The sequence below is a fragment of the Paenibacillus sp. NPDC093718 genome (genome assembly GCF_050279985.1).
In the GTDB taxonomy this organism is placed as follows: Bacteria; Bacillota; Bacilli; order Paenibacillales; family Paenibacillaceae; genus Paenibacillus_AQ.
The window spans coordinates 346,029-403,699 of sequence record NZ_JBNNUS010000001.1; the positions used below are offsets into that span (position 1 = coordinate 346,029).

Annotated in this window: 53 protein-coding genes (2 of these 53 cut by a window edge); 4 read left to right on the forward strand and 49 right to left on the reverse strand. The window is 49.8% G+C overall.

Annotation, left to right across the window (positions count from 1 at the left end; genetic code table 11):
* Positions 1-897: the 3' portion of an ABC transporter ATP-binding protein gene (locus tag ACQKPA_RS01675; RefSeq protein WP_427488865.1), read on the forward strand. Its footprint begins 861 nt before the window's first position; 897 of the gene's 1,758 nt are visible here — the last part of the coding sequence; its start codon lies beyond the left edge, outside the window; it ends in the stop codon at positions 895-897.
* Positions 898-3,003 (forward strand): ABC transporter ATP-binding protein, encoded by a 2,106-nt coding sequence (locus tag ACQKPA_RS01680; RefSeq protein WP_427488867.1) that lies wholly within the window; start codon positions 898-900, stop codon positions 3,001-3,003. It begins immediately after the preceding gene.
* Positions 3,004-3,121: 118 nt separating this feature from the next.
* Here the strand turns inward: ACQKPA_RS01680 and ACQKPA_RS01685 are convergent, their stop codons facing one another.
* The 7 genes from ACQKPA_RS01685 to ACQKPA_RS01715 form a co-directional block, all read right to left on the reverse strand.
* A complete protein-coding gene (locus tag ACQKPA_RS01685; protein WP_427488869.1) occupies positions 3,122-4,048 on the reverse strand; it encodes a protease complex subunit PrcB family protein in 927 nt (308 codons plus the stop codon).
* Between the two features lie 67 nt (positions 4,049-4,115).
* Entirely contained in the window at positions 4,116-4,580 is a 465-nt protein-coding gene (locus tag ACQKPA_RS01690) for a hypothetical protein (RefSeq protein ID WP_071220184.1), read from the reverse strand.
* 79 nt (positions 4,581-4,659) lie between these two features.
* On the reverse strand, positions 4,660-5,388 hold the full coding sequence (locus ACQKPA_RS01695; protein ID WP_427488871.1) for a hypothetical protein: 729 nt from the start codon (positions 5,386-5,388) through the stop codon (positions 4,660-4,662).
* Positions 5,388-6,278 (reverse strand): ABC transporter ATP-binding protein, encoded by an 891-nt coding sequence (locus ACQKPA_RS01700; protein WP_427488873.1) that lies wholly within the window; start codon positions 6,276-6,278, stop codon positions 5,388-5,390. Before ACQKPA_RS01700 ends, ACQKPA_RS01695 begins: the two co-directional genes overlap by 1 nt.
* A gap of 59 nt (positions 6,279-6,337) precedes the next feature.
* The gene (locus ACQKPA_RS01705; protein ID WP_427488875.1) at positions 6,338-7,558 is read right to left on the reverse strand and encodes an ROK family transcriptional regulator; all 1,221 of its coding nucleotides are present in this window, start codon (positions 7,556-7,558) and stop codon (positions 6,338-6,340) included.
* A 209-nt stretch (positions 7,559-7,767) separates the two neighbouring features.
* A complete protein-coding gene (locus tag ACQKPA_RS01710) occupies positions 7,768-8,106 on the reverse strand; it encodes a four-helix bundle copper-binding protein (protein ID WP_427488877.1) in 339 nt (112 codons plus the stop codon).
* Between the two features lie 126 nt (positions 8,107-8,232).
* Positions 8,233-9,279: a CobW family GTP-binding protein gene (locus tag ACQKPA_RS01715; protein ID WP_427488879.1), complete on the reverse strand. Its 1,047-nt coding sequence runs from the start codon at positions 9,277-9,279 to the stop codon at positions 8,233-8,235.
* 107 nt (positions 9,280-9,386) lie between these two features.
* On the opposite strand from ACQKPA_RS01715, the gene ACQKPA_RS01720 reads away from it, so the two are divergent.
* A complete protein-coding gene (locus ACQKPA_RS01720; RefSeq protein WP_427488881.1) occupies positions 9,387-9,905 on the forward strand; it encodes a MogA/MoaB family molybdenum cofactor biosynthesis protein in 519 nt (172 codons plus the stop codon).
* 246 nt (positions 9,906-10,151) lie between these two features.
* Here the strand turns inward: ACQKPA_RS01720 and ACQKPA_RS01725 are convergent, their stop codons facing one another.
* From ACQKPA_RS01725 to uxaC, 29 genes are all read right to left on the reverse strand, one after another.
* Positions 10,152-10,679 (reverse strand): hypothetical protein, encoded by a 528-nt coding sequence (locus tag ACQKPA_RS01725; protein ID WP_427488883.1) that lies wholly within the window; start codon positions 10,677-10,679, stop codon positions 10,152-10,154.
* Between the two features lie 85 nt (positions 10,680-10,764).
* Entirely contained in the window at positions 10,765-11,766 is a 1,002-nt protein-coding gene (locus ACQKPA_RS01730) for an NADPH:quinone oxidoreductase family protein (RefSeq protein ID WP_427488885.1), read from the reverse strand.
* A 493-nt stretch (positions 11,767-12,259) separates the two neighbouring features.
* Positions 12,260-13,714 (reverse strand): nicotinate phosphoribosyltransferase, encoded by a 1,455-nt coding sequence (locus tag ACQKPA_RS01735; RefSeq protein WP_427490225.1) that lies wholly within the window; start codon positions 13,712-13,714, stop codon positions 12,260-12,262.
* 57 nt (positions 13,715-13,771) lie between these two features.
* Positions 13,772-14,329, reverse strand: coding sequence for a cysteine hydrolase family protein (locus ACQKPA_RS01740; protein ID WP_427488887.1), 558 nt, complete (start codon positions 14,327-14,329; stop codon positions 13,772-13,774).
* A gap of 63 nt (positions 14,330-14,392) precedes the next feature.
* Positions 14,393-15,178: an NUDIX hydrolase gene (locus ACQKPA_RS01745; protein ID WP_071220157.1), complete on the reverse strand. Its 786-nt coding sequence runs from the start codon at positions 15,176-15,178 to the stop codon at positions 14,393-14,395.
* Between the two features lie 163 nt (positions 15,179-15,341).
* Positions 15,342-15,791, reverse strand: coding sequence for a RicAFT regulatory complex protein RicA family protein (locus ACQKPA_RS01750; protein WP_071220156.1), 450 nt, complete (start codon positions 15,789-15,791; stop codon positions 15,342-15,344).
* 103 nt (positions 15,792-15,894) lie between these two features.
* Positions 15,895-17,454, reverse strand: a complete 1,560-nt coding sequence (gene miaB / locus ACQKPA_RS01755; protein WP_427488890.1) for a tRNA (N6-isopentenyl adenosine(37)-C2)-methylthiotransferase MiaB — start codon at positions 17,452-17,454, stop codon at positions 15,895-15,897.
* A 536-nt stretch (positions 17,455-17,990) separates the two neighbouring features.
* Entirely contained in the window at positions 17,991-18,563 is a 573-nt protein-coding gene (gene pduL / locus ACQKPA_RS01760; protein WP_427488892.1) for a phosphate propanoyltransferase, read from the reverse strand.
* Positions 18,564-18,741: 178 nt separating this feature from the next.
* A complete protein-coding gene (locus ACQKPA_RS01765; RefSeq protein WP_427488894.1) occupies positions 18,742-19,698 on the reverse strand; it encodes a dipeptidase in 957 nt (318 codons plus the stop codon).
* A gap of 91 nt (positions 19,699-19,789) precedes the next feature.
* Positions 19,790-20,050: a stage V sporulation protein S gene (locus ACQKPA_RS01770; RefSeq protein ID WP_006211249.1), complete on the reverse strand. Its 261-nt coding sequence runs from the start codon at positions 20,048-20,050 to the stop codon at positions 19,790-19,792.
* 129 nt (positions 20,051-20,179) lie between these two features.
* Entirely contained in the window at positions 20,180-20,983 is an 804-nt protein-coding gene (locus tag ACQKPA_RS01775) for a TIGR00282 family metallophosphoesterase (RefSeq protein ID WP_113058861.1), read from the reverse strand.
* Positions 20,984-21,109: 126 nt separating this feature from the next.
* Entirely contained in the window at positions 21,110-22,651 is a 1,542-nt protein-coding gene (rny, locus tag ACQKPA_RS01780) for a ribonuclease Y (RefSeq protein WP_071220152.1), read from the reverse strand.
* Positions 22,652-23,010: 359 nt separating this feature from the next.
* Complete coding sequence (locus ACQKPA_RS01785; RefSeq protein WP_427488897.1) at positions 23,011-23,748, reverse strand: regulatory protein RecX; 738 nt, start codon at positions 23,746-23,748, stop codon at positions 23,011-23,013.
* A 142-nt stretch (positions 23,749-23,890) separates the two neighbouring features.
* On the reverse strand, positions 23,891-24,952 hold the full coding sequence (gene recA, locus ACQKPA_RS01790) for a recombinase RecA (protein WP_071220150.1): 1,062 nt from the start codon (positions 24,950-24,952) through the stop codon (positions 23,891-23,893).
* 287 nt (positions 24,953-25,239) lie between these two features.
* On the reverse strand, positions 25,240-26,502 hold the full coding sequence (locus tag ACQKPA_RS01795; RefSeq protein WP_427488899.1) for a competence/damage-inducible protein A: 1,263 nt from the start codon (positions 26,500-26,502) through the stop codon (positions 25,240-25,242).
* 103 nt (positions 26,503-26,605) lie between these two features.
* Positions 26,606-27,193: a CDP-diacylglycerol--glycerol-3-phosphate 3-phosphatidyltransferase gene (gene pgsA / locus ACQKPA_RS01800; RefSeq protein ID WP_113058685.1), complete on the reverse strand. Its 588-nt coding sequence runs from the start codon at positions 27,191-27,193 to the stop codon at positions 26,606-26,608.
* A gap of 259 nt (positions 27,194-27,452) precedes the next feature.
* Positions 27,453-27,944, reverse strand: coding sequence for a YajQ family cyclic di-GMP-binding protein (locus ACQKPA_RS01805; RefSeq protein ID WP_071220147.1), 492 nt, complete (start codon positions 27,942-27,944; stop codon positions 27,453-27,455).
* A 149-nt stretch (positions 27,945-28,093) separates the two neighbouring features.
* Complete coding sequence (locus ACQKPA_RS01810) at positions 28,094-28,267, reverse strand: DUF4175 domain-containing protein (RefSeq protein WP_146746999.1); 174 nt, start codon at positions 28,265-28,267, stop codon at positions 28,094-28,096.
* 77 nt (positions 28,268-28,344) lie between these two features.
* Positions 28,345-29,376 (reverse strand): helix-turn-helix domain-containing protein, encoded by a 1,032-nt coding sequence (locus ACQKPA_RS01815; RefSeq protein ID WP_427488902.1) that lies wholly within the window; start codon positions 29,374-29,376, stop codon positions 28,345-28,347.
* Between the two features lie 48 nt (positions 29,377-29,424).
* The gene (locus ACQKPA_RS01820) at positions 29,425-30,192 is read right to left on the reverse strand and encodes a DUF3388 domain-containing protein (protein WP_113058682.1); all 768 of its coding nucleotides are present in this window, start codon (positions 30,190-30,192) and stop codon (positions 29,425-29,427) included.
* Between the two features lie 204 nt (positions 30,193-30,396).
* On the reverse strand, positions 30,397-30,651 hold the full coding sequence (locus ACQKPA_RS01825) for a DUF3243 domain-containing protein (protein ID WP_009589302.1): 255 nt from the start codon (positions 30,649-30,651) through the stop codon (positions 30,397-30,399).
* A 108-nt stretch (positions 30,652-30,759) separates the two neighbouring features.
* Positions 30,760-31,530, reverse strand: coding sequence for an elongation factor P 5-aminopentanone reductase (gene ymfI / locus ACQKPA_RS01830; protein WP_427490227.1), 771 nt, complete (start codon positions 31,528-31,530; stop codon positions 30,760-30,762).
* A complete protein-coding gene (gene yfmH / locus ACQKPA_RS01835) occupies positions 31,530-32,810 on the reverse strand; it encodes an EF-P 5-aminopentanol modification-associated protein YfmH (protein ID WP_427488905.1) in 1,281 nt (426 codons plus the stop codon). Before yfmH ends, ymfI begins: the two co-directional genes overlap by 1 nt.
* Positions 32,811-32,813: 3 nt before the next feature.
* Positions 32,814-34,094, reverse strand: coding sequence for an EF-P 5-aminopentanol modification-associated protein YfmF (gene yfmF, locus ACQKPA_RS01840; RefSeq protein WP_427488907.1), 1,281 nt, complete (start codon positions 34,092-34,094; stop codon positions 32,814-32,816).
* 125 nt (positions 34,095-34,219) lie between these two features.
* Positions 34,220-35,032 (reverse strand): spore cortex-lytic enzyme, encoded by an 813-nt coding sequence (sleB, locus tag ACQKPA_RS01845; RefSeq protein WP_427488909.1) that lies wholly within the window; start codon positions 35,030-35,032, stop codon positions 34,220-34,222.
* Between the two features lie 191 nt (positions 35,033-35,223).
* The gene (locus ACQKPA_RS01850) at positions 35,224-36,336 is read right to left on the reverse strand and encodes a glycoside hydrolase family 88/105 protein (RefSeq protein ID WP_427488911.1); all 1,113 of its coding nucleotides are present in this window, start codon (positions 36,334-36,336) and stop codon (positions 35,224-35,226) included.
* 44 nt (positions 36,337-36,380) lie between these two features.
* Complete coding sequence (locus ACQKPA_RS01855; RefSeq protein ID WP_427488913.1) at positions 36,381-37,895, reverse strand: UxaA family hydrolase; 1,515 nt, start codon at positions 37,893-37,895, stop codon at positions 36,381-36,383.
* Positions 37,892-39,403, reverse strand: coding sequence for a tagaturonate reductase (locus ACQKPA_RS01860; protein ID WP_427488915.1), 1,512 nt, complete (start codon positions 39,401-39,403; stop codon positions 37,892-37,894). Before ACQKPA_RS01860 ends, ACQKPA_RS01855 begins: the two co-directional genes overlap by 4 nt.
* Before the next feature lie 3 nt (positions 39,404-39,406).
* Entirely contained in the window at positions 39,407-40,831 is a 1,425-nt protein-coding gene (uxaC, locus tag ACQKPA_RS01865) for a glucuronate isomerase (protein WP_427488917.1), read from the reverse strand.
* A 196-nt stretch (positions 40,832-41,027) separates the two neighbouring features.
* On the opposite strand from uxaC, the gene ACQKPA_RS01870 reads away from it, so the two are divergent.
* A complete protein-coding gene (locus ACQKPA_RS01870) occupies positions 41,028-41,885 on the forward strand; it encodes an AraC family transcriptional regulator (protein WP_427488919.1) in 858 nt (285 codons plus the stop codon).
* Between the two features lie 77 nt (positions 41,886-41,962).
* On the opposite strand, the gene ACQKPA_RS01875 is transcribed toward ACQKPA_RS01870, so the two are convergent.
* The 13 genes from ACQKPA_RS01875 to pnp all read right to left on the reverse strand — a co-directional run.
* Positions 41,963-44,617: a DNA translocase FtsK 4TM domain-containing protein gene (locus tag ACQKPA_RS01875; protein WP_427488921.1), complete on the reverse strand. Its 2,655-nt coding sequence runs from the start codon at positions 44,615-44,617 to the stop codon at positions 41,963-41,965.
* Between the two features lie 61 nt (positions 44,618-44,678).
* The gene (locus tag ACQKPA_RS01880; protein WP_427488923.1) at positions 44,679-44,921 is read right to left on the reverse strand and encodes a YlzJ-like family protein; all 243 of its coding nucleotides are present in this window, start codon (positions 44,919-44,921) and stop codon (positions 44,679-44,681) included.
* Positions 44,918-45,676 carry a ClpP family protease gene (locus tag ACQKPA_RS01885; protein ID WP_397376667.1) on the reverse strand — a complete coding sequence of 253 codons (759 nt, stop codon included), beginning with the start codon at positions 45,674-45,676 and terminating at the stop codon, positions 44,918-44,920. Before ACQKPA_RS01885 ends, ACQKPA_RS01880 begins: the two co-directional genes overlap by 4 nt.
* Before the next feature lie 286 nt (positions 45,677-45,962).
* Positions 45,963-47,642 carry a ribonuclease J gene (locus ACQKPA_RS01890; protein ID WP_071220133.1) on the reverse strand — a complete coding sequence of 560 codons (1,680 nt, stop codon included), beginning with the start codon at positions 47,640-47,642 and terminating at the stop codon, positions 45,963-45,965.
* Positions 47,643-47,866: 224 nt separating this feature from the next.
* Entirely contained in the window at positions 47,867-48,748 is an 882-nt protein-coding gene (gene dapA, locus ACQKPA_RS01895) for a 4-hydroxy-tetrahydrodipicolinate synthase (protein ID WP_427488925.1), read from the reverse strand.
* A 108-nt stretch (positions 48,749-48,856) separates the two neighbouring features.
* Entirely contained in the window at positions 48,857-50,071 is a 1,215-nt protein-coding gene (gene dapG, locus ACQKPA_RS01900; protein WP_427488927.1) for an aspartate kinase, read from the reverse strand.
* Positions 50,072-50,141: 70 nt separating this feature from the next.
* Complete coding sequence (locus ACQKPA_RS01905; protein ID WP_427488929.1) at positions 50,142-51,188, reverse strand: aspartate-semialdehyde dehydrogenase; 1,047 nt, start codon at positions 51,186-51,188, stop codon at positions 50,142-50,144.
* Positions 51,189-51,272: 84 nt separating this feature from the next.
* Complete coding sequence (locus tag ACQKPA_RS01910; RefSeq protein WP_071220129.1) at positions 51,273-51,863, reverse strand: dipicolinate synthase subunit B; 591 nt, start codon at positions 51,861-51,863, stop codon at positions 51,273-51,275.
* Positions 51,864-52,760 carry a dipicolinate synthase subunit DpsA gene (dpsA, locus tag ACQKPA_RS01915; RefSeq protein WP_098746977.1) on the reverse strand — a complete coding sequence of 299 codons (897 nt, stop codon included), beginning with the start codon at positions 52,758-52,760 and terminating at the stop codon, positions 51,864-51,866.
* Between the two features lie 241 nt (positions 52,761-53,001).
* A complete protein-coding gene (gene dut, locus ACQKPA_RS01920) occupies positions 53,002-53,448 on the reverse strand; it encodes a dUTP diphosphatase (RefSeq protein ID WP_181469793.1) in 447 nt (148 codons plus the stop codon).
* Positions 53,423-54,691 carry a M16 family metallopeptidase gene (locus ACQKPA_RS01925; RefSeq protein ID WP_427488932.1) on the reverse strand — a complete coding sequence of 423 codons (1,269 nt, stop codon included), beginning with the start codon at positions 54,689-54,691 and terminating at the stop codon, positions 53,423-53,425. The genes dut and ACQKPA_RS01925 overlap by 26 nt, the downstream gene beginning before the upstream one ends.
* Before the next feature lie 91 nt (positions 54,692-54,782).
* Positions 54,783-55,775: a polysaccharide deacetylase family protein gene (locus tag ACQKPA_RS01930; RefSeq protein WP_427488934.1), complete on the reverse strand. Its 993-nt coding sequence runs from the start codon at positions 55,773-55,775 to the stop codon at positions 54,783-54,785.
* Between the two features lie 214 nt (positions 55,776-55,989).
* On the reverse strand, positions 55,990-57,671 hold the 3' portion of the coding sequence (gene pnp / locus ACQKPA_RS01935; RefSeq protein ID WP_113058664.1) for a polyribonucleotide nucleotidyltransferase. Its footprint extends 424 nt past the window's final position; only the last 1,682 of its 2,106 coding nucleotides appear in the window; its start codon lies off the right edge, out of view — the gene reads right to left on this strand; the stop codon is at positions 55,990-55,992.

The following is a 57,671-nucleotide window of genomic DNA, read 5'->3' on the forward strand; positions in this document are numbered from 1 at the left end:
ATGATTTGGCCGATGTTCGCCATCGGGGAATTGATCAACATTATGCAGCGCGGAAACGCTTCACTGGATCGGGTCAACGAAACCTTAAAGACCCCGCCGGATGTTACCGACGCCGCGAACCCTGTAGACGTGAAGGTTCCGGATACAATTCAATTCAAGGATGTCACTTTCCGTTACCCGACCTCTACGATAGATAATTTGAAAAATATTAACTTTACACTGGAAAAAGGCCAGACGCTCGGCGTCGTAGGGCGCACGGGCAGCGGCAAATCGACGCTCCTGAAGCAGCTTCTCCATGAGTACCCTACCGGAACCGGCGAAATCCTCATTTCCGACATCCCCATGGAGATGCTGGCGACCGACCAGCTCCACAGCTGGATTGGATACGTTCCCCAGGAGCAGATTTTGTTCTCCAAGACGGTGCGCCAGAACATCCAATTCGGCAAAAAGGATGCCAGCGACGAACTGATTATGGATGCCATTACAACTGCCGCTTTTGACCGCGATTTGGTTACCCTGTCCGATGGCCTCGATACCATTGTCGGCGAAAAAGGCGTGGCGTTATCCGGCGGACAAAAACAAAGAGTCTCACTGGCCCGGGCTTTTATCGGCGACCCTGAAATCTTAATTTTGGACGATTCCTTGTCCGCTGTGGATGCCCGGACGGAAGCCAGAATCATCGATAATATCCGGAGCAAACGCGCCGGCAAAACGACGCTGATCTCCACGCACCGACTCTCGGCCGTTCAGCATGCAGATATCATCGTGGTGCTGGAGGACGGTCGAATCACGGAGCAGGGAACCCACGATGAACTGCTGGAGCTCGGCGGCTGGTACCGTGAGCAATTCGAACGCCAGCAGGTAGAAAACAATCTGACCTCCGAGGAGGTGTCTTAATTGACTCCAAACGATACAACCATCTCGAATGAATCCGGAATTGCCAAACGGCTGTTCCGCTATGCCTTAACGGCCAAGGGCACCTTCATTACCGCCTTGATTCTGCTGGCCATCGGTGTTGCCGCAGAGCTTGCTGGGCCCTTCATCGCAAAAACGATGATCGACGAGCATATTCTGGGCATCGAGCGTCCCTATTATGAGACGACACAAGCCCAAGGTGCTGCATCCTATAATGGAACCTATTATAAACGTGAGGATCGCTTTCAAGAAGGAGAAACACAAGGACAGGAAGTACGCCTCGTTCAGGCTGGCCGCAGCTTCTATTTCATTGATGAGCCGGTAGCCCGAACGGAAGGAAACCGTTCCTTCCAGAATGGAGTATTGACGATTTCCTATGCCTCGGAAGAATTGCAATATCCGGCCGTCAAATTAACCAAAGAACAGCTGTTTGAATTTTATAAACCCGAGCTGCCCAGCATTTACAAGCTCGTCGGCCTGTTCCTGATCTGTCTGCTGATCTCCATGATTACGGTATTCGGCAGAACCTACTGGCTGCAATCGGCAGCCAACCAGGTCATTCAGAAGCTGCGTACCGATGTATATGCCCATATTCAGCGGCTGCCCGTCAACTTCTTTGATAATTTACCGGCGGGCAAAGTCGTTTCCCGGGTAACCAATGATACCGAAGCGGTAAAAGACCTGTTTGTTGCGGTATTATCCAACTTCAGCTCTGGCGCCGTATATATCACGGGTGTCTATGTTGCCTTGTTCCTTCTGGACGTTAGATTGGGCTTAATCAGTTTGTTTGTTATTCCAATGCTGATTGTATGGACCATCCTGTACCGTAAATTCGCAACCAAATACAATACGGTCATCCGCTCCCGGCTGAGCGAGATCAACGCCATCATTAATGAATCCATTCAGGGCATGGCCATCATTCGTGTATTCCGCCGCCAAAAAGCGACCCAAGAAGAGTTCGAGTCCCTGAATGCGGACTATATGGCCCATCAGAACAAAATGCTCAATCTGAACTCCTTCACCACGCACAATCTAGTAAATGTGCTGCGTAACGTATCCTTTGTAGTCGTTCTTTGGTATTTCGGTTCGGCATCATTGAACGGTGCCGGCATCGTATCGATCGGCGTCCTCTACGCCTTCGTTGATCTGCTTGGCCGCATGTTCCAGCCGATTACGGGCATGGTCAACCAGCTGGCCGCGCTCGATACCTCCATCGTCTCGGCTAAACGGGTATTTGAGCTGATGGATGAAACGGGCGAAAAAGTAACGGACGGCAGCATGCCGCGGTATTTAGGAAATGTGGAGTTTCAGAATGTCTCCTTCGCATACAAGAAGGACTATGTGCTAAAAGACATTACATTTGAAGCGAAGCAGGGCCAAACCGTGGCGCTTGTCGGTCATACCGGCTCCGGCAAAAGTTCCATCATCAATCTGTTGTTCCGTTTCTATGACCCGCAGAAAGGCACGATTACCATTGATGGGCAGCCCGTTACCGATATTCCGAAGCAATGGCTCCGCAAGCATATGGGCATCGTGCTGCAAGACCCGTACCTGTTCACCGGCACGATTGCTTCGAATGTCAGCCTCGGTGATCCCGGGATCACGCGGGAACAGGTGGAGCAGGCGCTTCGCGACGTAGGGGCCGACCGGCTGCTCGCTCATCTTCCGCAAGGCTTTGATGAGCCAGTACTGGAGAAAGGCAGCACGCTGTCCGCCGGACAGCGCCAGTTAATCTCCTTTGCCCGTGCTTTGGCGTTCAACCCGGCCATACTGATTCTCGACGAAGCCACCGCTAACATCGATACGGAGACGGAAGCCTTAATCCAGGAAGCCTTGGAGGTACTGAAGCGTGGACGCACGACCTTTATCATCGCTCACCGTCTATCCACGATTCGCAGCGCCGATCAGATTTTGGTCCTACACCGCGGAGAAATTGTGGAACAGGGTTCCCATGACGAGTTGATGGCCCTGGGCGGAAGGTATTTTAAAATGTACCAGCTCCAGCAAGGAAGCACGGCTTCGATTGAAGAGACTAAGGAAACGATGCTTGCCACCTCCAACAGCAAGCTGGCCGGTGGTCATGTGTAGTTCCGGCTTCGTTATATAAATGTAGGATTAAACAAGAAGGCTGTCCCCTGTCGAATGTAACATTCGCTTGGGAACAGCCTTCTTTTTAATATGATATGCTGGCGGTATATTGCAAGAATTACTTTGTCGAATCAAGAGTACCTTCTGCTTTGACCGTAATTTTGGTGTACTTGGAAGGCACGAGCACGTCATCGGAAGATTTCGAGATGACTTGCGGGTACATTTTGTCCGGATCGGGTTGAAGAACTTTGTAGTAGATCACGGCTTCGGTATCGCTAACATAGTCGACCGACGTAATTTTAATCCCGTACCCCGGATTCGGCAGGTCTTCCTTGGTTACCGTAACTTTGTTCTGCGATTCATCCACCTTAACAACTTTTGTACTTACATCCGGTTCAGATTGTCCCGGCTCCTGGGGTATCATGTTCTTCTGATGCTCCTCAATGAATCGGATCGAATGGTACGCAAGCTCTGCCGCTTCTATTCGCGTTAAATTCTTCGTTGGATGGAACTTGGCGTTAGCGTCGAGCTCAGCAATCTTGGTTAACAGCAGGAACTGCACCGCTCCCCGGCTCTCCTCTTTCATCAGATCCTCGTCGGCTACATGCAAATACATCATAACCACGGGATAATTCCCGGTCTTCTGAATCGCTTCCGAGAGCAATGTCGCGAACCCTTCACGCGTTATCGGCTCATTCCATTTCATATCTGCGGATACGGACAATCCGTTCTGAGCCGCTATATTCACAGCATCAGCAAACCAGGCATCCTTCGGCACACTGTCAAACGAACGGCCCGTAAAGTTCGGTTGTACCTTCAGGTCGGCGACATTCACAATCATCTGCACCGCTTGGGCGGTCGTTATTGTTTTGGCCGGAGCGAATTTGTCGGCGCTAACCCCCTGGATTATACCTTTCGCTTGCAGCTCCTTCACCATTTGTAAAGGCTTCTCCTCTTGAACATCCTGGAACGCAGAGGCGGCGCCGGCACCGAGCAATGACGAAGTGACAAGCATTGCAGTTAACAATTTCGTAGTTTTTTTCATAATTACACCTCCTATTCTTTCTGACGCAGAGGTGCTGGAATATGTTTCATCTCAGCCCTAATTTCTTTTACACGCTTTTTTCGCTGTCCAGGCCAAGCTTCACATACATTTCGCGGGAATAGCCCTGCAGCTTCTGCTCCAGCGCTTGGGCCTGGTCCTTAAAAGCGGTCAGCTCCCGAATCATTCGGGATCGGCCGGCCGGGCTGAATGTCTCATGAATCCGCTCTTTGAAATAATCATGAACGATATAGTTGCGCTGCTTCCAGACCTCTTTTAATTGAAGTGTTTCTTCTTCGGAGAATGGAAAGTAATGCTGGATCTCGTGTACCAATTGGCCCAGAGAGCTGCTTAATTTCCGCTGATATAATTGGGTGAAATCTTCTTCTGAAGGCACATTTCCCTGGGAAAGCTTGATCAGCATCAACAGATTCGCCAGCTGCTGCTCAAGCGCCTGTGAATAATACACCGCTAATCCGAAATAGGCAAACAGCTCTTTGGAGTGGTCGCTGTCCATCAGTCGAGATTGTTTCATGGTATCCTCCTCTAGTATTGGCTGTCTTTACCGTTTCTATTTGTGTATATCCCTATGGTAAAGGAAGATACCTCCTACTTCAACCTACTTTTCGGATCATGGTTGCCGCATCCTTGCGGCAGGCCGTCCATAGATAAACAGCCAGCAAAATGAAGCTGTATATGAACGTATATGTAAGGGTCGTGAATAACATGGCCCGGGAACGCTCGTCAGCATGAATGAGCATATCAATCATTACAGAGACGGGAGGCAGCACATAAGGAATCATTCTCAAATAAGCCAAATCATCCTGAACGATGGATTGTCCGGCTAAGGAAATAACGATAACGATTAACAGCAAACCAGCCGCTCTTCCCTGATTCTCCATAAAGCCAAACTGAAAAAATACCGAAATTGAAATGCCGAGCAAGGACAATGCAGCATGTCCCAGATAACCCAAAACAAACTGGGATAATGTAATCGGCTTATCAAACATTCCAAACACGATCGGGTAAAGGACAGCAAATAAGCTGAACAGGATTGATAGAAGCGTTACGGTTAAATACTGGGCGGCATAATATCGTATGGCCTTCCCGCTATGAACAATCAGGAGCATCGTTTGACGCCCTTGATCATGATTGAGAAAGTTCAAACCAAGCCAAGCGGAGCCGACAAACAGAAATGCAGCCGTTACGGCATAGCTGTCCATGATCGGGTTAGGCCGGTAAGAGTAGATAAACACTACCGATATCAGCATAAAGGCAATCGGCGCGAAATACCGATAGGATCTCGTATAACTGACAAGCATGTAATGAATCAATGATCCCATTATGCTCCCTCCCCTTCCATGGATTGACCAAGGTTAGGCGGCACTTGCTCTGCCATCTCCTTGCTCCAAGGCTCCAGCCGTGTCAGCGATCCGCCTGACTGTAGAATATCCAGCAGCATTTCATCCGCGACCTGCCGCGAGACTACCATCGATGCAGGATTACCTCTCGATATCCAATAATGGAACCCTGAACGGCGTTCCAGTTCCAGCATTTTGTCTTGAGTAACACGCGTGAATTCCAGCTTCATCCGTCCCATCTCCGTATCGGTTTCCAGCATGCCGTCCCGTTCGATACGTCCCTCGCGGAGTTGCGTTACCCGGTCGGCCAGCGAAGCAATAAGCAGCGGCTCGTGAACGGACATCACGATCGCTGTTCCTTGTCTTTTGATTTCACTTAGAATGCCGATCATCTCCATTTGAGAAGGCTCGTCCAATCCCGACAGAGGTTCATCCAGAACCAATAGATCGGGCTGACGAAGCAGGGCCTGCATGATATTGACTTTTTGCAGCATCCCCTTGGAGCATAGCGTCATCTTCACATCCTGCAGCTGAAACACATTCAACATCGCATCTATTCGCTTCCCGGCTTCTTGCTTGTTCATGCCCTGAATGCTGGCCATATGACGCAAATATTCGGAAGGACGAAACCGAAGCGCAGGAAACCGCTCCGGAACATACCCGAGACGAAGGGAGGATTCATGTTCGACCCGGGATCCCTCCGATGGGTTAGCAAGCCCGGCTATTACCTGCAGCAGGGTGCTCTTTCCCGCGCCATTGCTCCCCGTAATAGCAACGCATTCGGCTCGGGAAATGCTCCAATGAATGTTGTGTAAGACGGCGATTTTACCAAAACGCTTGTTTATTCCGATCAATTGCAACAGCTCCTGCAAACCTTTTCAACTCCTGTTCACGGATTCCGGTGCGGCCCGTTTGAGGGTGTGTTCCCCCTCTAATCGCTTATGTCATCCAAGTATTTTTCAAACACAATCGCCCCTGCACCAATGATGCCCGCATCTTCTCCCAGCTCTGAGGGCTGCAGCACCATTTTATTATGGAGGCTGGATAGGCTTCTGTTAACGGATGTTTCATTAACATGATTGAAGAAATCCGGGTAACGGTTAGCCAGTACTCCGCCAAGGATGATGGTCTCTGGTGTAAGCAGATTCATGATATTGGCCAGGGATATACCAACACATCGTGCCGATTCATGCAGTACATTGGCAGCCAATGGATCTCCAGCCAGCCCGGCATGGATTACATCGACTACATCCATACCCTGATCATCGTTATTAATATAAGATGTAAGAGAACTTGCAGCCCCGCGGCCCAACTCCTCATACACTCTGCGGACGATGGCATTTCCCGATGCCATCGCTTCAAGGCAGCCATCATTACCGCAATGGCAGCGCGGACCGTTGATATCTATCGTACAGTGCCCAATCTCACCGGCACCAAAAGGGTAACCCTGATATATTTTCTGGTTGAAGATCAGTCCGCACCCAATCCCGATATCCGCATCCATGTACACCAGATTGTTGAGATGCCGACCGTTTCCATACCATAGCTCACCGAGCCCCATTACGTTAGCGTCCTTCTCTACATGGGTCGGAAGCTCCGTGTTCTCCTCGATCAGTTCCTTTAATCGTACTTGATGCAGACCGGGTAAGTTGGGCGGAGACAGAATTTTGCCTTGAACCGGATCAAGCGGTCCGGGAGCTCCTACGCCGATACCGATAATTTCGGACTCCAGCCCAGACTCGTCCAGTACAGCTTGTATCGTGGATATAATCATATTCACTACGCTGCCCCGATTGGCGCCATCTTCAAAGGAGCAACGTTTCTCCAACAACACATTCCCCTGTAAATTAATGACCGCCGCCCGCACGGAGGATGCGCTAATATGAACGCCGAGTGTGTACTTATCGGAGGGATTCAACGAGATGAGCTTGGGCTTCCTGCCGCGGCTGGAATCATCATATAACCCGGCTTCAATGATCAATCGCTCCTTCACCAGCTCTTCTACCAGATTGTTAACAGCCGTAAACGTTAAATTCATCTTGGCTGCGATTTCCGCTTTCGTTAAACTGCCATAGTCGCGCAGCAGTCCGATGATGCCGATCCGATTCATATTTCGGACATACCGATTATTTTTTCCAACGGAATTGTTCATGTTACAACCTCATTCTTTACCATTCATTGTACTTACCTTTCTCGCACATCTATCATAGGGGAAAATACGATGTTAGTAAAATTCCTCCAGGTGCTCTCGCGGAGAACGTCAGCACACCAGTCCAGAAGACATTAGACTTATAACTAAAAAAGCCTGATCTTCCACTTCGGAAATCAGGCTTTGTATATCGAAGGATGGTGGTGTTTGACTTAGCTGTGATTCAGCATTTCGCGGCATGCTTCGGCACACTTCCGGCACGCCTCGGCACATTGTTTGCAATGCTCGTGGTCATGCTTCCCGCACTCTTCAGCGCAAGCGAGGCAAGCTTTGATGCACAGCTCACAAATCTCTTTCACGTAAGGGCTTTTTCGTGACATGGCTTGAGCCGCAAACGCACATATATCGGCACACTCTCTGTCAAGCGTTATGCAATCGCGAAGCATGGCCAGTTCGTATTCTTTTAGACAGGATACATAACATACATTGCAAGCGTTCATACATTGGAGACATGCTTCGATACATTCTTTATATTTGAGTTCATTTAACATTGGATATATCCTCCTTGTAGTTATTACGCTATGCCTTTGTATTAAACTTTGAACTGCCTGCTGAATCAAACATAGGCCAGAAAGACCCAAGGTACAATTGCCCAAATGATCCGGAAATTCTATGACTTATGCCCGACTTGTCTTCCCTTCCAGTGTTTCCAGCTGCTCTCGCAGCAGTGACTTCTGGAAGTGCTCCCCGATAAACACCACCACATCCGGCACTTGACCCTGGGGCGTAATTTTCATGAAATCGGATTCCCGGAAGGCGTACTGAAACAGAAACCGACTGTTGGTGTCATTGAAGGTGAGGATGCCTTTAGCCCGGTACACATCCCTTGGCAGCCCGGCTATAAATCGCTCGAATTCCACACTGTTTACCGCATGGCTGAAATAGTAGGTGTAGGACATCACGTGATCATGAGTATCGTGAGCATGACCATGATCATGCTTGTGCGCTTGGTCATGGTTGTGCGCATGGTCATGACTGTTGGCGAGCATTTCTGCACGGTCATGGGTTACCCTGTCCTCTCGATCATATTCATGAAAATGCACATCCCGGTTCTGGGGATCGCTCTGCAGCAGATCTTCAAGCTTTATGTCGCAGCGCACCGCAGGCATAATCGGAGCATACGGATTCCAGCGCTCGACCAACTGCTGAACCGTCTCTTTGTCCTGATCCGTCACTTGGTCCATCTTATTGAGAACAAGCGCCGAGGCTGCACGAATCTGCTCCTGCATCAAACGATAGGTTTTCCCCTTCTGCTCTATATTCAAATGCAGCAGATGCGCGGCATCCACGACAGTGATCAGTTTTTTCACATCGATTCTCATGTATAAAGAAGCTTCCGCCGCTGCGTCCAGGATTTCCATCGGATTGGCGATGCCCGTCGCTTCAATGACGATGACATCCGGCTGCTCCCGCTGGATGAGCATCGCAATTTCAGATGATAAATCGGATCGAATGGTACAACAAATGCAGCCGCTTAGCATCTCTGCCGTCGGTACTTCTTCACCGGCGACAAGCCCTTCAATGTTGACCTCGCCGATCTCATTCATGACAATGGCCGGCCGCATTCCCTGCTGCTTGAAGGAGGTAATGAGACGGCTAAGCAATGTCGTTTTTCCACTGCCAAGAAAACCTGATAAAATATAAATGGGTGTTACGTACTCCACGTTCCATACTCCTTTGCTTGCATCATGATTATGCTAGCGAGTTTACTACATTTCATCCTTCTACTGCAAGCGCGCCGCCATTAACTATAACAGGAGTTGTCATTTCTATGAATTCATCGCAAGAGCATAAACAGCAATCCCCCGCTTCCGTGAACTGTAAGGTGATTACGGTCTCGGACACGCGGACCAAGGACACGGACAAGAGCGGCAAACTGATGATCAGCTTGCTTGAAGAAGCCGGGCATGCCGTTGTATCTTACAGCATTGTTCAGGACGATTACGATACGATCCGTGAAACGATCTATTCTGCGGTCAGCAATCCGGAGATGGATGTCGTCCTACTAACAGGCGGAACCGGCATATCGAGCCGCGATACCACCTACGAAGCCGTATCCTCACTGCTTGATAAGGAACTCCCTGGATTCGGCGAAATCTTCCGCTTCCTAAGCTTTACGGAGGATATTGGGTCTGCGGCCATATTGAGCCGCGCGATCGGCGGCACGCTAAGCCACACGGCCGTCTTCTCAATGCCAGGTTCGATCGGAGCCGTCAAGCTTGCGATGAACCGGATTCTGCTGCCTGAGCTGCGGCACATCAAATATGAGCTGGATAAACACAGATCATAAATAACAATTAGTGGTTACCCACCATTACGAAAGAACGGTTTATTTGGACATTAGCCTGAAGGTCGGATGGCTTTCGCTTGTCCAAAATCTAATCAAGCAAGCGACAAGGACCGAAAAGCAAGAAATGGCGGTGCAAGGATAACATCCTGAGCATCCGCCATTTCTTCATTTGACACATTTTTAAATCTGATGAACCGTACGTCAAGTGAGCAAACCTACTCATGGGCCAGTTCCCTTATCTACACTCTAACTGCTGGCTCGTCGTTGATGTTTGGCAAGCAGGGAGGGCGCTATTTTTTTGACCTGGTCATAATAGTTATCCGTTTTGTCGCCCGTCGACGTATATACGATGGACGTTTCCTTGTCGCTCACGATCAGGTTATGCCCGCCGGCCGCATTGGCATCCCCTTCTGTAACGCCGTATATCTCCTTGATCCCTTTTTCCCTGGCCGCTTGATCCTGATAGACATACACGGTGATAAACTGGCTTGCATCATAATTGATCCGGTATTGATACGTAATATTGCCGACGTTGTCCTCCGCATAGGTTTCATTGGTCAACGGCATGTCCACCTGGTTGAACGAGGCTTGGAGATCCTCAAGGAATTTTCCGTTCAGACCTCGCCCCGATATCCGGGCCTCCCTGGAACCTTCCTCGTAAGCCCTCATGTTATATAGGCGCATCTCGTCCCTGGCTATCTGCCTGGAACAACCGACCGATATGGCAAGAATGGAACAAAGCAATAAAGCGGTAACGATTCTGCGATAATTCATGTTCACTCACCCTTCCTTAGGTGTCAGAGGTTGCCTTCCCTTAGAATGCCTGCGGATGAGGAACATTATGCGAAATCAAACCAATTTAATATAGAGCAATGACGCTTCTTCCAACCGCCTTGCCCTGCAGGATGGTGTTCAGCACTACAGGCAGATCGGTTAGTCCGTATTCCGTAATTCCCTCTTGAAGCACGGATACCGGCTTCCATTCATCCGCCAGTTTCGACCATACCGATCGGCGGTAGGCCATAGGGCAGTATACCGAATCGATTCCGAGGAGATTGATGCCTCTAAGGATAAATGGAAACACCGTCGAATCAAAAGCACCGCCGCCCGTCATCCCGGAAACAGCGACGCTTCCGCCATATTTTACGCTTTTCAGAAGTGAACCCAGTTGGTTTCCTCCGACCGGATCTACTACCGCTGCCCAGCGCTCGGCAGAGATCGCCCCCTTGGAGGCGGCCGCGGCTTCCTCCCTTGATATCACTTCATGGGCTCCCAGTTGTAAAAGCCAATCCCTCTGACTGGATTTCCCTGTGGATGCCGTCACGCGATATCCTAATTGGCTCAGGATGGACACTGCGAAGCTGCCCACTCCCCCCGTTGCCCCCGTAACTAGAACGGTCCCTTGTTCCTGGCTCAGTCCATTTCGTATCAAGGCCTCTATCGATAATGCAGCCGTAAAACCCGCGGTACCGATGGCCATCGCATCACGCGGGGATAAACCCTGCGGCAGCGGGACAAGCCATTCTCCCTTAACCCGTGCATACTGGCTGAACCCGCCTTCATGAGATACGCCTAATTCATAACCGGTACAAAGAACGGAATCACCTTTCTTGTAATCAGCATGAGCGGAATGCACGACCGTTCCTGCCAGATCAATGCCCGGAATGAACGGGTACCGGCGGACAATTTTTCCTTCCGGTATGCTGGCCAGCCCGTCTTTATAGTTAACCCCACTGTATAACACCCGCACAATAACGTCACCTTCGGGCAGCTGCTTCAAACTCAAGTTCTCCACGCTGCCGCGAACCCCTTGCTCATCTTGACGCAGCACGTAGGCCTGAAATTCGGTTTCGTTGTACACTCGGATCACTCCTTTGGTTAGTTGAGGTACTGGATATCAATCTGGATCTGCAACATGAATATGTCGAAGCTTTATACATGCTCTCGGAATATGGCGACTTATGCGCTTTCCCGAGAAATGATCCAGCTTCGTTCATGAACAATCAAAATTATGTTATCATGGAAAAATTCTCGGAGACAAGTAAACATTCATCGCTCGTGTTTGGCCTGTATAGGAGCACAGAAGCCATTCAGATTCATGTAAATGGTCAGCCGGCACATACCATACCCTACCAACAACTGAGGCCTGATGTCAGTGAAGATTGGTACATGTGGTATTACGAACGCCAGCCCGACATGCTAGAGAACAAGGACAAGGTTCATCTCACCGCGCGTGACGTCAACGGAAGTATAGTGGATCGACTTGACCTATAGGCCGAGTACAAAAAGACGCTCCTTCTCCTGCCAAGCGGCAAGATTGGGAAAGCGTCTTTTTCGTTGCTGTATTTTATAACCTAATCTTCATGCTGTTCCATGAACTCGGCCATCATCCGCTGTTTCACTTCCCAAACCTCTTCACTCAGATTGACGCGGTAAATCTCCGGATTCAGCTTCCGCAGATACTCCGGCCAGAACTGATCCAGCTGAACATCATGATAGCTGCGAATGTCTTCGAGCTTCGGCAGCTCATACACCAGTTCGCCATTCATAAACACCGGTTCAAGCATGGACACCGCTTCAAAGTTCTTTACATTCTTGCGCATGTAAGGATGCAGCGGATTAAACAGCTTTAATTTCCCGTTTTCCGGCGGCATCTCTTCTTCCGGGAAGCAGATGTAATCGGCGATCGCTTTGCCGCTGCCCTTGGATATGATGCGGTAAACCTCTTTTTTGCCTGGAGTAGATACTTTTTCGGGGTTGCCCGAGATTTTGATGGTCGGCACCATCTTGCCGTCAACCTCCCGCTCTACCAGCTTATAAACGCCTCCAAGCGCAGGCTGGTCGGCTGCCGTAATCAATTGGGTACCGACGCCCCAAGTATCCACTTTGGCCCCCTGTGCCTTGAGATCCAGAATGGTGCCTTCATCCAGATCGTTCGATGCCACGATGCCGACGTAATGAAGACCCGCCTCATCCAACATCTTCCGTGCCTGAATCGACAGATAAGCCAAATCCCCGCTATCCAAACGAATGGCATTCATCCGTTTCCCTTGGGCCTCCAGCTTCTTCGCCGTTACAATGGCATGGGGAATCCCGCTCTTTAACGTATCAAAGGTATCCACCAGCAGCGTCACTTGATCCGGCATAACCTCGGCAAATATATCAAAGGCTTCCTGCTCGCTCCGGAAAGTCTGCACCCAGGAATGCGCATGCGTGCCTTTTGTCGGGATTCCGAATTTCTCGCCAGCCAGCATATTCGACGTGGCATGGAAACCGGCCAGATACGCAGCACGCGCACCCCAGACCGCCGCATCCGCTTCCTGTGCACGTCTTGTACCAAACTCCAGCAAGGTATCGCCGCTGGCAACCTGTCGGATACGGGACGCTTTGGTAGCGATTAAGGTTTGAAAATTCATAAAGTTCAAGAGTGCCGTTTCGACCAGCTGTGTCTCGAAAATGGTGCCTTCCACTCGAATAAGCGGCTCATTCGGGAATACCAGGGCGCCCTCCTTCATGGAATGAATATTCCCTTGAAAACGGAATCGGCGAAGCTCTTCCAGAAATTCAGGTTTATACTTCTCTTCCTGTTTGGCCAAATACGCGATATCCTCATCCGAGAAACGCAAGGACTCAATATAATGTACAATCCGCTCAAGACCGGCAAAAACGGCATATCCGTTTCCGAATGGCAGTTTACGGAAATACGCCTCAAACACCGCACGCGTACGATGAGAGCCATTAATCCAGTGTGCGTACATCATGTTAATCTGGTATTTGTCCGTGTGTAGTGCTAATCCTGCTGTCAGCATCACGATCATCCTCCACTGTTACCCGGTTCATCTAGGCTTCCGGGTGGTTCAAGCTGTCTATTGATTAAGAAGTTCCTTACTTCGCACTACCGATGCCCCGAGACTGCCTTGAAAGTGACTTAAAGCCCACTTGTGTCCTTCCGGATTAAAACTCGCGACGGCATCTTCATAAATGGTAATCCGATATCCGTAATTATAAGCATCCACGGCGGTATGCAGCACGCAGATGTCAGTGCAAACTCCGATGAGATCGACTTCGGTAATCCCGCGTTCCCTCAGCTTCTGGTTCAGATCGGTACCGCAAAATGCGCTGTATCTCGTTTTGTCCATCCAATAGATGGCGTCCTTTCGTTCTTCATACACCCGCTGAAGTTCACCGTATAATTCCCGACCCCGGGTTCCCCGAATGTTATGCGGAGGGAACAGCTTGGTTTCGGGATGATAAGTGTCATTGCTCTCATGCAGGTCAACGGCCATTACAACAAAATCACCACGATCGCTGTACAACTTGGTCAGCTCAGCGATGGTGTCCTGAATGTCAATGGCAGGTTCGCCTACCGGCAGATTGCCATCCACGAAATCATTCGTGAAATCTATCACGATCAAGGCTTTCATCTGACACACTCCTCTACGACATGATTAATGTGATCGATAAAATAACAGCTTGTGAGTCCCATCCTACGTATAAATCGATAGCAATGGTGCATGATCCGTAAAACGATACAATTGGGCCGGCCGCTGGGAATATTGATTGGAGTTTAGCGGCTTGCCGTTCTCATCCCGCGCTTCTTCCAGTATCCCCTGCCTGCTGCGGGTCGACGTGATTTTACGGATAAAATTAGGCTCGTTGAACTCGGGTACAACCGTCTGGATGACCTGATATAACTCGCTCAGTGTAAAATGCTCCGGTAAAAACTGCCGTGCAATCGTCGTCTGCAGCATTTGCTGCTGAATCTTGCGGTACGCATCCATGATGATATCTCTGTGGTCAAAAGCAAGCTCCAGCTCTTCCAAAGCTTCCGCGACCGTAAACAGACCTACCTCTTCCGCATCATCGGCAGCCTGGCGGTGCTCCAGCATCCATTCTTCAACCAGCGCGTAGAATGCATGGCTGATAATCCAGCCCCTTGGATCCCGTCCCGGTGCGCTGTACACGCCCAAGTACTCCAGATGGCCGCCGTCCACCCCGGTCTCTTCTTTCAGCTCCCGTTTGGCGGCATCGTAAATAGACTCACTCTCACGGCAAAATCCGCCGGGGAGTGCCCACATGCCTGCACATGGCCATGATCTGCGCCTGATCAGCATCACCTTAAGCTCACGTATGGGCAATGTCTTGGTGAAGGTTTTCCGTTCCCGCTTCGTCAGGGTAAACATCACGATATCAGCGGGCACACCATCCGGTGTTCTGTATTTCTTGGCACTGCTCTTTGGAGCCTGTTCGCGATCCGTCATTTCCATCACCATAACTATTATTTTGATAATTTCATTATGACATATTTAAAAATGATGTCAAGGATTTCCTGACCCCATTTCTTTATATAAGTTTACTATGCCCTATTCATTCTCATTCTGTGCATGATATAACAAGAATAGAAAAGGTGCGGAACCATTCCGCACCTCGTTTCATCTATCCGCAGCTGCTTGGCGGCGTATCTTTTCCTGTTTCCACATTCACTTTTTCCGAAACCGTATCATGAATTACGGATACGACCAGCTGAAGAAGATAATTAATGTCGCTTTGACTTTGCTGGAATTCCATCACAAGCGGAATACCGTCAATCTCCTCTTGCAGTTCTTCGATCTCCCGTTCGATTTTGGCGACCATATCCTTGTTCTGGAACGTTTCAAAAGCCACGATTTCCTTTTGCTTTTTCTTAATGGTTTTAATCAGGTTTTGAACCCGTTCGTGGTTCTGGATCTTCTCTTCGGCCTGCTTAAACATCTGAACTTCTTCACTGGTGGATATTAATTCCGCCAGCTCGCCGGCTTTTGCCAAAATATCGTCACGTATAATCAACTCACGCGTGTTGTAAGTTGACATACCGTATGTGTTCGTACGAACATGATCATGTGCCAAGGTTCATCGCTCCAATTCTTCATCATCTATATGGGAATATGCAGCACCGGCCGGTTTTTTGTTCGCGGCCCTATGCTGCATTTGAATGCTGCCTGCTCCTCTATTATACCGCATCCGAGGCAGGAATCGTGTCCGGGATTCTATCCCCTTTGATATACCAGGTCTTCGTGTCCGTAATCCGGACATTTACGAAGCTGCCAATGAGGTCCGTCGAGCCTTCGAAATGCACCAGCTTGTTCGTGCGCGTGCGTCCCGACAGCATGGAATCATTGTTCTTGCTGACTCCTTCTACCAGTACCTCCACCGTAGATCCAAGCAGCCTGTCGTTGCTCTTGCGGCTGTACTCATTGATGGCGGCATTCAAGCGCTGAAGACGCTCGCTCTTGACCTCCATCGGTACATTATCCTCCATCACCGCCGCTGGCGTTCCTTCACGAGGAGAATAAATGAACGTGTAAGCGGAGTCGTAGCCGACCTCCCGTACCAGGGACAGCGTCTCCTCAAACTGCTCATCCGTCTCACCGGGGAATCCGACAATGATGTCGGTGGTGAATGCTACATTGGGAATCGCCTTCTTAATCTTATGCGCCAGCTCCAAATACGTCTCACGCGTATATTTGCGACTCATTTTTTTGAGCACTTGCGTGCTTCCCGACTGTACCGGCAGGTGAATATGCTCGACCAGGTTACCACCCTTCGCCAGCACCTCAATCAGGTGATCATCGAAATCCCTTGGATGGGATGTGGTGAAGCGAACCCGCGGGATATCGATCTTGTGAATATCATCCATCAGATCGCCGAAACGGTATTCGATATCTTCAAAGTCTTTGCCATATGCGTTCACGTTCTGACCGAGCAGCGTAATTTCCTTATACCCTTGCCGGGCTAATTCACGAACCTCAGCGATGACATCCTCCGGACGCCGGCTGCGTTCCTTGCCGCGGGTATATGGGACGATGCAGTATGTACAGAATTTATCACAGCCGTACATAATGTTGACCCAGCCGCGGAGACCTTCTCTCTTTTTCGGTAGATTCTCAACAATGTCGCCCTCTTTGGACCACACTTCAACCACCATTTCCTTGCTGAAGAGTGCTTCCTGAATAAGATGAGGCAATCGATGTACGTTATGTGTACCAAAAATCAAGTCCACGAAGCCGTGCTTCTGAAGAATTCGATTAACAACCGATTCTTCCTGCGACATGCAGCCGCAAACGCCAAGCAGCATATCCGGCTTTTCCGTCTTCAAATGCTTCAGATGGCCCAGTTCGCCAAACACTTTGTCCTCCGCGTTTTCACGAATGGCACATGTATTGAGCAAGATGATGTCCGCCTGCTTCCGATCCTCGGTTGCCCGGTAGCCCATCTGCTCCAGCAATCCCTTAATCGTCTCGGAATCATGCTCATTCATCTGGCATCCGTACGTATACACGATATAATGTTTGCCTGCCCCGATGGTTCGAAACGCTTCCGGCAGCTCGGTATCGTACAACACTTCGACACTCTGCTTGCCGCGCTGTTTTTCCTGTCTATGATTAGGCTCCGAAAGGATGTTGATTTCCCGGCCATTGATGCGAATTCTCTTCCCGTGTTCATCTTCCGAGAGAACTTTGGCTCCTGAAAAATCAAAATACTTGGAGTAGTCCTTACTTTCTTTGGACATGCTAGGTCACTCCTTAGATCCGCAAAATCTCTGGTTTGCATGACAAAATATCTTAAATAGTACGTGTTCAAAAAGTCAGGTTTTCAGCACCGAAGCTTATGCTCCCGATGTGCGTTTTTTCAAAACGCTTCAGTTGGATGAAGCTAGGGACGTCAGGAGCGGAGCGTAGGCAAAACCTACGTGAGCACCGGAAGGCCCGGCTGAATTCAATATTCGATGTCGATTAAGCTTCATGTGCTGCTTCGTGATTAAAAGATGACTTTTTGAACTACCTCTAATTAGGCACTGTTTTAAATTATATCATGATCTTATTGCCTAAGCTACCACCTCGGGCGTTATTGAGGTCAAACCTTAACCGATGCTCTCTCCTTCAACATGGCTTTCCGAAACATAGGAACCCTTGGTAAATTTCAAAAAAGAGCCTGAAATCGAAATGAATCGACTCAGGCTCTTCCAGCTCTAACGCTTAGAACGCTTAACAGCACACATGCGTGACACATACAGTATGTTCATGAAGGTTTCACTGAAGCTATAGATTAATCAATAATTTCAGCAGTGTCTCCGGTTTTGGCGCCAGCAGCGTTAGCTTCATCGGTATCGATGTGCATGTCGAGCGCAAAATTGTCGGATACGCGGGCAATGACGTTCTCCAGGACAAGACCGCGTTCGCCGCCTAAGCGTACCTTCAGCAGGTCCTTGTCTTTAATACCCCATTGATCCGCATCGGATGTATGGAAGTGAATATGACGAGCGGCTACGATGACACCTTCATCCACCGTTACTTCACCAGCCGGACCTTTAATCGTGATTCCCGGGGTTCCGGCGATGTTTCCGGATTCGCGTACAGGTGCTTTCACACCGATGGCGAAGGAATCCGTGCGGGAAATCTCCAGCTGGGTTGCAGGACGTGCAGGTCCCAAAATTCTTACTTTATCGAATTGTCCCTTCGTTCCAATGACCGCTACCGTTTCGTTGGCTGCGAATTGTCCTGGCTGGGACAATGGTTTGAACTCTGTCAGCTGATATCCAGGGCCGAACAATGCCTCAATATGCTCTTGGGTTAAATGAATATGGCGGGCGGATACACCCACAGGTACAGTTTTACTCATCTGTCTCACTCCTTGTTTTTCTCTATATGCTGTACATGCCATCACCTATTATACTCTCTATTACCCAAAAATAAAAAGGCAACCCGGGTGATTCAGGCGGCCTTCTTCCGTTTCACAAGCAATCTGCAACAGGATTGTCAAAGTTATCCTCGAATCATGGTCGTTATCCGAAAGGTTACTATGCTTGGGCTGACAATGAAGGTAAATTCTGCTCAAGAAAATGGATGGCATACTCCGACATCCAGCCCTTTACCATCGATTCAGGATAATGTTTAAGCAGCAGCTCCTGGAATTCCGGGTACCGGCCCGGATGCTCAAGCCCGGCGACCCATTGATCAATCCCGTCGAAGTCCGAACCAAACATGATGTGCTTTTCACCGCCCAGTTCACAAATCTTCTCGATATGCGGCAATACGTCCTCCGGCTGCACGCAATCTACTCCGCTGCGGATAAACCAGGGCACAAACGTGATTCCGATCATTCCGTTTAGCGCGATTAATGCCCGTATCTGCTCATCATTCAAATTCCGGGGATGCTGGCAGACGGAGTACGCATTGGAATGCGAGGCGATGATGGGCCCCTTGGTCAGCTCCGCGAGCTCCCAGAAGCCAGCTTGGGACAAATGAGACACATCCAGAATGATGCCCGTCGAATGGCATAACTCTACCAGTTGCCGTCCCCGTTCCGTGAATCCCCCATTTCGCTGCTCCATTGCTCCATCAGCAGCCCAGTTCGCATAATTCCAGGTAACCCCCATCAAACGCACGCCTATCTCAAACAAGAGCTGGACGTAATACAAATTTCCCTCCAGCCCGTCAACGCCTTCCAAGGACAGAACGCCAAACCGTCCATGCTGCCCTTGTCTGATCTCTTGAAGTTGCTCCCGCCAAAGCAGGGGCTTAAGGTGTCCCGGTTTAACGATGCGGCTGCGATATGTATCGAGTTGTGCCAGCACCCGTTCAAAGGATGGTCTCCCCCATTTCTCTGATAAAAAAACAGCGAACACCTGAAGGGTCAGATCGCCCTCCTCCATACGCCGCAGCGTTACATCCAAATGCGGGTCGTCCACAAAAGAGGCTTTGGGATCTTCCCACATTTTGCTCAAAACATCACAGTGAAAATCAACCGTCCGCATCGCGCCGCTCATCTCCCTTCTAATCTTGTCACAGCAAAAAGCCTGTTTACACCAAGTAGAGTAAACAGGCTAATACCTCAACATTCGAAATTTATCTAGGTTCTACGATCAATTTAATTGCCGTCCGGTCTTCGCCATCAATCACAATATCCGTAAAAGCAGGGATGCAAATCAAATCCACCCCGCTCGGTGCTACAAATCCCCGGGCAATCGCTACCGCTTTAATGGCCTGGTTCAGTGCTCCCGCCCCAATCGCTTGCAGTTCCGCTCCGCCCCGCTCCCTAAGAACTCCAGCGAGCGCCCCTGCAACTGAATTAGGATTGGATTTTGCTGAAACTTTTAATACTTCCATGGTAAGTACCTCCCCTGGGAATGTTGAGTGATGGTTTGCTTCCGCTTACTAGATGTTATTCGTGAGAGGGGAAAAAATTCCTGCTTTTTACCATCCGTTCCTAATTTAATTAAACGGATTCCGTCTTTTTTAATCCATCCGCCATTCGTCTTCGTACATGCGGATTTTCTGTATCTTCCGGGCTCTTCCCGTGTCCTCATCCATATCCACGCATACGGCATGGAACTGCCATTTGCCTTCGTCGACCTGGAAGCGGGCAGGAAGCTGAGTCTTGAACTTATACATCACCGCATCGCGCTGCATGCCGAGGATGCCTTCCTTGGAGCCTACCATGCCGGTATCCGTAATATAAGCTGTCCCTCCCGGCAGTATGGTATCGTCATTGCTTTGTACGTGGGTGTGCGTTCCGACCACCATCGAGGCGCGGCCTTCCAGATGCCATCCCATGGCAATCTTCTCCGACGTCGCCTCAGCATGGAAGTCCACCAGAATGCACTTCGTCTTCTGGCGAAGCTCATCCACAATGTCATCGGCTGCGCGAAACGGGCAATCGATGGCTGGCAGGAAGGTTCGTCCTTGTAAATTCACGATCGCCAGCTGTTTGCCGTTCGCTTTGATGATTGTGTATCCACGTCCCGGTGTGCCGGGCGGAAAATTTGCCGGACGAATCATGCGCGGTTCATCATCGATAAACTCAAAAATGTCCTTGTTATCCCACGTGTGGTTACCCAAGGTGATGCCATGAATGCCCCAATTGAAAAATTCATTAGCGATGGCCGAGGTAATGCCGCGTCCTGAAGCAGCATTCTCCCCATTGGCAATAATGATGTGCGGATTATATTTGGACTTCAGCTCCGGAAGAGAAGCCTTCAAAGCTTTACGCCCTGTACTGCCGACAATGTCTCCGATGAATAATACTTTGATGTCAATCACTCCTTCAGGGATGCTTGTCCTGATTCCCGGCAGGACCGTTCCCGATTCATAAATGTCCGAAACTGTATTTTCGGACTTGAAAGATAAAAAGTGGCCGGATTGCGGCCACTTTTTAAGGTCCAAACTCTATTTCGCGTAATCCACCGCTCGGGTTTCCCGGATGACGGTGACTTTGATATGACCCGGATAATCCAGTTCATTCTCAATTGTCTTGGTAATGTCACGTGCCAAGCGGAATGCCTCGGCATCGTCGATTTTCTCAGGCTGTACCATGACGCGAACTTCACGTCCCGCTTGAATGGCGTAGGATTTCTCAACGCCTTCAAAGGATTCGGAAATTTCTTCGAGCTTCTCAAGACGACGGATATACGTCTCAAGCGTCTCTCTGCGTGCTCCCGGTCTTGCAGCAGACAATGCGTCAGCTGCACCAACCAGCATGGCAATAACCGAAGTTGCTTCACAATCACCGTGATGAGAGGCAATGCTGTTGATAACCACCGGATGTTCCTTATACTTCTTCGCCAGCTCCACGCCGATTTCAACGTGCGATCCTTCCACTTCATGATCCAGCGCTTTACCGATGTCATGCAACAGTCCTGCCCGTTTCGCAAGCACGATGTCTTCGCCCAGTTCGCCGGCCATCAGGCCAGTCAAATAGGCCACTTCCATGGAGTGTTTCAACACATTTTGTCCATAGCTTGTACGGAATTTCAGTCGACCCAAAATTTTGATCAAATCTGGATGCAAACCGTGAACGCCAACCTCGAAAGTGGCTTGTTCTCCGTATTCGCGAATGCGTTCGTCCACTTCCTTGCGGGATTTCTCCACCATTTCTTCGATACGAGCCGGATGAATCCGTCCGTCCGCCACGAGCTTTTCCAAAGCTGTACGGGCAATTTCACGGCGAATCGGATCAAAACCGGAGAGAATAACAGCTTCCGGAGTATCATCGATAATAAGGTCAATCCCTGTAAGGGTTTCAAGCGCACGAATATTCCGGCCTTCACGACCGATAATCCGGCCCTTCATTTCTTCATTCGGCAAAGTGACAACAGATACCGTGGTCTCCGCGACGTGATCAGCCGCACAGCGCTGAATAGCCAGCGTGATGATCTCGCGTGATTTCTTATCTGCCTCTTCCTTCGCCTGCTGCTCGATTTCTTTAATCATCTGAGCGGTTTCATGACGAACTTCCTGCTCAACATTACTGAGAATAATGCTGCGGGCATCCTCCATCGTCAGGTTGGAGATGCGCTCCAGTTCCGTCGTTTGTTTCTTGTAAATGGCATCGATTTGCTGCTGTGTCTCTTCTATTCGTTTCTCTTTGTTCGCCACTTGTTCTTCTTTACGTTCCAAAGATTCTATTTTTTTATCCAGCGACTCTTCCTTTTGCAACAATCTGCGCTCCTGCCGTTGAATTTCATTCCGGCGCTCACGAGTGTCTTTTTCAGCTTCGGCTCTGATTTTATGAACTTCGTCTTTAGCTTCGAGAACCGTTTCTTTCTTCAATGCTTCTGCTTCCTTCTTCGCACTTTCTACGATCTGCAAAGCGGCATGCTCGGCACTGGAAATTTTAGCTTCTGCAAGGGATTTGCGAATAAAATAACCGAACCCAAAGAATATAGCGGCTACAACGAGAACGATTATGATCCACCAAATGGAATCCATCTGATCACCTCCTCGTTGGTTCCTCCAAGGCATTCCTTGGGAAATGTTCAATTGTCAGGTTACTCATTCATACATAAAATTTTCCGGCAGTGGAAGCTGCCGTCCATACTGCGCACGCCGTATCACGTACGCAAATCCCGCCTTAGCCAGCGGAATACATTTCACTATGAATTGGCGATTAAAGAATCTTTCACAAAGTAGTCACTTTTTTGGAAGGAAAAAGGATTCTAATTTATGATAAAAAGATTCATATTTATTTTAGTATTTATAAAAAGATATTGTCAAGGGAAAGCAATGGGTAAACGTCAGTTTCATCCAATGAAACCATTTCTTTCACGAAAAAGTACCCAAACTGCCCTTTATTCGAAATCTTCCAGCTCGTCGTCCCACTCGCTCTTTTCCTGATCCTCGTCAACCAGACGCTTGAGCACCTGACGCACCTGATCCCCGCCGAAGCCCCTACGCATTAAATATGCTCCCGTTTTACGTTTGCGATCCAGCATCTCTCCATGGGTTTGCTGCCATTTTTTCCGTCCTACGGCAAGCGCGCTCTCCAATTCGGCATCTGCACTGATCTCGCCCAAAGCCTCGGTGATCAGCTCCGTGCCGATTCCCTTTTGTCTCAGCTCCTGTTTGACCCACAGCCGCCCCTTCTTATGGCTTGTCATTCGCTGCTCTGTCCACATCTTGGCGTATAACGCGTCATCAATCAGCTTGTCCTTCTCCAATCGCTCCAGCGTCGTCTCTATGCAACTCGGCTCGAAACCTTTTTGCTGCAGACGCTGGGTGATCTCCTTGGCTGTTCTGGGTTTCCTGGCCAGATGATTCAGCGCATCGACATAAGCCCTCTGTCGTTCATCGGCCACGATAATTTCTTCAAGCTCTTCCTTGCGAAAAACATTCCCCTTGAACATCCGGTATTTCAGCATCACATCTTCATGAACGGTCATGAGGTACGGACCAAACGCGATTTGGTATCGGTGTTTGGGCTTTTTCAGCATTTCAACTGACGTTACAACCAAATCCTCATGGTCCGGAAAATGTCCTATACCTGATGCTTCTCCCTGCTCCGACATTTCCTTATTCTCTTCTTCCATGTGTCGCTCCTCTCACTACCGCATCATTTCTGAGTAAAATAATCAAGACTGCATCTGGAAGTCTGAATAAATGCAAAGAAGACCGTCTGGCGTTACAAACACCGGACGGTCCTCAAAACTGTAATCGATAACCAGCAATGTACTACTCTACTTTAAACAACTCTTGCTCTTCTATTTCCTCTTGTTCCTTATCCTTCTCGGAAGGCTCAGGAACAGCCGTGGTCAGATTGCTCGCTTCACGAATTTTGTTCTCGATAACACTAGCGATCTCCGGATTCTCTTTCAAGAATTGCTTCGCATTCTCACGTCCTTGGCCAAGACGGTCACCTGAATAAGAATACCATGCGCCGCTCTTATCCACGATATCGAGTTCCGTTCCGATATCGATCAGGCTTCCCTCTCTAGAGATGCCTTCACCGTACATAATATCAAGCTCAGCCTGTTTGAAAGGTGGCGCTACCTTGTTCTTAACAACCTTAATCCGTGTGCGGTTACCCACCACATCGTTCCCCATCTTGATGCTCTCAATTCGACGCACGTCCAAACGAACCGTCGAGTAGAACTTCAGAGCACGACCACCTGGAGTCGTCTCAGGGTTACCAAACATAACACCAACCTTCTCACGAAGCTGGTTGATAAAGATGGCAATTGTTTTCGATTTATTAATAGCACCCGACAATTTACGAAGAGCCTGGGACATCAGACGAGCTTGCAGACCCACGTGGGAGTCACCCATGTCGCCTTCAATTTCAGCTTTTGGTACCAGTGCAGCAACCGAGTCAATAACGATGATATCAACTGCACCACTGCGTACCAGAGCTTCCGCAATTTCCAGCGCCTGCTCACCCGTGTCCGGTTGGGAGAGCAGCAATTCATCAATATTAACGCCCAGTTTGCTTGCATACGATGGATCCAGAGCATGCTCGGCATCGATAAATGCAGCCTGTCCACCAGCCTTCTGAACTTCTGCAATCGCATGGAGGGCTACTGTTGTTTTACCGGAGGATTCCGGTCCATACACTTCAATAATCCGGCCTCTAGGCAAGCCGCCGGTTCCTAAAGCTATATCCAATGCCAACGATCCGCTCGGCACAATCTCTACTTGCATGTGGGTGGATTCACCCAGTTTCATAATGGAACCTTTTCCGAACTGTTTCTCTATCTGACGAAGCGCCATTTCCAGCGCAGCACGACGATCTGACAATTGTTCCACAACCCTTCACTGTTGATAGTCATATCATACCTTGTTTTGACACGTTTGCCAAGCTTTTTTTCGAACATACATTCGTTTTTTTTATTCAGCACCCCTTCCCGTATATGCTCCATGCCTTATGTATAAACAACAAGAACCGTGGCAACATCATACGATATGCCACGGTTCTTCCGTATTTCCCATTATACTTGGAACGGTTCGTTAATTCAAGAAGAGCTGCCAAGCAAGGTGTAAATTATTTACTTTTTTCGAACAGCGGATATCCCTGTTCTGCAACCCTAAGCCTGTTTGGAGGCAACAAGACGCTGCCAAAGCCGGTAGAGCAGGGCCTTCGTAGCTCGGAGCCGGATCGTTTCTCGGTTACCCTGAAGGTGCAGCTCGTGCACTTCCGTTTCTTTTCCCCGTTGAGACAATCCGACGTAAACAAGACCTATAGGCTTGCGTTCAGCATACCCTGGACCTGCCACGCCCGTTACCGATAAACCAAAGTCGCTGTCGGTTACCATCCGGACATGATCCGCAAGCGCTTCGGCAACCTCCGCACTGACGGCTCCCGGCGCATCATCCCCCTCAAGCAGCGCATGCGGGATATGCACAAGCTTCTCCTTGATCTGGTTGGTATAACAAATGATACCCCCAAGGAACATGGATGCGCTCCCGGGGATAGAGGTCAGCGTCTCCGCAACAAGACCTCCCGTGCAGCTCTCCGCAGCGCTCAGCGTCCAGCTATGATCCGCCATCATATCCACGATGACCTTCTCAATGGGCACATCCTCATTAGCATACATAAATTCCGGGCCTCTCTCCTGGATCCGGGCTTCCAGTTCATTCAGCCGAACCATGGCCTCAGCCTCGCTGGCTGCCTTCGTGGAGATTCGGACGGTGACCTCCCCCTCCTTGGCATACAACGCAATCGTCGGATCGGTCTGGGCCGTAATCAGGTCCTCCAGGCGCTTATCAAGCGCGGACTCCCCAATGCCTGCGAATTTGAGCATCTTCGAATAGATGGGAAGCTCTCCCGTAAGCACATGCTGCAGAAGCCAAGGCTTGGCCTCCTGCTCAAACATCGGTATCAGCTCTTTCGGCGGTCCCGGCAACACAATGTAATGAGTCCCTTCATTGGATACCGCATTCCCGACGGCAAGGCCTGTTTCGTTCGGAAGCGGAGTCCCTCCCTCGATGGCCAGGGCCTGGCGCCGATTGTTCTCGGTCATTACGGATCCCCGTTCATGGAAGAAGCGTTCAATCCGATCCATAGCCATCCGATCAATATGCAATGAACGATTTAGAAAAGATGCGAGCGCATCCTTTGTCAGGTCATCCTGTGTGGGGCCCAGACCACCGGACAGAAGAACGATATCGGCTCTGCTGCTGGACAGCCGCAAGGCCTCCTTGAGCCTCTCCATGTTATCCCCGACAACGGTTTGATAGTATACATCGATTCCCATTGAAGCAAGCTGCCTGGACAAATACTGTGCATTGGTATTCACAATCTGTCCAAGAAGAAGTTCGGTTCCAACTGCAATGATTTCTGCTTTCATGATTCGTCCATCCTCCTGTGTCTGCTATCTCTTCACAAATACTCGCTTTCACTATGTTCTTACCCTGCGGAAGAAAAAAGCAATAGGATAGCTCCTATTGCCGTTATGCCCCGGTACCTTTGAGAAGGTGCCTGTTCTGGACAAAATATTCGATTCCCGAATAGATCGTAATCATCGCGGCAGCCCAGATTGCAATGACATCAAACGGAATTCCCAAGAATACAAACGGGAAATTATTGATCAGAAGCGCAACAATCGCCACAATCTGAATCACCGTCTTGATTTTCCCCGATTGACCTGCTGCAACGACGGAACCTTCCAGGAGTGCAATTTGTCTCAAGCCTGTAACCGCGAATTCTCTGCTGATGATGACTACAGCAATCCAGGATTCGCATTTGCCCATCTCCACAAGCGATATGAGGATGGCTGCCACCAGCAGTTTGTCCGCGAGCGGATCCAGAAGTTTACCCAGGTTCGTCACCATATTGTTTTTCCGGGCCAAATACCCGTCAATCCCATCCGTACTTGCTGCAAGTATGAATATCAATGCTGCAATCAATTGGTTGTAGGGAAGGACAAAATCATTCCACACAATAGGAGCCGGATAAAAATCAAAATCCACCAGCAGAAAAATCATCATGACAGGGATCAAGCAAATGCGGGCCAACGTGATACGATTGGGTAAATTCATGGGGCAACCTCCCTTGCAACGGGTTGTCTTGAAATTTTCGCAGACCCCGCGACTGTTATCCATCTGTACTTCAATAGGGTCGCTCTTCCCAAGAGCCTAAAGGGTTCGAAGCGTGAAGCGCTGTCTGTCATATTCATCCCCCAGTAATCTATGTATACGTTAATCCTTATATATCGTTTTTTAGTATAATATTTCCGTCGACGCCCTGTCAAAAGAAACAAACATGTCCATCCAATCCCATATGAGCCTGTGGCGGCGTTTATTTAAAATTCGTGAATTGCAGGTCCAGAGAAAGATCCGCTTTGCGAAGCAGCTGCATGATCTGCTGAAGATCATCTTTGCTTTTTCCGGTTACCCGAATTTGGTCACCTTGAATCTGACTCTTGACCTTCAGCTTGGAATCACGGATCAATATGTTGATCTTTTTCGAATTTTCCTGATCGATTCCTTGCTTTAAGGTCAGACGCTGGCGAACGGTACCCATGGAAGCCGGCTCGATCTTGCCGTACTCCACATTTTTCAGCGACAAGCCCCGTTTCACCATCTTGGTTTGCAAAATATCAATAACGGCGTTGAGTTTGTACTCGTCATCGGATGCAATGACCAGTGCGTCCTTGTCCAGCTTCAAGCTGCTCTTGCTGCCCTTGAAGTCAAAACGGTTCTCGATCTCCCGCTCCGCCTGATTAACCGCATTGCTAAGTTCCTGCATATCCATTTTGGATACGATATCAAATGAGTTTTCTGAAGCCATGGTGAATCCTTCCTTTCATTTGGCGATAATGCTTCTATTATAGGTAAAACCATGAGCCAAGTCTAATCCTGTACGAGATCAGCAGGATAAATGTGAACGAAAAAGACTCCGCTTATCGCCAACATCCGGCGAAAACGAAGCCTGCTCCGTCAACTGCTAGCTTTCTCATCATGCACCGGACGGCGGAACATGCTCAGTATACCGAGTAAAATATGTGCCAGTCCAAAGCCTAGTATGCCATATCCCCAATCACTTGGAATCAAATAGTAGCCCAAGAGGCTGACGATAACGCCTAATCCGAATATAATCCAGTTGACCGTCACGAAAGCATCACCTCTTCCAGGAAGTGAAATAACAGCATGCAGCTGCATGCTGTTATGATGGCCTGGAGGACAGGCAATTATTCGATATCTGTGGCATCCGATGTACCTGTGGTATCTGTGGTAGTACCTGTGGCATCCGTAGTACCCGTGTTGTCCATCGTGCTTGCGGAACCATCGGCCGGCTCCAGCAAGATACGCGACGTTGATTTTCCATCCGTTACGGGCTGGCCGCCAACCGTAATGGTGGTTGCAGCGGAATTCCCTGATTTCACGTAAAGTCCCTGGCTATCCAGGTCAAAGCTGAGAGAATCACCATTCTCAAGCATTTGGAAAGCCAGCTTCTCCCCGGAGGTATTGTAGCCACGATACACTTCTACCCAGCTCTTTCCGTCGCTCGTTGCCACAATCTCAACCTTCACAGACGAGCCTGTTACCTTAAATACGGTGTTCTTGCCTTCCGTCCGGTCCTGCGTCACCGTAGTTTCTCCAGGCGTTGTATTTCCTGGTTCATCGATGTCCGTGCCATCTGTTCCGTCTGTTGCGTCTGTTCCTTCACCGTCTGTACCTTCGTTACCATTACCGGTATCATCCGTGGCGTTGTCCCCGCCCTGCGCGCCGTCACCTGGCGTGGCGGGATCCGTATTGCCCGGGTCTTCCGGCTTTTGCGCTTGATCCGTCTGTGTCTGATCATTATTGCTTACCGGAGGTTCATCCTTAGGCTCATTCGAATTGATTGCCACCAAATAAATGACAACAACGATCAGAATCGGGAATGTCCACATCAGTAATGTAGGCAGCCATTTCATGTTCCGTTCGGCTGAAGGTCTGGCGGCACGTTTTTGAATAACCGGTTCCATCGTCGCTTCCGGTTCGGATTTAGGCACATCCTGTTTATGGCCTTCAAGCAGTTCGTCCGGGTCAATCCCCACCGCTTCCGCATAGGTTTTGATGAATGCCCGCACGTAAAAACTGCCGGGAAGTACTTTGTAATCCCCTGCCTCGATGGCTTCCAAGTATCGCTTGCGTATTTTTGTCATTTCCTGCACATCATCAAGGCTCATCCCTTTTTGTAGACGCGCCTCCCTTAATTGCTGTCCCAGTTCGGACATGCCATCACCTCCTACTTTAGAAATTCGTGGTCAAAGTCAAAAACAATATTATAAATCGTCACTATAAGAGCCCGTGAACGTATCATAAACGATTTCCTCTTCCGGATTGTTTCGCAATTCGATTATAATGTCAAAATCCTCATAGGAATATTCGGATTCGCGAACAAAAATATCCGGATGCTCGATCACCTTCGTGCTCTCCATTCCCATGATATCCTGCAGGAGCTGATAGTGACGTTCGTTGGATCGAATCGTGCTCACAATGCCGTCAATGATAAAAACATTGTTCGAATTCATCTCGTCCTCGGAGAGTTGACTGCGAATGGTTTGACGGAGCAGCGTAGAAGAAACAAAGGTCCAGCGCTTCATCGCGCAGACGCTGCCGGCGATAATGGACTCGGTTTTGCCGACGCGGGGCATTCCGCGAAGACCGATAACTTGATTACCCTCCCTTTTGAACAATTCACCCAAAAAATCAACAAGTAAACCGAGCTCATCACGCGTAAAACGGAACGTTTTACGATCATCCGAGTCCCGGTCAATATATCGTCCATGTCGGACAGCCAAAATATCGACCAGTTTCGGGGGTCTCAAGGCTGTTACCGTAATATTTTTCATTTTGTTTAACATTTTGCCCATCAGGATAATTTTTTCTTCATCATCCGTTTCCAGCAGCATTCCGCGAGTTTGGCCTTCAACGCCGTTAATGGTCAGTATGTTTACTTCGAGCATACCTAACACGGATGCAATATCGCCGAGCAAACCAGGCCGGTTCTTATGTATCTTGTATTCCATGTACCATTGATTCGATTCCACAAAGACACCTCTTTGCACTTCTTTTCCATCAATATTCGACAAATTCCAGCGAAAATTGCACGCAAAAACAGGTCAAATGAAAAATGGGTCACGTTAATGATATATAAAATAAAAATGAAAGGCAAGTATTAACGATGACATGAAAATTACATTCTTTTTTCTTGACAAAAAGCCCCCGTTCGCGGGGGGCTTTTTGCAAGAGGGTTATGCGTTGTTCTTGGCCAGTTTCACCATCAGACGCGCGATAACGTGGCGTTCTTCCTCGTTACCTACATCCCACAATTCTTTCAGTGCCCGGTTGGATGAGTTTTGCGGATCAACCTTCTCATCGAGGAAATCACCGATCTCATAAGCCAGCTGAGAAATGGTGTCTTCACTCATACCCGCTTTCTCGGCTTGAACGACGCGCTCGCCCAGGAATTTCTTCCAGGAATCAAAGTTTTTGATTACGGATGACATGAATTAAATCCTCCTTTTGCATGGTGGCAATTCAGATTTAAAGTAACAATAGTAATATGTCCCCGTAACCAATACCTTATGAGTGGTGAATTGCACCACGAATGACGATCAGGTCACCCAACCGCCATTCGGGCTGATCACCTGCCCGGTAATGTAGCTCGACTCGGGCAGCGCCAGAAAATACACCAGTGATGAAATCTCATCCGGCTGCGCCAATCTGCCGACCGGAATTTCATCCTCCAGCATGCGGATCTCATCCGATTCCAGATGCCCCAGCATGGACGTATCGACCGCGCCGGGCGCAACGGCGTTCACCGTCACGCCTGATGGGGCAAGCTCCTTCGCAAGGGCCTTCGTAAAGGCGTTAACGCCGCCCTTGCTTGTTGAATACAATACCTCGCAGGAGGCACCCGATAATCCCCAGATCGAGGACACATTGATGATCCTGCCAAATCGCTGGGAGATCATACGTCCCATAAACGCCTGGGAACACAGAAACATCCCTCTCAGGTTAATGGACATCAAAGTGTCCCACTCTTCTTCCGTCACGTCAGACAGAAGCCCGTAATGGGATACCCCGGCGTTGTTTACCAGGATATCTGGCTCCATATCATGACTCTGAAGCTTCTCTTTCATGCGCAATATTTGCTCTTTGTCGCGAAGGTCCGCGGATACGGTTAATACCTTAGCACCATAGGCCATACAGCGGCGGGCAACTTCATTGGCCGCTTCATGCGAATTCATGTAATGGATAACCACATTCATGCGTACCGAAGCAAAACGCTCGGCAACAGCCGCTCCAATACCTCTGCTGGCACCCGTGATCAGTACCGTCATTTCCCCGATCGGTTTCAATTCTCTTCCCATGTCTTGCTTCATTACGGACTCACAACGATCGATACGGCCAATTGATCCCAATCGATATGCTCCTGCAGACGGCGGTTTACATCATCTATGGTAATGGATTCATAAACCGGTAGAACCTTGAAGAAATCGGCCCCGCGGAACTGATAGCGAGTGAATTCATGAGCAATATTTTCAGGGGAATTAAGCATGCGCAAGTATCCGCCCATTTTCTTCTTGCGGGCACGTTCAAAGTCGGATGCCTGAAATCCGGTTGCCTTTAGCTTATCCACCTCAGTGCGGATGCGCGCCAGAAGTTGGTCCGGATCCTTCGTATCTCCGCCAACCGCAGAGAACGCATACTGGGGTGAGCTGTTATATTCATGGCCGAAGCTGTCGGATATCAAATCCTCGTCATACAGCTGCTGATACAATTCCGTACTGGATCCGAACAGGAGGTCCATCATCAGCTTCGTCGTCAAATCTCGGTGCAGCTGCTCCTCGGCCGTTAAACCGACCTGCTTCTCCTTGAAGCCGAACAGGCATTTCGGCAGCGATACGGCCAGCCGGCTCTCTCGCCGCTTCTCTTCAACTCCCTGCGGCTCCGGATCGAATAAACGCTCGATGGAGCCTTGCTTCTCATACGATTTCCCGGCTTGATTCGAACGGATCAGGTTCATCGTTTCAACAGGATCTACGCCGCCCACCACGAACAGCAGCATGTTGCTCGGATGATAAAAGGCATTGTAGCACGTGTACAGATCTTCCTTCGTAATCGTTCCGATGGATTCCACCGTACCGGCAATATCGATGTGCACCGGGTGCACCTTGTACATCGCTTCGATAAGACCGAAGTATACGCGCCAGTCCGGATTGTCCTGATACATGTTGATTTCCTGCCCGATAATCCCCTTTTCCTTCTCTACGTTCTGATCGGTAAAGTAAGGATTCTGCACGAAATTGATCAGCGTCTCCAAATTTTCATGGATGTTCTCCGTGGCAGAAAAAAGATACACCGTTTGGTCAAAACTGGTAAAGGCATTCGCCGAGGCGCCGTTCGAGGCAAACTTGGCAAAAATATCGCCTTCCGGCTCCTCAAACATTTTGTGCTCAAGAAAATGCGCAATGCCATCAGGAACGCGAGTTTCGGACTCGCCTTCAACCTTGAAATGGTTATCCACCGAACCATATTTGGTTGCAAAGGTCGCATAGGTTTTCTGGAAGCCGGGTTTAGGCAGCACATACACGTGCAGACCGTTATCCATCACTTCGTAATACAGCGTTTCCTGCAGGTTGTCATAATGAATGCTCTCCACCGGCTATTCCTCCTTTTGACCTTTCAGGAAATAGATCGTATCCAGCGAAAATGCCGAAGCCGCTTGCTTCACATCATCCACTGTAATGCCTTCCACCTGCTGCAGCAGCTCATCCGGCGTACGTTCCCGGCCCGACAGCGTGCGGTTGAAATCATACGCAATCATCTCAAAGGCCGAATCCTGCATTTCCTTAATGACGTTGCGGATCATGGCTTTCGTTTGGGTCATTTCGATATCCGTAATGGCACCCTTGGCCATGTCATCGAGCTGCTGTTGAATAATTTTGACAGCCTTCTCGAAATTTTGAACCTCGATGCCGGACTGGATGGTTGCAATTCCTTTATGGCTGTCATATCGGGACGACGCGTAATACGCCAGGCTTTCCTTCTCCCTCACGTTAACGAACAGCTTTGAATGCGGGTAACCGCCCAAAATCCCGTTATACAAAAGAGCGGCGGCATACTCATCATCTCCGTAAGTAATGGTGCTTCTCAGACCCATGTTGAGCTTGCCTTGATTAATGTCCAGCTTCTCCACGACCGTCTGCGTCCCGCTCGCTGCCGTTCGCGTGGAGGAAGGAACATAATCCTTGCTTGCTGTTCTGTTCAGTTTAAAATGCTCCTCTACGAGCTTCTTCACCTCATCCAAACTCGTATCGCCAACCACATACAGATCCAGAACGGATTCATTAAGCCAGTTCTGATAGGACTCATACAAGCCTTCCGGCGTGATACCGTCAAGATCCTTCCGTTCTCCTAACGGATGCAGCCGATACGGTTCGTTCTTGCACATAACCTCGATGCAGCGCTCCGCAGCGTAACGAATCTTATCATTGACGATGGACTCCAGCTTCTTGCGAACCGTGTCTCTCTCGGTCTGTACATAAGATTTGCGGAATGCTCCATTCTCTAACACGGGCTGGGTGAAAGCTTCGCCCAAAAAAGCAAATGAAGAGCGCAGCAGGCTCTCCGGACTCTTAACAAAAGAGTCATTGATCGTATCCATGCGAAAGTGCACGATCTGATAATCGCCGCGCTTATACACATCAAATCCAAATCCAGCGCCGTACAGCTGCTCCAGCTGTTCTCGGAAAGCTCGCGTTTCCGGATAGGAAAACGTCCCTCTGCGCAGCACAAAAGGTGTAAGCGCGGTCGAGGTCACGGTTTCTTCTGCTAACGGACTTCCGGCGTAAAGCGATATCGCAAATGTCTTGAATCGGTTGGTCGGTAATACGTGAATCCGAATTCCTCCGACTGTACCGTGTTCAAATTCCGTTTTCGTCAAGGTCCATATCCCCTTACATCATGGATTGTCGTTGCCAAAATTTACTTCATAGATAACTTTCATTCTAACCCATTGCAAAGTGAAGAAGCAACCGAAGACAGGCCCCGGTTGCTGTTGTTTACGGCTTACATACAGAATATATGTTGACCGATGGTTTTGACTTGAGGGCGGGTCCAAATCCATGGCGAGGTGGCCGTTTTCGGATTGAAATAGTACAGGCAGCCTCCTGTCGGATCCCAGCCGCTCAGCGCCTGCTGTACTGCTTTCTTCGCCTGCTCGTTCGGTTCAAGCCATATTTGACCGTCGGCTACCGCGGTAAAGGCTCTCGGCTCAAATATAACCCCATGCGGCGTATTCGGGAAGCTTGGTGATTTTACCCGGTTGAGAATAACCGCCGCTACGGCAACCTGGCCTTCGAACGGCTCTCCTCGAGCTTCGCCATATACGGCATTCGCCATGATTCTCAAATCGTTCTCTGAAAGGCCCATTGAATCAGATGAGGCTAAGTTGTTATTGCCACTTTCATTGTTTGCTGAACCGCCACCTCCACCAGCCGCTGCACCGCCTCCACCTTCATGAGCCTTCGGAGCGGTCGGACGGAAATCCTTGGTTGCATTATACAGTTTAAGCTTGACCTTCGGTCCTACGATACCGTCTACCTTCATGCCAAACTCCGATTGGAACCATTTAACGGCTCCTTGGGTTTTGGAGCCAAATACGCTGTCAATTTTCCCGTGATAAAAGCCCAGGTGTTTCAGACGGCCTTGCAGCTCATACACATCTTCGCCGGTAGAACCAAATTTGATGGTCTGCTGGCTAAAGGTTGGCAAAGCTTCCTGAAGATTCGAATGATCTGTTTCCAGGCCTCCCTGAGCGAAGACAACGGCAGACAACAGAATCGCAATGCTTATTAGAATCCAGATTCTTGAGTTTTTCATGCTGCGCTCTACCTTTCTCTTGTGGTTTAACAAGCCTCGCTACCGTTATTATGACAAGCCTGCCAGTTTCCTATGCACCTGTTCCCGAGAGGACTGAACGAAGACAGCACATCATCGCAGCACAAAGAGAGCTGTTCCTCAGAGGAACAGCTCATTGATATTCGGAATAGATTTAACGCTCATCCACGGATTTATCCATATATCCTGCCAAGCTCTACGCACGCCATGACCAACGCCCCAACACCATGGAGGTCATTCTCGCATTGCTGCCTTTCCACATAATGCTTATAATCGCCGACACCTGTACCGATACAGATCTTGGGCATGACCAGATGTCCCTGACCATCCACATATACGGATTGAGCCAGGCCGTTATATCCATGTCTAGCATGGGAGATCAAGGATGAATCCAGATAACCGAGTCGAATCCCTTTGGCCAAGGTATATATGAAGAGACTAGAGCTAGAGGTTTCCAGCCAATTGTCCTCACGGTCCCCTTTATCTAGAACTTGATACCACAGCCCGGTAAGCGGATCCTGATAACGAACCAGCGCCTCACTTAATTCACGGAGCACAACAGCCAGCTCTTCCCTCGCCGGATGATCCTCAGGCAGTAAATCAAGGAACTCCACAATCGACAGCGCATACCAGCCTAATGCGCGCCCCCAAAATTCCGGAGATTGCCCGCTAACCGGATCAGCCCAAGGCATCGTCCTGCTCTCGTCCCAGGCGTGATAAAATAACCCGGTTGCCTGATCCTTGGTATGGGAGCGCATCAGCCTCTCCTGGAACAGCACTTCATCAAATAAATGCGGTTTATTATACTGCTGGGCATATTTCATCGTGAACACGCCACCCATATACAAGCCGTCCAGCCACATCTGGTAAGGGTAGCGATCCTTATGCCAGTATCCTCCATCCGTGGTCCGATTTAAGGTAGATAACAGACGGAGCAGTTTATCCGCGGCAGCCCTGTACCGATGTTCGGGACATACAGCATCCAGCTCCATCAGGAGCAGGCCCGCTTGAACGGAATCCAGCTCCCCCCGCTCCAGCAGCAGATTCCCGTTGGAATCCACCAGATGATCGACATAACCCTTAACGTAATCCAAAAACTTTGATTCACCGCTAAATTTCCATAATTGAGACATTCCAACCAGAAATACACCCTGGTGGTAATGCCACCGTCCTGCGGGCGGCAGCTGCTCCGGCGAATACATTTCCATGATCGATTGGCAAGCCTTGGTGCCGAGCTCTAGGGGTGACAAGGTCAACTGTTCTTGCTGCTGAATGGGATTGGACATATAGGCTCCTCCTCTTTTTAAAAATCATGTTCCAACAGCTCACGCTATAAAATGACGCCATCCTTAAAAATGGATATTTCCCGGAAGCCATTGCGTTCATTTCTCGTCTGTTCAACGCCCGAGGCTAATTGGACGATACGATCCATGAGTTCCTCATGAAGCTCATCCATGGTTTTACCTTCCAGCAAAGCGCCTGCATTAAAATCAATCCAATGCTTTTTACGAGCGGCCAGTTCGGAATTGGTGGCGATTTTGACGGTGGGAACCGGACCACCAAACGGCGTCCCTCTCCCCGTCGTGAACAGCACGAGATGAGCCCCCGCTGCAGCCAGGGCCGTAACCGATACAAGGTCGTTGCCTGGCGCCTCGATCAGGTTTAACCCCGGCTTCGTTGATCTTACGCCGTAACGGAGTACATCTGATACGGTGGCGTTTCCCCCTTTTTGAGTACACCCCAGCGATTTCTCCTCCAGGGTTGTGATGCCGCCGTCTTTATTACCGGGAGAAGGATTTTCATAGATTTCCTGTCCGTGCGATACGAAATATTGCTTGAAATTGTTAATGAGCAACGTAATATCCTGGAACACCTGCTCATCGGCGGCCCGGTCCATCAGGATCGTTTCGGCTCCGAACATCTCCGGCACCTCTGTCAGAAGAGCAGTACCACCGTGAGCGGTGATGGTATCCGCAATACGGCCCGCCAGCGGATTGGCTGTAATGCCCGACAGACCGTCCGACCCGCCGCATTTCAGTCCGATCTTCAGCTTGGACAGAGGAACCGCAGTCCGTTTGAAAGTCTCGGCATATTCCACGAGCTCCGAGATGAGGGACAACCCCTCCTCCAATTCATCCTCCATGTCCTGAGCACGCATATATTGGATTCGTTTTCCGTCCTGCTCGCCAATCATTGCCTGCATTTGATCGATCTGGTTGTTCTCGCAGCCGAGCCCGATAATAAGCACGCCTGCCGCATTGCCATGCTGGGCCAGGGACGAGAGCAGACGCTGGGTATGGCTTAGATCATCTCCAAGCTGCGAGCAGCCGTAGGGATGCGGAAAGTGATAAACCCCATCAATGCCTCTCCCCTGGAACTGCTGGCCAGCCATGCGCGCTAACAGCTCGCAGGTTTTGTTAATGCAGCCGACGGTGTTGATGATCCAAATTTCGTTGCGGATCCCAACCTGACCGCTGGGTCTGATATACCCCTGGAACGTTGGGGACTCCATAACCGTCGGTGATTCCTGAGCCGCTGCTTCTGCACCAGGCTTATAATGATATTCCACTTCACCGGACAGTCCGGTTTTCAAATTGTGGGTATGGATCCATCTCCCCGGCAAAATGACTTCCTTCGCCAATCCGATCGAATAACCGAATTTCAAAACATGGCTGCCCGGCTCTATCAATCGAAGAGCTACCTTGTGACCTTTTGGCACATTCTCGGTTACCTCGATGGCATGCTCCTTCCCGTTCAGAAGCCCGATGGCATGTTCTCCTGCCGACAAAGGACGAAGCGCGATACCGACATCGTCCTTGTGATGAAGTATGACGATGTCGCTCATGCCTCGATCAGCTCCATTTCTTCGATATAACGGCTTACCGCTTCATGAAGATTGGATATCCGGTTCAAATCCTCGCCCCATAAAGCCTGATCGCCAAGAATGGATGCCACAAGCTGACGTATACTCCATTCCCCGTCTTCTACCTTTTGCCACGCTTGATAGAATGTCATCAGACTGTCCGGATCATCTCTTAACAGCATCCGTTCACCATCAAGACACGTTCCGTACCACTGCTCTTCTACTTGTTTGGCATGATACAGACGGATCAAAGAGGCCAATCCCCGAGTTATGAGGCTTGGGGGCGTATTGTGCGAACTGGCATATTCCTTTAAGCTTGGCAAAAGTCTCACCTTGAATTTGGAGATGCTGTTCATGGCAATATCCTGGAGCTTATGCCGAAGAAAAGGATTGCGGAATCGCTCCCACACCGTTTCTGCATAAGCCGTAACCTCTTCCGGCGGGAGAGGCACCAAGGGGACGATCTCTTGCAGCATTGCGCTGCGAATATCTTCTCCCCATTCCAAGCTCTCTGCGATTTCTCTTACTTCAGTGAAACCGTGAAGCATGCCGATGGAAGCCATCAGCGTATGCGTTCCATTCAAGATTCTTACTTTTCTTACCTGGTACGGGGTCAGATCGGGCACCCAGTTTACCTGAAGACCCGCCGACTGCAGGGGCAGCCTGGACTCCAAAGAGGGGTCGCCCTCAATAGCCCAGAAATAATAGGGCTCCGCCGTGTTCAACAATCGGTCTTCATAACCCCATTTGTCAAAATAGCGCTCGGCCTCTTCCGGATATCCGGTTACGATCCGGTCCACAAGCGAGTTCAGAAACAGGTTGCATTCCTCAATCCAGCTCCGAAAAGCCGACGAAAGTCCCCAATCCTCCGCATGCCGCAGCACAATCGATCGCAAGATATCCCCGTTTCGTTCCAGCAGCTCGCATGGGAGGATCAACAGGCCCTTGTCAGGCGAGCCTTCATAACGCTCATAACGCCGATATAAAAGCATGGTCAGCTTAGCGGGGAATGACATCGGCGTTTCCGACGGATTCCAGTCACTAAGCTGATATACGAGACCCGCTTCCGTTGTATTGGAGACTATGATCTCCAGGGAATCCAGCTCGGCCACACTCAAGAAATGCTCCCATTCCGCATAGGGGTCAATCATCTCCGAGAACACCGGGATCCATAACTCCTCCTCGATCTTCCGGCCATCCTGCAGGCCTCGGGTCAGCAAGCCGTAAATCCCTTCCTGCTCCCGAAGCTGCTCCAGCTTGCGTGCTCCCCCAGGTCTTGGCTGACTGACGGCTACGCTCCCTTGGAACAGACCCTGCCGGTTGCATTCATATATCATCCAGTCAAAGAACCCTCTTAGAAAATTGCCCTCGCCTATTTGCAGCACTTTAACGGGAAGGCTCAACATATCCAGGTCATGCCGCTGTTGTATTTGTAAAGAATCGCGTCCTACCAACCTCAATGCCCGGCCACGATCTGTCTTCGTATCCATTTCTTATCTCCCTTCCGTCCGGCCAAATCGAAAATAGCTCTCGGCGTTGTTGTAACAAATATCCTGGACGATTCCCCCGAGCCATGGAAGATCATTCGGTGCTTCTCCCCGTGTAACCCACTCTCCGAGGAGATTGCAAAGAATCCGCCGGAAATACTCATGACGGGTGTAAGACAAGAAACTTCTGGAGTCGGTCAGCATGCCGACAAATCGGCTTAATAATCCCATATTGCCGAGTTTGCTCATCTGGTCGACCATACCGTCTTTGGTATCGTTGAACCACCACGCAGAACCGAACTGAATTTTGCCCGGAATACCGTCGCCTTGAAAACTGCCGATAAGTGCTGCGAGAATATCGTTATCGCTTGGGTTAAGCGAATAAAGAATCGTTCGTGGAAGTGACCGCTCTTGATCGAGCCGATCCATCAGCTTTACAAGCGGTACCGCGATTGGACTATCGTGAATGGAATCATAACCGGTATCCGGACCCAATTGTCGGAACATCCGGGTGTTATTGTTACGCTGGGCGTTAATATGAAATTGCATGACCCAGCCGAGTCTTGCGTAGATTTGGCCCAGAAAAAGCAGCGTATACGTTTTGAATTGATCCTCTTCCTGACGGGAAACCCGCTCCCCATTAAGCGCTTTCAGGAAGATGTCAGCCGCTTGGGTCTCGGTAACCTCTTGATAGGGCACGTAATCCAGCGCATGATCGGATACCCGACCGCCAACCGAATGGAAAAACTCTGCCCGCTGCTCAAGTGCCTTCAGGAATGCCGAATACTCCGTAATCTCCATCCGGCTTCGGCCCGCCAACAATTTCACCCACGGAAGGAACGTCTCCCGGTTAATCTCCAGTCCCTTGTCCGGACGGAATGACGGAAGCATCTGAAAACCGGCATCGCCTTCCTCCGCCAGCTTGATGTGATATTCCAAGCTATCCGTCGGATCATCGGTCGTGCAGACCACCTTCACGCGGCTTGAAACGATCAATCCCCGTGTGGTCAAATCATTATCCTGCAGTCGCTTGTTTGCTGCTTCCCATATCTGCGGAGCATTCTGTTCATTAATGATATCCTGAATGCCGAATAGTCTTTGCAGCTCCAGATGAGACCAATGGAATAATGGATTGCCAATCGTCATCGGAACGGTGCGCGTCCAAGCCAAGAAGCGATCATAATCACTCACACCCGGGCCGCCCGTGATGTATGCCTCTTCTACTCCAGCGGCTCGCATGGCCCGCCATTTGTAGTGATCGCCGTTAATCCACGCTTCGGTCAAGTTCTCAAACCTGTGATTGTCAACGATCATCTGCGGACTCAGATGACAGTGGTAGTCGATGATTGGCATGTCTTTTGCATAATCATGGTATAAGGTGCGTGCAGTCTCGTTATTGAGCAAAAAATGTTCATCCATAAAAGGTCTCATGATAACACCGTCCATTTCTGTAGATTTACCTACTATGCTACAGCATCATCAGTTGGATTTCTTCACTTTTATTGCGAAATTGAAGACTCATTCAACATATCTTGCTTTGTTTTGCTTAATAGAAGTTGGTACAATATAACTGAAGTATTAGAATAAGCCTGATCATGAATGAATTGAAACGAAGCGGGGGCAGATTATGATATCCAGCAATACCCATACCGTAACCTACGGGGAAGAAGAAGGGGAATTTTACTACCATCGCATTCATCGCACAAAGCCCTTTGAACGAAATAACCATTATCACGGAACCTATGAAATCTACTATTTGGTTACAGGCGAGCGTCATTATTTTATAAAAGAAAAATTGTATACCATCCAGGCGGGAGACCTCATTCTCATCAATAAATTTGACGTTCATAAAACCTCGGGACAAGGCGATCCGGAGCATGAACGTATCGTCATTAATTTTAGCGATTCTTTTCTGGGAGGCCATCCCTTGCTGGCATCCGGATTGCTGAGCATGTTTAATCAGGATAGACCACTGCTGCGTTTAACCGTTCCAGAGCAAGCAATCATCATGCAAATTTTGAATAAAATGGCCGATGAAATCCGAGAAAGATCGGCTTCGTACGAGTATATGCTGCAGGTGCTGCTTACGGAGTTACTCATTAAAACCTCTCGGTTAACCCATTCCGCCTCGCTGCCTGCTCACACTTCCATGAATCCGCTCCATCAGAAAATCACGGACGTCGTTAAGTATATTCACGTCCATTATGCAGACAAAATCACGCTGCAGCTATTAGCCGAAACCTTCTACATCAGCCCGTTCTACCTGTCCCGGATATTCAAAGAAATTACGGGCTTTACGATCATTAATTATTTGAACCTCACCCGTATTCGCGAAGCGCAGCGCCTTCTAACGGATACGGACCTGAAAATCGTGGACATCGCCGAATCCATCGGCTTTGAAAGCCTGACGCATTTTGACCGAACCTTTAAGAAAATTATGAAACTGACGGCAAGCAAATACCGCAAAATGAATAGCACCACGTGAACCAACAAAAAAGGAAGCGATCAACCCAACAGTCTGGTTGTTCGCTTCCTTTGTTTGAAGTTGCGGGATCGGCTCCCTTAACTGATTCGATTCTGCTGTTGCTGATATTGCTCCATGGACATCAGCACTTCCCGCGGTTTGCTTCCCTCATAAGGTCCGATAACCCCGCGAGCCTCCATCGAATCGATGAGACGTGCTGCACGGGTATAACCTACGCGCATTCTCCGCTGCAGCAGCGATACGGACGCTTGCTTAGCTTCCAATACGATAGTCACCGCCTGCTCATACAGCTCATCCAATTCTTCTTCGTCTGCGCCGGCGGATTCCTCTATCTCAGGCACCAACGACTCGTCATACTCCGCCTGTCCTTGATCCCGGACAAAATCCACGATATTCTCGACCTCATGATCACTCATGAAAGCACCCTGGACCCGGATCGGCTTGGAGGAGCCCATCGGCATAAACAGCATATCCCCGCGGCCGAGCAGCTTCTCCGCCCCGGCCATATCCAGAATCGTTCGGGAATCGACCTGCGATGACACGCCAAAGGCAATGCGCGACGGAATGTTCGCTTTAATGACCCCGGTAATAACGTCGACTGACGGACGCTGCGTCGCGATGATCAAGTGGATCCCCGCAGCACGGGCCATCTGGGCCAGTCGCGTGATCGCGTCTTCCACATCGTTGGCTGCAACCATCATCAAATCGGCCAGCTCGTCCACGATAACAACGATATACGGCAACACTGCCGGCAAATTATCCTTCATCAGATTGTTGTAGCCCTCAATATTTCGCGTCCCGGATTTGGAGAACAGCTCATACCGCTTCTCCATCTCGACTACGATTTTCTTAAGTGCCAAGGATGCCCGCTTCGGATCGGTTACCACCGGTGCCATCAAATGCGGAATCCCGTTGTAAACATTGAGCTCGACCATCTTCGGATCGACCATCAGGAATTTAACCTCATCCGGCTTCGCTTTATACAGAATGCTGGTAATAATGCCGTTGATACATACGGATTTACCCGAACCCGTTGCACCTGCAACAAGAAGATGGGGCATCCGCGCCAAGTTACCGACAATGGTCTGGCCTGAAATATCACGGCCAAATGCAATCGAAAGCTTCGATTCCGCGTCCTGGAACGTCGGCGTCTCCATAACCTCTCTCATCGTAACTAGTGAAACTTCGTTGTTCGGCACTTCGATCCCGATGGCTGATTTGCCGGGAATCGGCGCTTCCATCCGGATATCCTTGGCCGCAAGCGCTAGTGCAATATCATCGGTCAGATTGACAATCCGGCTGACCTTAACCCCGATGTCCGGCTGAATTTCATAGCGGGTTACCGACGGCCCCCGAACAACCTCCAGCACCTTGGCCCGAACGCCGAAACTTTCCAGCGTCGCTTCCAGCTTGCGCGCTGTCTGCATATAATCGTTCTGGTCTCCACCCTTACCGCCGTTATTGGGTTTGGATAGCAGCCGGAATGGAGGCAGCTTGTACGGCTTGGGCGGGGGAGCCGGCGGCGCTGCCGGTGCTGTTCCCTCATGCCCTCCGTTATCCGTAGTAGCAGGTATAGCTCCACTCAACTCGCCATTTAAAGTTTCAAGGCTGCCAGCGATGGGCTCAGGACTCGCTGCGGTGTCCCCAGGAGATTCCTCTTGCAACGGAGGTATCACGGTTTCGTGATCATCGTACTCGTCATCCAGGCGCCCTTCTTGTTTCACTTGTTCGAAGAAATCGCGAATAATCGGCGATGAAGGCACGGATTCAGCTGCAGGAGAGATCACGTTCGCTTCTTCCTCAGGTTGAACCGGACTGTTGAACAGGACGACCTCCTCTTTCTCCTTAGCACCATGTCCGTTACCAACCGTAAATACCGGAGACGCCTCATCCGCAGCATCCCGGGCCTCTTCTACTGCTTCGTCCCGTTTGCTCCCTTTGGAACCGAACAGCTGGAAGAATTGCGGCGCTTTACGGCGCGGCAACCTCATGCCCTCCATATCATCCAGATCATCATCCTCATCCAAATCCTCCGGCAGCTGCATACGTTGTTCCTTCGCGCTTGATTTTGCTGCCGCTCTTGATTTGGTCTGCTGGCTGTTCACTTTTTTCTGAATCCGTTCTCCGGCCTTTACAACCCTCACGCGGAACATCCGCATTAAATCAACATAGGACAGGTTGGTGATCAGCATGAAGCTGATAACCAACATGACAATCACAATCAACTTCGCCCCTATGCTGCCAAACAACATTAACAGAAAGGCAAACTGCAGTGCTCCAATGTAACCGCCGCTGATGTCTCTGCCCATGACGGGATGATGTCCATCATCTGCCCCGGCATGAAGGAGCTCGCCTTGCAAATCACTATGTATCTGGCTCATCGCATTTGACGCATTCAATTGTCCAATCGGGGCCAGCTTCGACTCCAAACCTGCAATACTGCTCATTAAAGTGAGCGATAACACCAAGAGAAGGACACCGGTGCGTCTGCTGTTCCAGCGTTTGGGCCATTTCCGGTGAATCATCACCATTAACCCGTAATAAATGCCGATTAGGGGGATGATAAAATAATACTTGCCCAGCAGATATCCCGACATCTTGGACAGGGAACGCCCCACCGGTGCTTCTCCGGATAATGCAATGACCGAAAGTGTCATCAATACAATCCCATAAATTTCATACTTCAAAACGGCTGCAAAGGCTGCCTTCTTCTTTCTTTTCCGTTTTGCCAAAAGTGTCACCCCCGAATCCATATTATAGCATAATATTCGGTGGCGTACCTATGTTCTGTTTTCAGCCTTTAGCCTCATTTTCTACCGTCGGAATATAGCGAATCATTGCCCCGGGAGAATAGCGTGGATTCAAGTAATCTTGAAGACCGCAGTCGAGTAAACGGACAATTTTCGCCTGATCCTCTGCTATCGGTTCAACTTCCATCAGTATTCCTTCAACCCGAATTTCCCTGGACGTAACGGCTGCCGGCTCTCCTTGCAGCAGCCCGGTCGGATCCAAAGGCATGACGCTGTACCATATCATTGCGTTATCCCCCCAGGGCTTATCGTTTTACGTTCTGCAATCATACTGTTCAACCGGCTTAATGCCTGCCCGATTCCCCCCACTTCGTTCATGAGGCCATATTTGACGGCGTCTGTACCCGAAACCGCAGTACCGATATCCCTGTTCAATTCACCGGTTTTAAACATCAGATCCTTAAACTGTTCCTCTGTTATCCTCGAATGGCTCGTAACAAAACGCACAACCCGCTCCTGCATTTTCTCCATGTATTCAAAGGTTTGCGGCACGCCAATGACTAACCCGCTCATCCGGATCGGATGAATGGTCATCGTCGCGCTCTCCGCGATGATCGAGTGGTCTGCTGCTACAGCGATCGGGACGCCGATACTATGCCCGCCTCCAATGACTACCGTTACGGTCGGTTTGCTGAGCGATGCAATCATCTCGGCTATGGCAAGTCCGGCTTCCACGTCACCGCCAACGGTATTGAGAATGATCAAGAGTCCTTCGATCCGCGGGTTTTGTTCAGCTGCCACGAGCTGTGGAATCATATGCTCGTATTTGGTCGTTTTATTTTGCGGCGGCAGCACGATATGGCCCTCGATTTGTCCAATTATCGTCATGCAAAATACGTTCGATTCCCCGCCGGTCGGAAGTCCCGTCTGTCCCAGCTGCTGTATGGTTTCCGTAACGGCCGCTTTCTTGGCTTCCTCGGTGGGGATGACCTGAGGAGCCTCCGTCTCACCAGTCCATTCTCCTTTTCTGCTGCCGGTCATCCATTGATCGTTGTCCACTGCGCATCCCTGCCTTTATCTTAATGTCTAGCTGCTGCAACCAACACATAGCTAAACCTTAGTATGGCAAATGACGGGACTATTTTATGCTCATCCGATGCATTCAGCAAGAAGTCGTCATTGCAGAAACTACAAAAAACTCCTCCCGAAATGAATCAGGAGAAGTTTCAGGATCAACCTATAAAAAGCCCCTCTTTCGCGGGAACCGTCCAATTATTACCTGCGAAAAAGGGGCGACTGTGTGCCTGATTTATGTTGTTATCTTGTATCAGACTTCCATAATGATCGGCAAGATCATCGGTCTGCGACGTGTTTGTTCATACAAGAAGCGTCCCAAAGCGTCTTTTACGCTGGTCTTCAGTGACGCCCATTCGTTCACGTTTTCACTCATCAGCTTCTGAAGCGTGCTGGAAACGATACGGTTGGCTTCATCCAGAAGCCCTTCGGATTCCCGTACGTATACGAATCCACGCGAAATAATATCAGGACCGGATACGATGGAGCCGTTTTGCTTGCTCAAGGTAACGACAACGACCAGAATTCCGTCCTGGGACAGAAGCTTGCGATCGCGCAGTACGATGTTTCCTACGTCACCAACGCCAAGTCCGTCAATCAGAACATTGCCAGCGGTTACTTTGCCGGCTTTGCGGGCCGAGCCGCCTTGAATTTCCACAATTTCACCGATATCGGTAATAAAGATGTTATCGGGATCAACACCAACGGACTCTGCTAGCAGAGCGTGTCTGCGCTGCATCCGGTATTCGCCATGGACAGGGATGAAAAATTGCGGTTTCATCAAATTCAGCATCAGCTTGAGTTCTTCCTGGCTGCCGTGACCCGATACGTGGACACCCGAGTTGGATCCACTATAAATCACGTCTGCTCCAAGACGGAACAACTCATCAATCGTACGGCCGACATATTTTTCATTACCTGGAACCGGTGTCGCTGCAATGATAACCGTATCCCCTGGCAGAATATCCACCTTGCGGTGAGTGGAACGTGCCATGCGTGTGAGCGCTGACATCGGCTCTCCTTGACTGCCTGTACACAATACGACAACGCGGTCGGCCGCCATTTTGTTAACCTCTTCAGGTTCGATCAGCATGCCGTCCGGAATGTACAAGTATCCAAGCTCAGCGGCAATGGACACCACGTTAACCATGCTTCTTCCGATAACCGTTATTTTGCGCCCTGTGGATTCGGCTGCGTTGACAACCTGTTGAATGCGATGCACATTGGATGCAAACGTTGCAACAACCACCCGCTGCTCGGCCTTGCGGAAAATATCTTCCAGCACGATGCCCACGTTTTTCTCGGAAGGCGTGAAGCCTGGTCGCTCTGCGTTCGTACTATCTGACAGAAGAGCCAATACTCCCTTGCTTCCGATCTCAGCCATACGCTGCAGATCCGCATACTGATCATTTACCGGAGTATGGTCAAACTTAAAGTCTCCCGTATGCACAACATTGCCTTCCGGTGTTTCGATACAGATCCCTACGGAATCCGGAATACTGTGATTGGTCTTGAAGAAGGTCGCTTTCAGTGTGTTTCCGAGTTGTACTTCCGAATCCGCATGGATCAGAATCCGCTTCGTCTCACCAAGCAAATTCGCTTCTCTGAGCTTGTTTTCCACCAATCCGAGCGTCAATTTCGTTCCGTATACAGGAACATTCAAGTGTTTCAATACGTAAGGGAGGCCGCCGATATGGTCCTCGTGACCGTGAGTCAGCAAAATCCCTCTCACTTTGTCGCGATTCTCCGTTAAATAGCTAATATCAGGAATAACAATATCAATCCCAAGCATATCTTCTTCTGGGAACTTCAATCCCGCATCCACGACAACGATGTCATTGGCATATTGAATGACATACATGTTCTTCCCGATCTCACCGACGCCGCCCAAGGCAAAAATCGATAGTTTATCGTTGCTTATTTTCTTAGACAAATGTATCTAACCCTCCTATAGTTTTGGACGTCGTACCATTGTTATATTAAATTTCAAAAAAATACCGCACCCAGTCACTTGAATTCATTATACATGATGAAAAAGTGAAAACACAAGTCAACCACCTTCGTGAGCCATAGGATACCCAGAAAACTAAGGGTTTAAAACGAAGAAAGCCACTGCCTTCGACGAAGGCAGTGGCTTGAGTATGGTCGGTGGGCAGGTTACAAGGAAGACAGCATCTTACGGATAAATGCAGCCTCGCTCTCGCTAGGAGAAACGAGCGGCAGGCGAACGCCGCCGACCTGATAGCCCCGCTCAATCAAAGCGAATTTAACCGCCGCCGGGTTCGGAAGCGGGTCAGGACACTCAAACAGGCCCTTGAACAGCGGAAACAAGGATTGATGCAGCTTGGCAGCTTCCTTCACGTTTCCTTCCACATAGGCTTGGATCATATCCTTCATACGGGCACCGGCGATATGGCTGGCCACGCTTACGATTCCATAAGCACCAACGGCCAGAGCAGGCAGTGCCGCGGAATCGTCGCCGGAATATACGATGAACCCGTCCGGAGCCCCTGCGGCAATGCCCGTAACCTGGTCAATCGAAGCACATTCCTTGGTCGCAACGATGTTCGGTATTTCAGCCAGACGCAGGGTAGTGGCTGTGCTTAGGCTGACGCCCGTCCGTCCCGGTACGTTGTACAGCATAACAGGCAAGGAAGTTGCTTCAGCGATCGCCTTAAAGTGCTGGTAAAGCCCTTCCTGATTCGGCTTATTATAATACGGAGCGACAAGCAAAATACCGTCGACGCCGCAGCTTTCCGCTTTTTTCGTCAATTCTGCAGAATGTGCCGTATCGTTGCTGCCGGTACCTGCTATGATCTTGCTCCGTCCATCCGCCTGCTTCACTGCGAACTTAAACAATTCTAGCTTTTCGTCTTCGCGAAGCGTTGGCGATTCGCCCGTCGTCCCTGCAATGACCAGGGAGTCCGACTTCTGTTCCACAATCAGGTGCTCAATCAATCTCGCAGTCTCGTCCCAATTGATCTCGCCATTCTGATCAAATGGGGTTACCATAGCCGTAATCAATCTTCCGAAATCCACAATGATTCCTCCTTAAAGCTGTCCCAAACGGGCAAGCTTCCTTCGTAAGTAATCTTAATATATAGTATTTCCTATCAAACGTTTAACGAACAGATTCATCTCAGGCACTTATCGGTGAAGTTCGAATTTGTGATGCAAAGCGCGCAGCGCTTGAGCCATATCTTCCTTCTTCACTAGCACCCAGATCGTTGTGTTCGAATCTGCCGATTGCAGAATCGGAATATCGTGCTCGCTCAAGGATTCCACGATTTTGGCCATGATGCCCGGAACCCCGTTGATGCCGCCGCCAATGACGGACACCTTCGCACAGCCGGACAAGCTTTTTGGTTTCAAATCCAGGCTCTGCAGCACTTCAATCGCCTTCTCCGAATCGCTGTCAAACACCGTATAAAGGACTCCTGTAGGGGTAACATTAATAAAGTCCACGCTGATGGAATGTTCCGCCATCGATTTGAAAACCTTCAGTTGAAGACCTTCCGTGCGATCGCACTCCACTGAGATTTGCGTAATATTGCTTACATAAGCAACTCCCGTCACAAAGCGGTCCACGATACCGGATTGTATATCTCTGAAGCCTTCCGGCTGGGTAACCAGTGTTCCCTCATTATCCGAGAAGGTTGACCGCACTCTGACCGGAATTTGGGATTGCATGGCAATCTCAACTGCTCTAGGATGAATAACCTTCGCACCTTGATGAGCCATATTGCAAATCTCCGTATAGCTTACATAGCTGAGCGGCTTCGCATCCTCGACGATGCGGGGATCTGCCGTAAGGATGCCGTTGACATCCGTGTAGATATCAACCATTTCAGCGCGAAGCGCGGCTCCAAGCGCGGTAGCTGATGTATCGCTTCCGCCCCTCCCCAGCGTCGTAAAGTCACCCGAATCGGTCTGCCCTTGGAAACCGGTCACGATAACGACCTGATGAGACTCCAGCTCTTTCAAAACCCGTTCAGGTTTTACGTCCTTAATGCGTGCATTTCCGAAGTGATCGTCTGTAAGAAATCCGGCTTGGGCACCCGTCAGCACCGTCGCGGTTATCCCTTCATGCTGAAGCAGACTGCACAGCGTTGTAGCTGAGATAATCTCACCGCAGCAGAGCAGCAAATCCCGCTCTCTGTCTGGAAGCGCGTTCCCATTATGATCGATCCAGTCCAGAAGAGTGTCTGTTGCGTAAGGCTCCCCACGACGTCCCATTGCCGATACGACTACAACCAATTGGTAGTGATTAGCCAGTTCGCGCTGGATGTGCCCAATAACATGGGTTCTTGCTTGCGGTGATGATAATGAGGTGCCGCCGAATTTTTGAACTAAGATGCGCATAAAATATTCCTCCGTTTGTATATGCCCAGGAGACGTAAATTTCGGGCCGACCGACTGAAACGGCCGGCTACTAAGCCTGGCCGTTCCGTTTGTTGACGATGATTTCTGCGATTTGCACGGCATTCCATGCTGCACCCTTCAGAAGATTATCTGAAACGATCCACATGTTAAGTCCACGCTTATGTCCCAGATCGCGGCGAAGCCTTCCTACGAATACATCCGGTTTCCCCACGGCTTCCGTAGCAAGCGGATACGATTGTGCAGCTGGATCGTCAACCAGCGTAACACCGGGTGCATTCGACAGAAGTCGATGAACTTCTTCCAGATCATAGTCATTCTTGAATTCAACGTACACGGATTCCGAATGCCCGCTAACGACTGGAATACGAACACAGGTAGCCGTCACTTCGATGGATTCGTCGCCCATAATTTTTTTGGTCTCACGGACCATCTTCATTTCTTCCAAGGTATAACCATTCTCTGTAAATTTATCGATCTGCGGAATCGCGTTAAAGGCGATTTGATGCTTCACAGGCAGCGATCCAACAGGTAAAATATCAGGCTGCACCTTTTGGCCGTCAAGAATCTCTTTGCTCTGGCGCAGCAATTCATCAATGGCTTGATGTCCGGCGCCAGAAACGGCTTGATAGGTTGAAACGATAATTCGTGATATGCCGTATGCGTCATGAAGCGGCTTCAGCGCTGCTACCATCTGAATCGTTGAGCAATTCGGATTCGCAATAATACCGTTATGTTCATCAATCTTCTCGGGGTTAACCTCCGGCACGACCAGCACTTTATCCGGGTCCATCCGGAATGCGTTGGTGTTATCGATGCATACCGCTCCATGGCGTACCGCATGTGGCGCAAGTGCCTTACTCACATCGCCGCCCGCACTGAACAGCGCGATATCGATTCCTGCAAAACTGTCCGGGGTTGCTTCTTCCACAAGGATCGCTTGGCCTTTGAAGTTTAATGCTTTACCGGCAGATCTTGCAGAGGACAACAGCTTTAACTCAGCAATCGGAAAATGACGCGACTCCAACAGCTTGAGAATCTGTTGCCCGACTGCGCCGGTTGCTCCAACAACGGCCACATTATAAAGATGCTCGGTCATCTGGTTAAACTCCCCTTCATGATTGAAACCGCGGCTGTCGCACTTTTCTATGATGCCCTTGTTATTCAAAAGGCTATATCGCGGTTAATGCGAATATTCTACGATCATCGGCTGCAGCTGTTTCCCTTCCAGAGCCGCATAACACGCTTCCGGAATCAAATCCATTTTGGCGACAAGCGAATTAGGCTTCTGCTGCGGATTATCCTGTCCGTAAGGAACAAAATAAATGTTTTTCGTTACAAGCAGCTTAGCGATATTCGCCGCATTCAGCCCAAGGCCATCGTTCGTAGAAATCGCCAGAACCAGCGGTCTGCAATTTCTCATCTGCGCCTTGGCTGCCATTAAAACAGGGCTGTCAGTCATCGCATTGGCCAGCTTGCTGGTCGTGTTTCCCGTGCATGGGGCGATAACCAGAACGTCAAGAAGCTTGGATGGACCCAGCGGTTCCGCCTCCACAATTGTAGAAATAATATCATTCCCGGTTATATCTTTCAACTGTTTCTGCCAATTCTCCGATGTGCCGAATCGGGTATCGGTTGTCATGATGGTGCTGGACACAATCGGCACCACATTTGCTCCACCATCTTTGAACCGCTGGATCTGCGGCATCACTTCTTCAAGCGTGCAGTGCGATCCTGTCAGGGCATAACCCACTGTTATTCCATTCCAATTCATCTACGCATCCCCCCGAATCTTGATTTCTTCAGAAATCAGCTCCACCAGCGTGTTGGCCATAATGATGCCGGCTGTTTTTGGAGCCACGATTCCGGGTAGTCCGGGTGCGAGCATGGCTTTGATACCCCGTTTTTCAGCATAGCGAAAATCGCATCCGCCAGGTGCGGAGGCAAGGTCGATGATGACAGCCTCCCGAGGCATTTTCGAGATGATTTGTGCTGTGACTATCATAGTTGGAATCGTGTTAAAAAGCAAGTCAATATCCGACACATAAGAACTCAGATCCCTTACCAGGAAGGGCTTCCAGCCCATTTCCTCCGCTCTGGCATAGTGCTCCGATTTGCGTACGCCCATCCGAATTTTGGCACCCAGCCCTTGCAGGCTGCGAGCCATGGTGAACCCTGTCCGTCCCATGCCAAGCACCATGCTGGTTGATCCATGAATCGTAAAATCCGTGTTTTGGATCGCCATCATCAGCGCACCTTCCGCTGTCGGAATGGAATTATAGATGGCCACATCGTCCCTCTCCAAAATCTCTACCAGCTTGATCTTATATTTGTCACATAGCGAGCGTAAATAGGGTTTCGCCATGCCTGTATAGATCACTCCATGTCCGGGCATCGCTGCGATATGTTCCTCCTGCAGCCGCAATGGCCCTTCTGAGAACAGCGCGCTGACACGTCCCTCGTCATCACATCCCACGACAGGCAGGATCAGAGCATCGGCATTCGATAACAGCTCTGGCGTGAGCGGCTCGCGAGTCACTCCCTGAAAAGAATCCTGCAATTTCTCAAACCCGGCGATCATGACGGAGGCATCCATCTCAGCGCATTTTCGTATGACCTCAATTTGCCTTGCATCTCCTCCAACAAAGACGGTCCGGACTCCAGTCAGCATGGAAGGCCTCGCTCCTTTCTTCTAACCAATGTATAAACCATCTTATGCCGACGCCTATAGGGTGGTGAGCGCATTTCAATTAAACTACCGCCTTAACGCAATAAACACCGCTTTAAGGGCGAAGCCGGATCCGGATCCATTTTGCGTGAACACTCACGCAAAAAACACCGCCCGGCTAGGCCGGAGCGGTGTGCTTTGTAAAACGATGATGATGATACCGTTAACTGATCCATGATTGGGTTTATTTGCCGGTATGACCGAATCCGCCTGCACCCCGTACGGTGTCGGACAACTCGTCAACTTCCATGAATTCTACTGCCGGAACGGTTTTGAACACCATCTGGGCAATGCGCTCATTACGCTCAATCGCAAATGGCTCTTGTCCCAAATTCACCAGCAGCACCTTCACTTCCCCGCGATAATCGGCATCAATCGTACCTGGAGAATTCAGGCAGGTAATGCCATGTTTGTAAGCCAGTCCGCTGCGCGGGCGGATTTGAGCTTCAAGCTCGGCCGGCATGGCAATCGCAAAACCGGTCGGGATTAATTGGCGCTCGCCTGGATTCAAAACCACCGGCTCCGCAACTGCTGCGTGCAGGTCAAAGCCTGCCGCCAGCTCGGACATTTTCACGGGAAGTTTGACATCTTCATTACCTGGCAATCTATTGATTTGAACGTAGTGCAACAAATTCATTCCTCCTAAGTACATTCAGTGCTTTATCTGAAGTTCCGACCATCGCTAGTGCATATGGAGTCCCAAACATACGGTCAAGAACCGCGTCGACATCCTTCATCTCCACCTGTTCAATCCGCTTAATGATTTCATCCAGACTGAAATGACGGCCCAGCATCAATTCGTTCTTACCCAAGCGATTCATGCGGCTGCTCGTGCTCTCCAAGCTTAGAATGAGACTGCCCTTCAGTTGTTCCTTCCCTTTACGCAGCTCTTCCTCCGTCATCCCGTTCTGTGCCAGATCATGCAGCATTTCCGTCGTCAGCTCAAGGACTTCCTTTGTCTGCTTAGGCGCTGTACCTGCATAAATGGTGAACATCCCATTATCTGCGTGTGAACTATGATATGAATATACCGAGTATGCCAGTCCGCGCTTCTCCCGGATTTCCTGAAACAAGCGTGAACTCATGCCGCCGCCAATGGCGTTATTCAACAGGACCATTGCATACTGAAGCTCGTCTCCGATGGAGCAGCCGGGAAACGACATGCAGATATGATTCTGCTCTGTTTTCTTCTTACGGAACTGAACGCCGTCCAAAAAGGCGGGTACGGCCAGCGGCTGGGAAATGCCGTGATTGGAAAAGCCCCCAAAATGACGTTCCAATAATTCAATCACATCATCATTGATGTTGCCTGCCAGAGCGATTACCGTATTCTCAATGGTATAGTGTTTATCCATGTAAGCTCTCAGCGCTTGTGAATCCATCGATTCAAGCCGTTCCTTCGTACCCAGAATCGGATAAGCCAGTGGGTGATCGCCGTACGCCGATAACGACATCAGGTCATGCACCAGATCATCCGGTGTATCCTCATACATCGCGATCTCTTCCAGAATGACGTTCTTCTCCTTGGCTAACTCGCCCGCATCCAGCTTCGAGTTGAAGAACATGTCGGACAGTACGTCAACTGCAATCGGAAAATGCTCATCCAGCACCTTGGCGTAATAACACGTATATTCCTTAGACGTAAAAGCATTGACGTTGCCGCCGATGGCATCAAATTCCTCAGCAATGGCACGGGCGTCAAAACGCTCCGTCCCTTTGAACATCATGTGCTCTATAAAATGCGTAATCCCGTTGATATCCTCCGATTCATTGCGGGATCCGGTCTTCACCCAAATACCGAATGAAACCGAACGACTTGTCGGGATTTGCTCCATAACCACTCTTAGGCCGTTAGACAATTGTATTTTTTTCACGAGGGCCCCCCTAACTGTTCCATCCAGACTCACATTGGCTGATTACCAGCCTCATGCCATCCATTCATTCTATCAAACTTTACCATGCGGCTCAACTTCCTTTCGGCATGATTCGCTCAGGAGAAAGCGTCTGGCTTACGGTTCCTATTTCCAGCCCTTTGGCACGTATTCCGTCAATCATTCCCTTTAACGCCTGGGACGAGGAATCGGTGGGATGCATCAAAATCAGGAAACCCGGCTCCACCTTCGTGGAGATCTTCTGAACGACTGCATCTGGTGCAGGATGCTTCCAATCAACCGTATCGAGCGTCCATAGGACCGTCTTCAATCCCCTCGCCTTGGCGATGGATACGGTCTGTTGATTAAAATCGCCGGAAGGCGGTGCAAACCACTTATTTTCTACGCCCAGACTTTCTTTAAGCAGGTCCTGCGTCTTTGCGATTTCCAGCTCCGCCCGTTCCCTGCTGAGGCGGCTCATGTTCGGATGCGTATAGGCATGATTCTCCACCTCATGACCTCGTTTCAGAATTTCGCCGGCAAGCTCCGGGTTCTTCTTCAACCAGCTCCCATCCAGGAAAAAGGTCGTCTTCACTTTCTCCGCATCCAGCGTGTCCAGCATCGGCACCAGAAATTCATTCCCCCAGGCCACGTTAATCATCAGCGATACCATGGGCTTGTTGGGGTTGCCCCGATAGATTGGTTGATCTCCAAGATCATTAAGCGTTACTTTGGCCGGAATCTGCCGGTACACGTAAGGGATGGCTTCCCCGGCTTTTCGCTTTTTCGATGATGCTGCTTGGTATGTAGCCTCAATATCGATTTCGAGTCCATTATAACCGGGTATCGCTTTCCACACGGAGTCCACCCTGGCATCCACCGGCTCAATTCGTGACTTCGCCGCCGCGGCTTCGATTTGACTCAATAAATCCAGTTCTACTGCCCTCTCTGAACCGGTTACGAGCTGCGCCTCCGGTTTATTCTGCAGTCCCGAAACATATCCCCAGGCCCCGCTGAACACAGCAACAGCCGACACCATTGCGGCACCGGTTAGCAGCACGACCATCTTTTTTCCATTCATGGGCATATCCACCCTCCCCTTGAGAAGCTTTGTCCCATTTTATGTAGGTTCGGGAGGAAATATGTGCCGCAAAGTGATGCTTACGCCGTGAAGCCTTTTTAGGTGCATGTCCAAGGCCATACGAACCCCACGAGCCGTAATGATTAAAAAAAAGAGCCAGAATAATAGGTTCTGCCTCTTTTCCTTCTATCTATATGCTGTTAAACAAACAAAGCGCGGATTAAGACCCGCTCTTGTTTGTTTCTGCAGTCAAAACCGCTTTGCGAGACAGGTTAATCCGTCCTTGCTGGTCGATTTCGGTAACCTTCACGGTAATGACGTCACCGATTGCAACCACGTCCTCAACCTTCGCTACGCGCTCAGTCGAGAGCTGGGAGATATGAACAAGCCCGTCTTTGTTAGGAAGGATTTCAACGAATGCACCGAATTTCTCAATCCGTTTAACAGTACCTGTATAGATTTCGCCAACAGCTACCTCGCGCACAATGCCTTCGATAATCGAAAGAGCCTTCTTGTTCATCTCATCGTTGGAGGATGCAATAAACACGCGGCCGTCTTGCTCGATATCGATTTTCACGCCGGTTTCTTCGATGATTTTGTTGATGATCTTGCCGCCGGCACCAATCACGTCGCGAATTTTGTCCGGATTAATCTGCATCGTAATAATCTTAGGCGCATACTGGGACAACGTTTCTCTTGGCTTTTGAATGGCTTCTGCCATTTTTCCAAGGATATGCATCCGTCCTTCTTTTGCCTGCTGCAGTGCTTCCTGCAAAATCGCGCGGTCAATACCGTCGATTTTGATATCCATCTGAATGGCAGTAACCCCGTCAGGTGTCCCCGCAACCTTGAAGTCCATGTCGCCGAGATGGTCTTCCATCCCTTGAATATCGGTCAAGATGGAAACATGATCTCCGTCTTTAATCAAGCCCATCGCCACGCCGGCTACAGGTGCTTTGATCGGTACCCCTGCATCCATCATCGCAAGCGTGCTTGCACAAATACTCGCTTGGGAAGTCGAACCATTCGATTCAATAACTTCAGACACGAGGCGAATCGTGTACGGGAATTCCACTTCATTCGGAATGACCTTCGACAATGCACGTTCACCAAGTGCACCGTGACCAATTTCACGACGGCCTGGAGCGCGAAGCGGACGAGCTTCCCCTACGCTGAACGGCGGGAAGTTGTAATGGTGCATGAAACGCTTGGTCTCTTCCAGATCGATTCCATCGAGAATCTGTACATCACCAAGAGCACCTAGTGTACATACGCTAAGAGCCTGGGTTTGTCCACGCGTAAACAGACCGGAACCATGCGTTCTAGGCAGCAGGCTGGTATCGCAATCGATAGGGCGGATCTCAGACAGACCACGACCGTCCGGACGAACCTTGTCATGCGTGATCAAACGTCGAACTTCTTCCTTCACGATATCGTGAAGCACCTCTTTAACATCCTTCAACAACTCAGGAGTCTCGATATACTTCTCTTCAAATACGGTGTACGCTTCATCATTGATAGCGTCAATCGCATCCTGGCGAGCATGTTTCTCCTCAATGCGAACGGCTTCAACAAGACGAGCTTCGGCGAAATCGCGCACTTCACGATTCACCGTTTCATTGACCGCATGAAGTTTAACCGCCATTTTCTCTTTGCCGCAAGCGGCTACGAGTTCTTCGATCTTGGCTACGATTTTCTTGATTTCCTCATGCCCGAACATGATTGCTTCCAGCATGACTTCCTCAGGAACTTCGTTCGCTTCGGCTTCAACCATCATGATCGCATCTTTGGTGCCGGCGACGACCAGATAGATATCACTTGCTTCCTGCTCGGCAATATTCGGGTTCACCACGAATTTGCCATCAACGCGACCAACCGCTACGCCGCCGATCGGGCCGTTAA

What these genes read in the sequence shown, in the direction of transcription:
- ACQKPA_RS01910 (WP_071220129.1), bottom strand. Translation starts at nt 51,863, where the DNA reads ATGAATTGGAATGGAATAACAGTGGGTTATGCCCTGACAGGATCGCAC.
- ACQKPA_RS01685 (WP_427488869.1), bottom strand. Translation starts at nt 4,048, where the DNA reads ATGAAAAAAACTACGAAATTGTTAACTGCAATGCTTGTCACTTCGTCA.
- pduL (WP_427488892.1), bottom strand. Translation starts at nt 18,563, where the DNA reads ATGAGTAAAACTGTACCTGTGGGTGTATCCGCCCGCCATATTCATTTA.
- ACQKPA_RS01930 (WP_427488934.1), bottom strand. Translation starts at nt 55,775, where the DNA reads ATGCCCATGAATGGAAAAAAGATGGTCGTGCTGCTAACCGGTGCCGCA.
- ACQKPA_RS01885 (WP_397376667.1), bottom strand. Translation starts at nt 45,676, where the DNA reads ATGACCGGCAGCAGAAAAGGAGAATGGACTGGTGAGACGGAGGCTCCT.
- ACQKPA_RS01905 (WP_427488929.1), bottom strand. Translation starts at nt 51,188, where the DNA reads ATGACCGAGCATCTTTATAATGTGGCCGTTGTTGGAGCAACCGGCGCA.
- ACQKPA_RS01690 (WP_071220184.1), bottom strand. Translation starts at nt 4,580, where the DNA reads ATGAAACAATCTCGACTGATGGACAGCGACCACTCCAAAGAGCTGTTT.
- ACQKPA_RS01740 (WP_427488887.1), bottom strand. Translation starts at nt 14,329, where the DNA reads ATGAAAGCCTTGATCGTGATAGATTTCACGAATGATTTCGTGGATGGC.
- ACQKPA_RS01725 (WP_427488883.1), bottom strand. Translation starts at nt 10,679, where the DNA reads ATGAATTATCGCAGAATCGTTACCGCTTTATTGCTTTGTTCCATTCTT.
- ymfI (WP_427490227.1), bottom strand. Translation starts at nt 31,530, where the DNA reads ATGAAGCAAGACATGGGAAGAGAATTGAAACCGATCGGGGAAATGACG.
- ACQKPA_RS01855 (WP_427488913.1), bottom strand. Translation starts at nt 37,895, where the DNA reads ATGAGCGACATCGTCATACTTCATCACAAGGACGATGTCGGTATCGCG.
- dapG (WP_427488927.1), bottom strand. Translation starts at nt 50,071, where the DNA reads ATGCGCATCTTAGTTCAAAAATTCGGCGGCACCTCATTATCATCACCG.
- ACQKPA_RS01805 (WP_071220147.1), bottom strand. Translation starts at nt 27,944, where the DNA reads ATGGCTTCAGAAAACTCATTTGATATCGTATCCAAAATGGATATGCAG.
- pgsA (WP_113058685.1), bottom strand. Translation starts at nt 27,193, where the DNA reads ATGAATTTACCCAATCGTATCACGTTGGCCCGCATTTGCTTGATCCCT.
- ACQKPA_RS01735 (WP_427490225.1), bottom strand. Translation starts at nt 13,714, where the DNA reads ATGCTGACAGCAGGATTAGCACTACACACGGACAAATACCAGATTAAC.
- ACQKPA_RS01815 (WP_427488902.1), bottom strand. Translation starts at nt 29,376, where the DNA reads ATGTCCGAACTGGGACAGCAATTAAGGGAGGCGCGTCTACAAAAAGGG.
- rny (WP_071220152.1), bottom strand. Translation starts at nt 22,651, where the DNA reads ATGGATTCCATTTGGTGGATCATAATCGTTCTCGTTGTAGCCGCTATA.
- ACQKPA_RS01705 (WP_427488875.1), bottom strand. Translation starts at nt 7,558, where the DNA reads ATGAACAATTCCGTTGGAAAAAATAATCGGTATGTCCGAAATATGAAT.
- ACQKPA_RS01860 (WP_427488915.1), bottom strand. Translation starts at nt 39,403, where the DNA reads ATGGATACGAAGACAGATCGTGGCCGGGCATTGAGGTTGGTAGGACGC.
- ACQKPA_RS01870 (WP_427488919.1), top strand. Translation starts at nt 41,028, where the DNA reads ATGATATCCAGCAATACCCATACCGTAACCTACGGGGAAGAAGAAGGG.
- ACQKPA_RS01745 (WP_071220157.1), bottom strand. Translation starts at nt 15,178, where the DNA reads ATGGTGATGGAAATGACGGATCGCGAACAGGCTCCAAAGAGCAGTGCC.
- dpsA (WP_098746977.1), bottom strand. Translation starts at nt 52,760, where the DNA reads ATGCTGACTGGAGTCCGGACCGTCTTTGTTGGAGGAGATGCAAGGCAA.
- ACQKPA_RS01785 (WP_427488897.1), bottom strand. Translation starts at nt 23,748, where the DNA reads ATGGAAGAAGAGAATAAGGAAATGTCGGAGCAGGGAGAAGCATCAGGT.
- miaB (WP_427488890.1), bottom strand. Translation starts at nt 17,454, where the DNA reads ATGTCCAAAGAAAGTAAGGACTACTCCAAGTATTTTGATTTTTCAGGA.
- ACQKPA_RS01710 (WP_427488877.1), bottom strand. Translation starts at nt 8,106, where the DNA reads ATGTTAAATGAACTCAAATATAAAGAATGTATCGAAGCATGTCTCCAA.
- ACQKPA_RS01770 (WP_006211249.1), bottom strand. Translation starts at nt 20,050, where the DNA reads ATGGAAGTATTAAAAGTTTCAGCAAAATCCAATCCTAATTCAGTTGCA.
- ACQKPA_RS01825 (WP_009589302.1), bottom strand. Translation starts at nt 30,651, where the DNA reads ATGTCATCCGTAATCAAAAACTTTGATTCCTGGAAGAAATTCCTGGGC.
- sleB (WP_427488909.1), bottom strand. Translation starts at nt 35,032, where the DNA reads ATGAAAAACTCAAGAATCTGGATTCTAATAAGCATTGCGATTCTGTTG.
- uxaC (WP_427488917.1), bottom strand. Translation starts at nt 40,831, where the DNA reads ATGAGACCTTTTATGGATGAACATTTTTTGCTCAATAACGAGACTGCA.
- ACQKPA_RS01695 (WP_427488871.1), bottom strand. Translation starts at nt 5,388, where the DNA reads ATGGGATCATTGATTCATTACATGCTTGTCAGTTATACGAGATCCTAT.
- ACQKPA_RS01795 (WP_427488899.1), bottom strand. Translation starts at nt 26,502, where the DNA reads ATGAAAGCAGAAATCATTGCAGTTGGAACCGAACTTCTTCTTGGACAG.
- ACQKPA_RS01850 (WP_427488911.1), bottom strand. Translation starts at nt 36,336, where the DNA reads ATGTCCAATCCCATTCAGCAGCAAGAACAGTTGACCTTGTCACCCCTA.
- ACQKPA_RS01765 (WP_427488894.1), bottom strand. Translation starts at nt 19,698, where the DNA reads ATGCGGACGGTTGATTTTCACTGTGATGTTTTGAGCAAAATGTGGGAA.
- ACQKPA_RS01880 (WP_427488923.1), bottom strand. Translation starts at nt 44,921, where the DNA reads ATGATATGGTACAGCGTCATGCCTTTGGATCCGACCGGGCTGCTGCAA.
- ACQKPA_RS01720 (WP_427488881.1), top strand. Translation starts at nt 9,387, where the DNA reads ATGAATTCATCGCAAGAGCATAAACAGCAATCCCCCGCTTCCGTGAAC.